Here is a 56,302-nt window from a genome sequence, read left to right as displayed (position 1 = left end):
AACGCCAGGGCGCTCTCGAAAGAGGGCGTCCGAAGCCCAAGGGTGTCTAAAGTCTTACGGACCGCCCCAAAGCAAAAAACCCCGCTCGGTGAGCGGGGTTTTCTTTTGGATGTGGCGTACCGGTGGCGAGGTATGGCGTAGGCGGCGCACGCCGCCCGCAGGGCTTGGCTATGAGCAGGACTAGGTCCCGGCCTAGTGCAGCGCTTGCGTGCGGATAAGACCTACCGCAATGCCTTCCAGCGCAAATTCCTGATCCGCCTTGACCACGATGGTTTCGAAGTCGGGATTTTCAGGCAGGAGCTCGATATGGCCGTTCTGGCGTTGAAGGCGCTTGACCGTGACATCGTCGCCGATACGAGCCACCACGATCTGGCCATTGCGGGCTTCAGATGCCTTTTTGACAGCCAGCAGATCGCCTTCAAGGATGCCGGCGTCGCGCATGCTCATGCCGCGGACTTTGAGCAGATAGTCGGGCGCCTGGGCAAAGAGGCTGGGGTCTACGCCGACTTCGCGTTCGACATGCTCGGCCGCAAGAATCGGGCTACCTGCCGCAACACGGCCGACCAGCGGCAAGAGAAGCTGGGCGAGGGCAGGGATGGGGAGTGAGGCCTGGGCGGGCGCGGTGGCGGCGTCCTTCAAGCGGATGCCCCGCGAGGCGCCGGCCGTGAGCTCGATGGCGCCCTTGCGTGCCAACGCCTTAAGGTGGTCTTCGGCGGCGTTGGGAGAGCGAAAACCCAGGGCCTGGGCGATCTCGGCACGCGTCGGCGGAAAGCCGGTGCGCGTGACCGTTTGCCTGATGAGGTCCAGGATTTGTTGTTGGCGATCCGTGAGTTTGCTGGCCATGGCGATGATCCGGTGCGAGCGGACTGTACATATATACAGCGCCATTCTGGGGGACGCAGCGCAAAAAAGCAAGCCGGTCTCGAATGCAGCAAAAACGGGACCCGCAGGTCCCGTTTCTGGCTGAAGACGGCTTGGGCCGCCTGGTGATTTACAGCACAGCTGCGATTCCGGCTGCCACCTTGTCGATGTTGCCGCTGTTCAGCGCGGCCACGCAGATGCGTCCGCTGGACACGGCGTAGACGCCATGTTCTTCACGCAGACGGTCCACCTGAGCGGCGGAGAGGCCCGAGTACGAGAACATGCCGCGCTGCTTCAGCACGAAGCTGAAGTCCTGCTTGCCGCCGTGCTCTTTGATCTTGTCGACCAGTTGCGCGCGCATCAGGCGGATGCGATCACGCATGCCGGCCAGTTCTTCTTCCCAGAGGGCGAACAGCTCGGGCGTGTTCAGCACCGTGGAGACCACCGTGCCTCCGTGCGTGGGCGGGTTGGAGTAGTTGGTGCGGATGACACGCTTGAGCTGGCTCAGCACGCGCGTGGCTTCGTCCTTGCTGCCGGCCACGACGGTCAGCGCGCCGACGCGCTCGCCGTACAGCGAGAACGACTTCGAGAACGACGAGCTGATGAACATGGTCATGTCCAGGTCCGCGAACAGGCGCACGACCGAGGCGTCTTCCGTCAGGCCGTCGCCAAACCCTTGGTAGGCGATGTCCAGGAACGGGACCAGGTTGTTTTCCTTGACGACAGCGGCGATCTGCTTCCACTGGTCGGGGGTGGGATCCGCGCCCGTGGGGTTGTGGCAGCACGCATGCAGCACGACGACGGTCTTGGCGGGCGCGGCCTTCAGGTCGGCCAGCATGGCTTCGAAGTTCAGGCCGCGGGTGGTGGCGTCGTAGTAGGCATAGGTGCCGACTTCAAAACCGGCGCGTTCGAACAGGGCGCGGTGGTTTTCCCAGCTGGGATCGCTGATCAGGACCTTGGAGCCCGGCAGCAATTGGCGCAGGAAATCGGCGCCGATCTTCAGGGCGCCAGTGCCGCCCAGTGCTTGCGTGGTCAGCACGCGACCAGCGGCAGCCAGCGCGGAATCCTTGCCCAGCAGCAGCGCCTGAGCACCGGCGTTGTAGCCGGCGATGCCTTCGATAGGCAGATAGCCGCGAGCGGCGGCGGCTTCGATGCGGGCGGTTTCGGCCTTGCGCACTGCGCCCAGGAGCGGGATCCGTCCCTGATCATCGTAATACACGCCCACGCCCAGGTTCACTTTACCGGGGCGGGTGTCCGCGTTGTATTGTTCGTTCAGGCCAAGAATGGGGTCGCGCGGCGCGAGCTCGACGGAATCGAATAGGGTGCTCATGGGACTCTGATGAGGTGGGTGGACGCAGTACGAAGTGCTGTGGATAATGGGGGGTTTACCCTGGAACAGTCTAGCATGCCTAAGAGCGCAATAGACCCGAGCGCGGGGGCTCCCGCCGCAGGTCCGGGATTCGTCGATTTCCCTGACAGCCCGTTTCACCTCTATCAACCCTATCCGCCTGCGGGGGACCAGCCCACGGCTATCGCAGGGCTGACGCAGGGTGTCGAAGACGGCCTCATGTACCAGACGCTGCTGGGCGTGACCGGGTCAGGCAAAACCTACACCATGGCCAACGTGATCGCGCGCATGGGCCGCCCGGCGCTGGTCCTTGCGCCCAACAAGACATTGGCCGCGCAGCTCTACGCCGAAATGCGCGAGTTCTTCCCGAAGAACGCGGTGGAGTATTTCGTCTCTTACTACGATTACTACCAGCCCGAGGCCTATGTGCCGACGCGCGACCTGTTCATTGAAAAAGACTCGTCCATCAACGAACACATCGAGCAGATGCGGCTGTCGGCCACCAAAAGCCTGCTCGAACGGCGCGACACGATCATCGTGGGCACGGTGTCGTGCATCTACGGTATCGGCAACCCGGGCGACTATCACGCGATGGTGTTGATCCTTCGCGCGGGCGACCAGATCGCCCGCCGCGAGATCCTCGCGCGCCTGGTCGCCATGCAGTACACCCGTAATGACGCCGAGTTCACGCGTGGGGTCTTCCGCGTGCGTGGCGAGACCATCGACATCTTCCCGGCAGAAAGCGCCGAGCTCGCGTTGCGCGTGACGTTGTTCGATGACGAAATCGAAACGCTCGAACTGTTCGATCCTCTGACGGGTCGCATCCGCCAGAAGCTGCCGCGCTTCACCGTCTATCCCGGCTCGCATTACGTGACGCCGCGCGACACCGTGCTGCGCGCCATCGAAACCATCAAGGAAGAGCTGCGGGAACGCGTCAAGCGGTTCGTCGACGATGGTCACCTGGTCGAGGCTCAGCGTCTTGAGCAACGCACCCGCTTCGATCTGGAAATGCTGCAGGAGCTTGGGTTCTGCAAGGGCATCGAGAACTACTCGCGTCATTTGTCAGGCGCCGCGCCGGGCGACCCGCCACCGACCCTGATTGATTATTTGCCGTCCGACGCGCTGATGTTCATTGACGAGAGCCACGTCACGATCGGCCAGCTCAGCGCTATGTACCGCGGCGACCGGTCCCGCAAGGAAACGCTGGTGCAGTACGGTTTTCGCCTGCCGTCGGCGCTGGACAATCGTCCGCTCAAGCTCGAGGAGTTCGAGACGCGGATGCGCCAGTGCGTATTTGTTTCGGCAACGCCTGCTGCATACGAACAGGAGCACGCGGACAACGTCGTGGAGCAGGTGGTGCGTCCCACAGGCCTTGTCGACCCTATCGTCCAGGTGTTGCCCGCTCGCACGCAGGTGGACGACCTGCTGGGCCAGATCAAGGCGCGTGTTTCTCAAGGCGACCGCGTGCTGGTCACGACGCTGACCAAGCGGATGGCCGAAGACCTGACGGACTTCCTGAGCGAGCATGGCGTGAAGGTGCGCTACCTGCACTCGGACATTGACACGGTCGAGCGCGTCGAAATCCTGCGGGACCTGCGCCTGGGCACGTTCGACGTCCTGGTGGGGATTAACCTGCTACGCGAGGGTCTGGATATTCCGGAGGTGTCGCTGGTGGCCATCCTGGATGCCGACAAGGAGGGCTTCCTGCGCTCAGAGCGCAGCCTCATTCAGACCATCGGCCGCGCGGCCCGCAACCTGAACGGTCACGCGATTCTCTATGCCGACCGGATCACGGATTCGATGAAACGCGCCATGGACGAGACTGCCCGCCGGCGCACGAAGCAGCTTCAATTCAACGTCGACAACGGCATCACTGCGCGCGGCGTCCACAAAGCGGTGCGCGAGTTGATCGACGGTATCGTGGCGCCTGCCCAACACGACACGCTGGAAGCGGCAGTTCCCGCGGAATTGTTGAAGGACGAGAAGGCCCTGGCGCGCGAGATCAAGCGACTGGAAAAGCTGATGATGGACCACGCCCGCAATCTCGAATTCGAACAGGCTGCTGCCGCCCGAGACTCGCTCAATGCCCTCAAGCAGCGTGTGCTGCTGGACGGGGCAGTGTAGGGCAAGGCCGAACGTTTCAATTCATGTCTGTTCGCTTACGGCAAGCTGAAAAAGCTCAAAAAGTGGTGCGCTGCCATCATGGTGTAACCATTCCGGAATTTTGCGCGCGCTGCGTCTCATGGGTTACCTGAATACAAGCTTGCAACCCCATGATTTCTCTAGGATTATGAGCCCTATTAATTTGCGCTACGTCAATTGCGCAGGTGCAAAAAAAGCTTGCCTTATCTCGGGTTTTCCCGCACACTTGCTCCCATGATGACCAAGGTACTTTTCGTTTGCATGGGCAATATCTGTCGCTCGCCGAGCGCAGAGGGCGTGTTTCGCCATTTGGTGAATGACGCGGGTTTGGGCGATGTTGTGCGCATCGACTCCGCGGGCACGCACGCGTTTCATATCGGCGAGGCGCCTGATGCCCGGGCGCAGGCTGCGGCACGTAAGCGCGGCTACGAGATCACTCACTGCGAGGCGCGTCAGGTCACCGCGGAAGACTTCCGTGACTTCGATCTTATCCTCGCCATGGACTGGGACAATCTGTCCGCCATGCAGCAGCAATGCCCCAAGGCGTACCAGCACAAGCTGATGCTCCTGATGCGCTTTGCCAATGAATTCGAAGAAGCCACCGTGCCCGATCCGTACTACGGTGGCGCCGACGGTTTCGGCAAAGTCCTTGACTACCTCGAAGATGCCTGTCAGGGTGTTCTCGAACTGGTCCGCAAGCGCGCTACCCAGTACCAGGCTGCCTGATCGGCCGGTTGCAGAGTCGCTCGCAGAGCGGCTCTCAGGGCAGAAGGCAGTAAAAAACCGCGCAGATGCGCGGTTTTTTGTAGCCGGGAGCCATACCAAATTAGTCGGGAATAGGCTATACTTGAGCCAATTACTCGGGTATTGACCGCTGGATTCGCTGGCGGCCACTGCCGGAATCACAGGGAATTCACCATGCGGCTAACTACCAAAGGGCGTTTCGCCGTGACTGCCATGATCGACTTGGCTATGCGGCAGCATAGCGGCCCGGTCACTCTTGCGGCCATCAGCCAGCGTCAGAACATTTCGCTTTCGTATCTGGAACAGCTCTTCGGAAAACTCCGTCGTCACGAGCTCGTGGACAGCGTCCGCGGCCCGGGCGGCGGTTATTCGCTTGCGCGCCTGGCGCGCAACGTGACTGTTGCAGACATCATCTTCGCCGTCGACGAACCGCTGGACGCCACGAGCTGTGGCGGCAAGCGGGACTGTACGAGCGGCAACGACGGCAAGCCCGGCAAGTGCATGACGCATGAACTCTGGGCTACGTTGAATCGCAAGATGGTGGATTACCTGGATTCGGTGTCCCTGCAGGATCTCGTCGACCAGCAGCGTGTGCGCCAATTGCAGGAAGCGACCAATCAAGCGCAGGCCTGCGCAGTGCGCGTGAACCGGGTGGGAGGCGCTACCGCCGCCAACGCCCCGACCACCACTGTTGCTGCCAACGCCACCGTATAAGAAGTAGGAGTTGTAGAAATGACCACCCGTCCGATCTATCTGGATTATTCGGCCACGACGCCTGTCGATCCCCGCGTTGTTGATGCCATGGTGCCGTGGCTGTACGAAAACTTCGGCAACCCGGCGTCGCGCAGTCATGCGTTTGGCTGGGAGTCCGAAGAGGCCGTCGAACGCGCCCGCGAACAAGTCGCCAAGCTGGTCAATGCCGACCCGCGCGAAATCGTCTGGACCTCCGGCGCCACCGAATCCAACAACCTCGCCATCAAGGGCGCGGCAAACTTCTATGCCGAGCGCGGCAAGCACATCATCACGGTCAAGACCGAACACAAGGCGGTTCTGGACACCTGTCGTGAGCTGGAGCGCCAGGGCTTCGAAGTCACCTATCTGAACGTCAAGGACAACGGCCTGATCGACCTGGATGTCTTCAAGGCTGCACTGCGTCCCGACACCGTGCTGGTGTCCGTGATGATGGTGAACAACGAAATCGGCGTGATCCAGGACGTGGAAACGCTGGGTGAAATCTGCCGCGAAAAGGGCATCATTTTCCACGTCGACGCCGCTCAGGCGACCGGCAAGGTGGAAATCGACCTGCAAAAGCTCAAGGTCGACCTGATGTCGTTCTCCGCCCACAAGACTTACGGCCCCAAGGGCATCGGTGCGTTGTACGTACGCCGCAAGCCGCGTATCCGTATCGAAGCGCAGATGCATGGCGGCGGTCATGAGCGCGGTTTCCGCTCGGGCACGCTGGCCACGCACCAGATCGTCGGCATGGGCGAAGCCTTCCGTCTGGCGCGCGAAGAAATGGGCACCGAGAACGAGCGCATCCGCATGCTGCGTGATCGCCTGTGGAATGGCCTGTCGGAGATCGAAGAGGTCTACCTGAACGGCGACATGGACCAGCGCGTGCCGCACAACCTGAACGTGAGCTTCAACTACGTCGAAGGCGAGTCCCTGATCATGGCGATCAAGGAGCTTGCGGTTTCCAGCGGTTCGGCCTGCACCTCGGCCAGCCTGGAGCCTTCGTACGTGCTGCGCGCCCTGGGCCGCAACGATGAACTGGCGCACAGCTCGATCCGCTTCACGCTGGGTCGTTTCACGACCGAGAAGGAAGTGGACTTTGCGGTCGAACTGATCAAGAGCCGGGTTGGCAAGCTGCGCGATATGTCGCCGCTTTGGGAAATGGCCAAGGAAGGCATCGACTTGAACACCGTGCAGTGGGCCGCGCACTAAGCGCCCGCGCCTTGATATACGTGGAGAATTAACATGTCTTACAGCACCAAAGTTCTGGATCACTACGAAAACCCCCGCAACGTCGGTTCGTTCGACAAGTCGGACGACTCGGTGGGCACCGGCATGGTCGGCGCGCCGGCCTGTGGCGACGTGATGAAGCTGCAGATCAAGGTGAACGAAGCTGGCGTTATTGAAGACGCGCGCTTCAAGACCTACGGCTGTGGCTCGGCCATCGCCTCCAGCTCGCTCGTGACCGAATGGGTCAAGGGCAAGACGCTGGACCAAGCCATGAACATCCGCAACACGCAGATCGCCGAAGAACTGGCGCTGCCGCCGGTGAAGGTGCACTGTTCCATCCTGGCCGAAGACGCGATCAAGGCCGCGGTGCAGAACTACAAAGAAAAGCATTCGGCCACCGCCGAAGCTGTGGCGGGCTGATCATGTCCGTTACCCTGACCCAACAGGCTGCCACCCACATCGGCCGCTACTTGCAGAAGCGCGGAAAGGGTATCGGCTTGCGGCTCGGCGTTAGGACGACGGGCTGCTCCGGCATGGCCTACAAGTTGGAGTATGTCGACGCGGTCGAAGCGGAAGATGTCGTCTTCGAGAGCTTTGGCGTGAAGGTCTTCATTGACCCCAAGAGCCTTTCGTATCTCGATGGCACGGAGCTGGACTACGCCCGTGAGGGCCTGAACGAAGGCTTCAAGTTCCGCAACCCCAACGAAAAGGCGACCTGCGGCTGCGGCGAGTCGTTCACGGTGTAAGTCTTGGCTGGTGACGATCACTTCAGCCTGTTTGGCTTGCCGGCACGATTCGACCTGGACGGCCAGGCGCTTGAGCACGCTTGGCGCACCGTCGCCGCGAAGGTGCACCCCGACCGCTTTGCCACGGCCAGCCCCGCGGAACGTCGCGTGGCGATGCAATGGGCGGCACGGGCCAACGAGGCCTATCGCGAATTGAAGGATCCGCTGCTGCGGGCCCGCTACCTGTGCGAACAGGCGGGCGTGGACCTGCAGACCGAAAGCAACACGTCCATGGACGGCGCTTTCCTGATGCAGCAGATGACCTGGCGCGAGATGCTGGATGACGGGCGCGACGACGCCAGCGTTCTGAACGCGTTGCAAGCCGAACTGGACGAGGCGCGTGCCGAGATGCGCGCCACGCTAACGCGCCTTCTGGATGACGAACGCGATTACGCGGCGGCCGGGCGCAAGGTGCGGGAATGGATGTTCGTGGAAAAGCTGGCGCAGGAGCTGGCCCACGTGCAGCCCGCGGGATAGCCAACGGCGCGCTGGGGCGTTCCCGTCATCATGGGCGCCTGTCCGGCGCGGCCTACTGACCAGAAAAACAGAATCATGGCCTTATTGCAGATTTCCGAGCCCGGTGAATCGCCCGCGCCGCACCAGCGCAAGCTGGCGGTCGGGATTGACCTGGGCACCACCAATTCGCTGGTCGCTGCGGTGCGCAGCAGCGTGGCTGAAGTGCTGCCCGATGCGCAAGGCCATGCCTTGCTACCGTCGGCGGTGCGCTATTTCCCCGGCGGCAAGGTCACCACGGGCCGCGAGCCGCTGGCCCAGCAGGCCGAAGATCCCCTGAACACGGTCGTTTCCGTGAAGCGTTTCATGGGCCGGTCGCTGGAAGAGGCGCAGGCAACGCGCGCGCCTTATGAGTTTGTCGATGCACCCGGGATGGTCCGGATCCGCACGGCGCAGGGCGACCTGAGCCCGGTCGAGGTGTCCGCGCAGATCCTGGCAGTGCTGCGCCAACGCGCCGAAGACGTGCTGGGCGACGAGCTGGTGGGCGCGGTCATTACCGTGCCCGCGTATTTTGACGACGCGCAGCGTCAGGCCACGCGCGACGCCGCGCGCCTGGCGGGCTTGAACGTGCTGCGCCTGTTGAATGAACCGACCGCGGCCGCCATTGCCTATGGGCTGGACAATGCCGCCGAGGGTGTCTACGCCGTTTATGACCTGGGCGGCGGCACGTTTGATATTTCCATCCTGCGCCTGACGCAGGGCGTGTTCGAAGTGATTTCCACGGGCGGCGATACGGCGCTTGGCGGCGACGACTTCGATGTCCTGATCGCGGATCATGCCGTGGCGAAGCTGGGCTTGGGCGAACTGTCGCCCGCCGAGCGCCGCGGTTTGCTGATGGCGGCGCGCGCCGCGCGTGAAACGCTGTCGGACGCCGACGTGACGAGCCTGAAGCTGACGCTGTCGGGCGGACGCGACGTCGATCTGACGCTTACCCGTGATGAATTTGAATCGCTGGCCCAGCCGCTGATCGAGCGCACGCTGGACACGGCGCGCCGCGCGCTGCGCGATGCGGCGCTCAAGCCGGCCGACGTGCGCGGCGTGGTGATGGTGGGCGGTGCGACGCGCATGCCTGTCGTGCGCGCCGCGGTGGCCAAGGTGTTCGGCACGGAACCGCTGACCGATCTGGATCCGGATCAGGTCGTGGCGCTGGGCGCCGCGCTGCAGGCCAATCTGTTGGCGGGCAACCGGGCACCGGGCGAAGACTGGCTGCTGCTTGACGTGATTCCGCTGTCGCTGGGTCTGGAAACGATGGGCGGCTTGGTCGAGCGCATTATTCCGCGCAATAGCACCATCCCCGTGGCACGCGCGCAGGAATTCACGACGTTCAAGGACGGCCAGACGGCCATGAGCATCCACGTGGTGCAGGGCGAGCGCGACCTGGTGGCGGATTCCCGTTCACTGGCGCGCTTTGAACTGCGCGGCATTCCGCCGATGGTGGCGGGCGCCGCACGTATCCGCGTGACCTTCCAGGTCGACGCGGATGGCCTGCTCAGCGTCACGGCGCGCGAGCAGAGCCAGGGCGTCGAGGCAATGGTGTCCGTCAAGCCGTCTTACGGTCTGTCCGACGACGAGATCGCGCAGATGTTGGCCGATAGCGTGGCGCAGGCTGACACGGATGCCAAGGCGCGCATGTTGCGAGAGCAGCAGGTCGACGCGCGCCAGTTGGTGGAATCGGTGCAGGCGGCGCTGGCCGTTGATGGCGACCTGCTGGAGCCGGAAGAACGCGAGCGGGTGGACGAGTGCCTGGAGGCCGCTATCGCGGCGCAGCAGGCCCAGGACGTGGACACCGTCACGCAAGCCGTGCAGGCCCTGTCCGCCGCGACCGACGACTTTGCCGCGCGCCGCATGGACCGCAGCATCCGCGCCGCGTTGGCCGGCCGCAAACTAGACGAAATCGCCTGATAAGAAGTTATGCCGAAACTGACTGTATTGCCTCATCCCGACTACTGTCCCGAAGGCGCGGTGATCGAAGATGCGCCCAAGGGCGTGTCGATCTGCCGCGTGCTGCTGGACAACCACATCGATATCGAGCACGCCTGCGAACTGTCGTGCGCCTGCACGACCTGTCATGTGGTGGTCAAGCAGGGTTATTCTTCGCTGGAAGACGCCACGGACGACGAGGAAGACCTGCTGGACAAGGCCTGGGGCCTGACCCCGACGTCGCGTCTGTCGTGCCAGGCGCTGGTGACCGACGCAGACCTGACGGTCGAGATTCCCAAGTACACGATCAATCACGCCAAAGAGGGCCATTGATGAAGTGGACCGACACCTACGAGATTGCGGCTGCGCTGTACGACGCGCACCCTGACGTGGACCCGAAGGTGCTGCGTTTTACGCAGTTGCGCGAATGGGTCATGGCCTTGCCGGGCTTCAGCGACGATCCCGCCCACAGCGGCGAGAAGATCCTGGAGGCCATTCAGATGGCCTGGATCGAAGAAGCCGACTGAATGTGGCTGCACAAGACGCTCCCTTTAGGGAGCGTTTTTTTTGGGCGGAGCGGCCAGGCTGCGGGCAGCCTCGGGCGCGGTCTCGCGCATGACATGCTCGCGTCGCGCGGGCCACGGTATCATCGGGGATCCGTTTGTTTGTCCTTTCCAGCCGAGTCCACCGATGCCCGCTGCCCAATTGCGTTTTGGCCTGGCCGCCAATCGTTTGCACCATGAAACCCCCGACGCTGCCCTGTTCACCTGGCTGCGTGCGTGTTCGTCCACCATCCGCGAGCTGGGCGTGCAGTTGCACACGGTGGGGCGCACCCATGATGCGATCGTGCGCGAAGGCATGCTGCAGGGTTATCCCGGTCTGATCCGTTACCCGTACGGCCGCGAGGGCGGTCTGATGAAGCTGGTGGCGCGCGTGACCGAAGGTCGTGACGGCCAGGCGCCGTTTGATGGCGCGATCTACCTGATCGATCCCGTTGACCCGTCGTCGATTTTTCCCGAAGCGCTGGCGCTCAAGCGGCAGTGCATTACGCACGGCCGTCCGTTCATTTCGACGCTGGCGGGCGCCATCGAATGGATGGAAGTCGAACGCATACACGCCGGGCTGGCGCCGGATGCATCTGTGTCGCGCCATTTCAATTTCTCGGGTCAGACGCTGGCGATGATCGCCCACGACGCGCTCAAGGACGAGATGGTGGCGTTTGCCAGCGAGCATTTCGATGTGCTGTCGCGCTTTGCCCGGCGCGTGGCCACCGGCACGACCGGCGGCCGGCTGAATGAGTTGGCGTGGTCGCGCGGCTGGCCCAAGGACACGCCGTGGGTGCATCGCTACCTGAGCGGCCCGCTGGGCGGCGATGCGCAGATTGCGGAGCTGGTGCTTGAGCACCAATGCCAGCGCGTCATCTTCTTTGAGGACCCCCACGTCGCACGCCAGCACGAGGCCGATATTCAGCTGCTGGAACGGGCGGTGCGCGTCGTCACCGAGTCCGCCACCTGCGCCACGTCGCCCACGGTCGCGCGCCGCTGGGCGCAAGCGGTCGAAAAGCGGATCGTCTGAGCGCTACGCGCGCGCCGCGGCAGGCTTTGCATCGGTGATGGTGCGGGCGACGCGGTCCGCGACGGCTGCGGCCGCCAGCGACAGCGGCAGCACATCGGAATGGCACAGGAATACCGGGCGGGTCAGACGGGGCCGGCTGATCCGCCGCAATTGCACGAGGCCGAGCTCGGCCTCCTGGCGTACGGATTCAAACGACAGGATCGTATGGGCGACGCCGGCCTGCGCCAGCTCGATCAGCTGCGGGATGGCATTGGCTTCGGCAATGACGCGGAATTCAACCTGTTCGCGCTGCTGATATTGATCCAGTAAGCGTCGCAGGCTGTGCGGATTGCCCGGCAGCACCAAAGGCAACGCGGACAGGGCGCGCAGGCTGATGGTCGCCAGCGCAGCCAGCTCTGCTGATGCGCGTTTGCCGTGTTTGCCGCGTTTTGCCAGGGGCGGTGATACGACCACCAGCTCCTCGTCGATCAGATGCTGGAAACGCAGATCGACAGACGCTTCATCGCTGAATGTCAGTCCCAGATCGGCATGGCCCGAGCTCACGAACCCGGGGATGTAGCCCGTGCTGGACTCGATGATCTTCAAGTAGACGCCCGGCCAGTGGGCGAGGCTGAACCGCAGCAGCGGCACCGTCAGCAGCTTGGCCATGGACATCGACATGGCCAGCGACACCGTGCCACGCGGCGCGTTGAGGTCTTCACGCACATCGGCACGCGCCGCGTCGATGCGGCCGAGGATTTCACGCGCGTGCGCCAACAGGCGCGTGCCCGCCGCGGAGGGCGTGACGCCGCGGGCGCTGCGTTGCAGCAGGACGACGCCCAGGTCTTCTTCAAGATTGCGGATCTGCAAACTGAGCGCAGGCTGGGCCACATGCAGCGCCGTGGCGGCGCGGCTGATCGAACCCGTTGACACCACCGCGACAAAGCATTGCATCGCGCGTATGGACATGGACATGAAGGATCCCAAGAAAAAGGCGGGCCATCATTTTTTTGTTATGGCCCGCATATTTAAACGGTATTTCTAATATAGCAATCCGCTTCCGATAATGGGCGTCATCCAAGAAGAACCACAGGAGACATCATGACGCTCAACAAACTGTTTGCCGCCTGCCTCGCTTGTTCGGCGCTGTCCGCGCCCGCGTTTGCGGAAGCGTGGCCCTCCAAGCCCATCACGCTTGTGGTGCCGTTTTCGGCGGGCGGGCCAACGGATTTCATCGCGCGCCTGGTGGCCGAGCCGCTGGCGCGTGAACTGGGCCAGCAGGTCATCGTGCAGAACAAGCCGGGCGCGAGCGGAAACGTGGGCTACCAGAGCGTGCTCAATGGTCCGGCCGATGGCTACACGCTGATGCACAACACGGTGGCCATGCAGGCCATCAATCCGCTGATGTATCCCAGCGCCAAGATGCATCCGCTGAAGGATTATGTGCCGGTCGGCACGACGGGCGCGATGCCGAACCTGCTGGTGGTGAACCCCGAGCGCACGCCCGTCAACACGCTGGCCGAGCTGGTCGAGCGCGGGCGCAGCGCGCCGCACGGCCTGAGCTACGCGACGTTCGGTCCTGGCAGCTCGCCGCGCGTGTACGGCGCGTCGCTGCAGAAGCTGGCCAATTTTCAGGCTGTGGGTGTGGCCTACAAGGGCAGCGCCAATGCCGTGACCGATGTGATCGGCGGGCAGGTCGACTTTCTGTTCGACAGCATGTCCACCAGCATCGGGCAGGTGCAAGGCGGCCGGTTGAAGGCGCTGGCCATTACGTCCGCCGAACGATCGCCGTTGCTGCCGAACGTGCCCACCTTGAAGGAAGCGGGCTACCCCAGTCTGGATTTGAAGTTCTGGTTCGCGTTGCAGACGCCCGCCGGCACGCCAGACGACGTCGTGCAGAAGCTGCGCGCCGCGGTCGCCAAGGTGGTGGGCAGCGACGCGTACCGCAAAGCGATGCAGGAGCGCGGGGCCGAGGCCTTTCAGGTGGCGCCGGCCAAGCTGGATGACTTCTTCAAGCAGGAAACCGCGCAGTGGACGCAGGCCGCGAACACCATTGGGCTGAAGGCGGAACAGTGAACACGGCAGGCGGGCATCGCATGACTCAATTGAAGAACATCACGGTCCTGGACCTGAGCAAGGTGCTTGCGGGGCCGCTGTGCGGGCAGTATCTGGGCGAGCTTGGCGCGCGCGTGATCAAGGTCGAACCGGTGGGCACCGGCGACGATACGCGGGCGTGGTTGCCGCAGGATGCGGGCCAATCCGCGACCTTTCTGGCCGTCAATCACAACAAGCGCAGCCTGGCGGTGGACTTGAAGTCCGAGGCGGGGCGGGCGGTGGTGCATCGCCTGGCCGCGCAGGCCGACGTCGTGCTGCAGGGATTTGGCGGCAAGACCGCCGCGCGGCTGGGCGTGGATTACGAGACGCTGGCTGGCATCAACCCGCGCCTCGTGTATTGCGAGATCTCGGGCTATGGCCGTGAAGGCCCGATGGGCGAGGAGCCCGGCTACGACGTCATGCTGCAAGCCTTCAGCGGCATGATCAGCACGATGGGCGATCCGGGCGGCAATTTTGCGCGTGCCAGCTTTTCGCCCGTGGATCTGGGCACCGGTTCGTTTGCGCTGAGCGGGATTCTGGCGGCGCTGCTGGAGCGCGGCCAGACGGGCAAGGGGCAGTATCTGGACGTGTCGCTGCTGGATACGTCGTTGGGCCTGATGTCCTACATGGCGCAGAACTATTGGCGCACGGGCAAGGTGCCCCGCCGTATGGGCACCGGGCATCCGGCCATGTGTCCTTACCAGGCCTTTCGCGCATCCGATGGCGATCTGATGCTGGGGGTGGGCAACGACGCGCAGTGGCGGCGTTTCTGCGCGGCGGCGGGGCTGCAGGATTATGTGGATGCGCCGGCGTTTGCGACCAATGCCGAACGTGTCCGCAACTTTGATGCGACGGTTGCCCTGGTGCAGTCGTGCATCGAGACGCGCACGGTGGCGCAATGGCTCGACTTGCTCAAGCCGGCGGGCATTGCCTGTTCCGCCATTCACACGTTGGACCAGGCGCTGGCGCATCCGCAGGTCGCGACGCGTGAGTTGATCGTGACGAGCCAGCATCCGGTCCTGGGCGAGGTGCGCAACGTAGGCCTGCCCGTGCGATTCGGACGGCAGCCGCGCGTCGCTGCGCGGCCCGCGCCGATGCTGGGCGAGCACAGCCGCGAGATCCTTGCGGAACTGGGCTTTGACGCATCGGAGGTCGCAGCGATGCTGGCAACCGGCAGCGTGCAGCAACACACCGGCCACGGAGATGCAAAATGAGTCCTTTGCGTTATGAAGTCCGCGACAGCATTGCGGAAATTCATCTGTGCCATGCGCCCGTCAACGCGCTGGACGTGGGCGTGCTGGACGCGCTGATCGGCGCGCTGGACGAGGCAAATGCGGATCCGTCCGTGCGCGCGGTGCTGCTGGCGAGCGGTCTGCCGGGCCGATTCTGCGCGGGGCTGGATATGAAGCAGCTGCTGCAAAGCACGCCCGCGCGCGTGCGCGAGTTGTTGACGCGGCTCTACATCAAGCTGTATGACGCGCAGTTCAATCTGACCAAGCCGTCGATATCCGTCGTGTCGGGCGCGGTGCGCGGCGGCGGCATGACGGTCGCGATTTCCAGCGACATGATTGTGGCGGCCGACACCGCGACGTTCGGTTATCCGGAGATCGACGTGGGTGTGCTGCCCGCCATTCATTACGTGCATCTGCCGGCCATCGTCGGCAAGCACCGGGCGTTCGATCTGCTGTTCACCGGCCGCACCTTCGACGCGCACGAGGCGCACGCGATGGGCCTGGTGACGCGCGTGGCGCCGGAGGCCGAGCTGCTGGATCAAGCGCGCGCGCTGGCGCGGTCGCTGGCCGACAAGCCCCCGGAAGTCCTGGCGATGGGACGGCGCGCATTCGTGTACAGCAACGACAACGAGTACCGGCGCCGGGTCGCGACGGCGGTGGAGGTGTTCTGCAACGCCGCTGCCACGCCGGAGGCGCACGAAGGCTTGAGCGCCTTCGTGCAGAAGCGCGCGCCCGACTGGGCCAGCGTCGCCGAGGCGCGCTAGCGCTACTGGCCGGTGAAACGGGGAGGGCGCTTTTCGCGGAACGCCGCGACGCCCTCCGCGAAGTCCGCCCGCGCGGCCGACTGCAGAAAGCGTGCGGTCTCTTCGGCAAGCTGCGTTTCCAGCGGCGCGTGCGCGGCACTGCGCAGCAATGCCTTGGCGCCTGCAATGCCGTGCGGTGCGTGGCGGGCGAGATCCTGCGCATAAGCCTGCGCCGCAGCCGCCAGTTCACCGGCCGGCGCGGTGCGCGTGATGATGCCCCACGCCTGCGCCTCGTCAGCGGTGAACGCGTCGTGCCGCAACAGAAGATCAAGCGCGCGCTTGGGACCGGCGGCGCGGATGAGGCCATGCGTCATGCCGGCATCGGGCGTGGCGCCGAGCTTCAGGTAGGCCGTCATGAAGCGTGCGCCGGCTTCGGCGATGGCCAGATCGCAAGCCAGCACCAGCGACAGGCCCGCGCCCGCTGCCACGCCGTGCACCTGCGCGAGCCAGACCTTGTCCATGCGCGGAATGCGCGCGACGAAATCATTGAGTGGCGTGAAGAGATCCGACAGCGTGGCGCGCACCGTTGCCGTGTCGCCCGTGAACATGCTGATGTCGCCGCCCGCGCAGAAGGCCTTGCCCACGCCGCGCAACAGCACGACCTTCACGGCGTCGCGCGTTTCGAGCCACTGCGCGGCCCGCAGCAGGTCGCGGGCCATGGCGACATCGATGGCGTTGAGCGCGTCCGCCCGGTTCAGCGTCAGAGTGGCGAGGGCGCCGTCGGTCTCCAGCAACAGCGTCTGGAACTCCGGTAGTTCCTGGGTCATGGCGAGTCTCCGTTGTCGGGTAAATACCAACTGTCGATCAAAAAACCGCGATGCTATGGTCTGAACCGAGCGCTTGCTTGGTTGGGGTTCGAGCTCGCTTAGCGTAACGCATAGAACGATTTTCCGGCGCTGTACTGGCGAAGGTAAAGACAGGTTCGTTGCATCACCTGCCTCGCAGGGTCGCCAGGTTCACCGTCGTAAAAAATGCCCGCCTCAGGCGGCAAAAAAACTTCGCATCAAAAGCGGGGAGACAAATGGTGGATCAGTCCGACAGGCCTGCGTTGCTGGAGGCCGAGGGGGTGACGCTGGCGTTCGGCGGGGTGAAGGCGCTCACCAATGTGGGCTTTCGCGTCGCGCCCGGCTCCATCACCACGGTCATCGGCCCGAACGGCGCCGGCAAGACCTCGCTGTTCAACACGATCTCCGGGTTCTACAAACCGGCCGCCGGACGCATCCGCTTCGAGGGCCGCGACATCACGCGCGTGCATGCGCCGGAACGCGCCAGGCTTGGGCTGGCGCGCAGCTTCCAGAACATTGCGTTGTTCCGCGGCATGACGGTGCTGGACAACATCAAGCTGGGCCGCCACGCGCATCTGCGCACCAACGTGCTGGATGCGCTGTTCTACCTGGGCCGCGCGCGCCGCGAGGAAATGGCGCTGCGGGCGGACATCGAAGAACGCATCATCGACTTCCTGGAGATCGACCATATCCGCCACGCGCCGGTCGCGGCGCTGTCGTATGGGCTGCAAAAGCGGGTGGAGCTGGCGCGGGCGCTGGCGATGCAGCCGAAGGTGCTGATGCTGGACGAGCCGGTTGCCGGCATGAACCGCGAAGAGACGGACGACATGGCGCGCTTCATTCTGGATGCGCGCTCTGAATGGGGCGTGACCGTGCTGATGGTGGAGCACGACATGGGCATGGTGATGGACCTGTCGGATCACGTCGTGGTGCTGAACTTTGGGCAGGTGATCGCCCATGGCACGCCGGCAGAGGTGCAGGCCAATCCCGAGGTCATCAAGGCGTATCTGGGCGCGGGCGACGTGGGCGATCTGCGCCGGCGGTTGCGGGAGGCAGCCTGATGGACTGGCTGTTCCTGCTGGAGGTGTCGCTGGCCGGGCTGGGCAGCGGCGGCCTGTATGCCCTGGCCGCGCTGGCGTTCGTGATCGTGTACAAGGCGACCCGCGTGGTCAACATCGCCATCGGCGAGTTCCTGATGCTGGGCGCCTACGTGTTCTACGCGTTTGCGACGGGCATGGAGTGGCCGATCTGGCTGGCCATCGTCGGCGCGGTCGTCGTGTCCGGCGCGCTGGGCGCCGTTGTCGAGCGCCTGACGATACGGCCGATGCTGGGCGAATCGCCGATCTCCGTCTTCATGATCACTGTGGGCCTCGCGTCGATTCTGGTCGGCGCGGTCGAACTCATCTGGACGGCCGATCAGCGGCGCCTGCCGGAGTTCATGCCGCGCGCGCCCGTCATGGTGGGCGAGGCGTTCGTGGCGCCCAAAGTGTTCTACGGCTTCTGGGTGGCGGTGGTGCTGGCGCTGCTGGTGCTGGTGGTGTTCCGCTACTGGCGCGGCGGCGTGGCGCTGCGCGCGACCGCGTCGGATCAGGGCGCGGCCTATGCGATGGGCATCAACGTGCCGCGCGTGTTTTCGCTGGCGTGGGTGACGGCGGGCGCCATTGCCGCGGTGTCAGGCGTGATCGTGGGCGCGATCGGCGGCATTTCGTCGTCGATGGGCGTGTTCGGGCTGTCGGTGCTGGTGGTGGTGATCGTGGGCGGCCTGGACAGCGTTGCCGGCGCGCTGGTTGGCGGCATCTTCATCGGCCTGCTGGAAGCGTGGGCCGGCGCGTATCTGGGGGGCGAGTACAAGCTGCTGGCCACGTTCGTCGTGCTGGTGGTCGTGCTGATGGCCAGGCCCTATGGCTTGTTCGGCACCCGTGAAATCGAGAGGCTTTGATCCATGCGCATCGCGACCGCCAAGCAGACTTACCTGGCCGACGAGGCGCTTTTCGACACGCGCACGCAGCACGTGTGGCTGGCGCTGCTGGCGGCCTCGCTGGTGCTGTTTCCCTTTGTGGCGAACGCCTATTGGCTGTATCTGGCGTGCCTGGTCGCCATCAACATCGCCAGCGCGACGGGGCTGAACATCCTGACCGGCTACACCGGGCTGGTCAGCCTGGGGCAGGCGGCTTTCATGGGCCTGGGCGCGTACACCGTGGCGGTGATGGAGCTGCACCTGGGCACGCCGGTTCTCGTCAACCTGCTGGCCGGCGGCATCGTGGCAATGCTGGGCGGGCTGCTGGTCGGCATACCCTCGTTGCGGGTGAAAGGACTGTACCTGGCGATTTCCACGATCGCCGCGTCCTTCATCGCGCATTTCATCTTTGCAAACTGGCAATTCACCGGCGGGACGAGCGGCCTGCAGGTGCCGCCGGCTCGCATCCTGGGCATGGACCTGGACACCTCGTTCAAGATCTACTGGCTGATCGTGCCGGTGACCGTGCTGATGGTGCTGGGCGCGGCCAATCTGTTCCGCACGCGCATCGGCCGGGCGTTCATCGCGATCCGCGACCGCGACATTTCCGCCGAGGTGCTGGGCATCCGGCTCTTGCGCTACAAGCTGTTGTCCTTCGGACTGTCCTCGTTCTACGCCGGCGTGGCGGGCGGTTTGTGGGCGTACTTTTTCCGCGTGGTCACGCCCGAGAGCTTTCCGCTCATCATGTCGATCTTCTTTCTGGCGGCCATCATCGTGGGCGGCATGGGCTCGATTCTGGGATCCATCCTGGGCGCCATCTTCATGACGATGGTGCCCGAGTTCCTGAAGCTGGTTGTCGGCTGGCTGCCGGTGGGCGGCGACGCACTGCGGCTGATATCGCCGGTGCGCACCATTGTTTTCGGCCTGCTGATCGTGGGCTTCCTGATCTTCGAGCCGCACGGGCTCGCGGAAATCTGGCGGCGCGTGCGCCGATTCTTTCACCTATGGCCATTTCGCACGTAGCGCGATGCGTGCGGCGTGACGGCGGCCATCTATAAGACCCAGGAGACAAACCATGAAGCGCATCCGGATAGGCAGCGGTTTATCGAGATTGTTGGCCCCGTTGGGCCTGGCGGCAGCACTGGCGGCGGCGCCCGCCGCGCAGGCGGCCGAGGATCTGGTGCTGGGCGGCTCGATCCCGCTGAGCGGCGTGTTCGCCTTTGCGGGGCAGGGCATCCACGCCGGGATCACGGATTACGTGAAGATCATCAACGACCAGGGCGGCATCAAGGGCCGCAAGCTGCGTTACGTGCCGGAGGACACCGCGTACAAGGTGGACGCGTCGGTGGCGGCGTTCAAGAAGATCACCAGCCAGAACAAGGTCAATTTCTATTACGGCGATTCGACGGGCTTTTCCAAGACCATCAACGCCGAGCTGAACCGAACGGGCGACATCCTGATGACGGGCGCGTCGTTTGCGACCGAACTGAATGACCCGGCCAAGTATCCCGCCCAGTTCATGCTGGGGCCGGATTACACCGAGATGTTCGGCATCCTGCTGCGCTACATCGCCAAGGAGCAGCCGGGCGCCAAGGTGGCGTTCGTGTATTCGGACACGGAGTTCGGCCGCGACCCGATCGCCAGTTCGCGTGCGGTGGCCGAGAAGCTGGGCCTGAAGGTGGCGACCGAAATCATGACGCCGCCGGGCAGCGTGGACGTGTCGACAGAAGTCATCAAGCTGCGCCGCGCGGATCCGGACTTCACCATCTTCCATGGCTACGTGCTGGCGCCGATTCCCGAGTTCGTGGGGCAGGGCAAGCGCATGGGGCTGAAGACGCGCTACATGGGCACATTCTGGACGATGGACAACTCGACCGTGATGCAGATGGGCGAGGATGCCGAAGGCTTCATGGGTGTGATGCCGTATCGCTATTACTACGACCAGGCGGCCGACGCGCCGATGCTCAAGAAGATCCGCGAAATGCGGCCGCAGTACCAGAGCACGGGCTACATGCAGGGGTTCCTGGCAGCCATGCTGTTTTCCGAGGTCGCCAAGCGCACGCTGGACGCCGGCAAGGAACTGACCGCGGCCAACATGAAGGCGTCGCTGGATGGCATCAAGGACTTCGATACGGGCGGGCTGATCGGCGTGCCGATCACCATCAAGGGCAACTCGATACCCGTGGGCCGGATCTATCGCGCGGACGTCAAGCAGAAGCAGATGGTGCCGGCGTCCGACTGGATCGTGCTCAAGTGAGGCTGCCGTGAATCCGGGACATGACGCGCGGGGGCCAGAGGTGCGAGCGGGCGTGACCACCACGGCGCCGCCCAAGGCGGTGCTCGACATCAACAACATCGAGGTCGTCTACAACAAGGCGGTGCAGGTGCTGCGCGGCTTGTCCCTGTCGGTGCCGGCCGGCAGCATCGTGGCGCTTCTGGGCAGCAACGGGGCCGGCAAATCGACCACGCTCAAGGCCGTGTCGGGACTGCTGGACCTGGAGGACGGCGAGCTGGTGCGGGGCCATATCGTGTTCGGCGGCGGCGATACGGCGGGCATCAAGCCGCAGAACCTGGTGCGATCGGGCCTGGCGCACGTGATGGAAGGCCGGCGCGTGTTCGAGGACCTGACGGTGGAAGAGAACCTGGTGGCGGCGACGTATGCGCTGACCGGACGGAAGGCGGCACGCGCGGACTTCGATCTGGTCTACGGTTATTTCCCGCGGCTGTTCGAGCGGCGGCGCGGGCTAGCCGGTTACCTGTCCGGCGGCGAGCAGCAGATGCTGGCGATCGGTCGCGCGCTGATCGCCCAGCCCACGCTGATGCTGCTGGACGAGCCGTCGCTGGGACTGTCGCCGATGCTGGTCGAAAGCATCTTTTCGATCATCGCGCGCATCAATAGCGAACAGGGGGTGTCGATGCTGCTGGTGGAGCAGAACGCGTCCGTGGCGCTGGCAGTGGCGCATTACGGCTACATCATGGAGACCGGCAAGGTGGTGATCGACGGTTCCGCGGACAAGCTGGCGGCGGACCCCGACGTGCGCGAATTCTATCTGGGCATCGGCGGCTCGGGCGAGGCTCGGGGCTTTCGCGACATCAAGCACTACAAGCGCCGCAAGCGCTGGCTGTCATGAAGGACGCGCATACCGATCCGGGCGGCTGGCCGCCGTTGACGCTGCCGCAGATGCTGCGCGAGCAGGCGCGCCGGCAGCCGTCCGCCGTCGCGATCCGGCAGAAGGAGTTCGGCATCTGGAAGCCCATGACGTGGGATCAGTACTGGCAGCGCGCCTGCCGCGTCGGCCTGGGACTGCGCGCGCTGGGGCTTAGCGTGGGCGGGCGGGTTGCCATCGTCTCGGACAACCGGGTGGAATGGCTGCTGACGCAGATGGGCGCCTGCGCGGCCGGCGGTGTGGCGGTCGGGGTCTATTCCACCAGCCCGGCCGAGGAAATGGGCTACGTGCTGGCGCATGCGGATGTGGAACTGGTGGTGTGCGAAGACCAGGAGCAGACGGACAAGGTGCTGCAGGTGGCGGACAGGCTGCCGCATCTGCGCCGCATTGTGGTGATCGAAACGAAGGGCCTGCGATCGTATGCCGACGCGGATCGGGCGCGCATTGTGACCTTTGCCGAGGTCGGGGCCGATGGCGGCCAGCGCGAGGCGGTGGAACTGACCGCGCTGAACACGATGCTGGACGGACAGCAACTGGACGACACCGGGTTGATGATCTACACGTCCGGTTCGACCGGCAAACCGAAGGGCGCGATGCTGAGCTATCGCAACATGCGCGGCGTGGCGCCCGGCATTGCCGATCGCCTGTCGATGGATGCGTCCAGCGTGCACCTGTCGTACCTGCCGCTGTGTCACGTCGCCGAGCAGATGTTGTCCACGTTCGTGCCCATCTATTTGGGTTCGCAGGTGAATTTTGGCGAGTCGCTGCGCACCGTGCAGGAAGACCTGCGCGAAGTCGCGCCGACGATTTTTCTGGGTGTGCCGCGCATCTGGGAAAAGCTGCACGCCGCAATATCGATCAAGATGCAGGAGGCCGGACCGGTGCAGCGGTGGCTGTACGCCCGTGCGCTGGCGCAGTGCGCGCCGTTCCTGGAAAAGTCCCCCGCGCAGTACCAGCTGGGCGAACGGCTGACGCACTGGCTGTGGTATTGGCTGGTGCTGCGCGCCTTGCAGAACTTCATCGGGCTGCGGCGCGTGCGGGTGGCGATGACGGGCGCCGCGCCGATCCCGCCGGACGTCGTGCGCTACTTTCGGACGCTGGGCGTGCCGCTGGTCGAGGTGTACGGCCTGACGGAGTCGACCGGGATGATCTTTGGCCAGCATCCGGACCGCGTGAAAGTGGGCACGGTGGGCGAGCCGATCCTCGGCGTGGAATGGCGCATCGGTGAGGCCGGTGAACTCCTGGTGCGCGGCGACATGGTGTTCCAGGGTTATTACAAGAACCCTGAAGCGACGGCCGACACCGTGCGCGACGGCTGGTTGCACACGGGCGATGTCGTGGCCGAGGAGGCCGGGCGCGTGCGCATCGTGGACCGGCTCAAGGACATCATGATCACCGCGGGCGGCAAAAACCTGACGCCGTCCGAAATCGAGAACGCGGTCAAGGGCAGCCCGTACGTCAAGGAGTGCATCGTCATCGCCGACGGCAGGAAGTACGTGTCTGCGCTGATCCAGCTGGAGTTCGACACGGTCGGCAAATGGGCCGAATCGCGGCGCATCGCATTCACGCATTTCCGGTCGCTGGCCGAATGCCCGCAAGTGCGCGAGCTGGTGCAGCAGGAGGTCGCGCGGGCCAACGCCGGGTTGGCGCCGGTGTCGCAGATCAAGCGTTTTCATCTGTTGACCAAGGAACTGGACCACGACGACGGCGAGGTGACGGCGACGATGAAGGTGCGGCGCGCTAGCATCTACCGCGCGTACGCCAACGAAATTGAAACGCTCTACGTTGAGGAGACGACGGCATGAACCAAGCCGTGATCCTGGAAGCCGTGCGCACGCCGTTCGGGCGGCGCGGCGGATGGTGGGCGCAGACGCGGCCGGACGCGCTGCTGGCCGAGACCGTGCAGGGACTGCTGGCGCGCGCGGCGCTGCCCGGCGACAAGGTCGAGGACCTGATCGCCGGCTGCGTCAGCCAGGCGGGTGAGCAGGGCGCAAACATCGGGCGGCTGGCGGCCATGTTGGCCGGGCTGCCGGAGAGCGTGCCGGGCGTGGCGCTCAACCGTATGTGCGGGTCCAGCCAGCAGGCCGTGCATTTCGGTGCGCAGGCTATTGCCGCGGGCGACATGCGCTACGTGGTCGCGGGCGGCGTCGAGAGCATGAGCCGCGTGCCCATGTTCCTGGACGTGACGCTGGGCCAGACGGAATTCCGGGGCTTTGAATCGCTGAACCCGGCGCTGCTGGCGCGGTATCCGCTGATCCATCAGATAGAGAGCGCGGAGCGCATCGCCAGCCATTGGGGGCTGTCGCAGGCCGAGATGGATCAGTGGGCGCGGGAGAGCCACGCGCGGGCCTGGGTGGCTGCCAGCGCCGGACTTCATGCGGAGTTGCTGCCCGGCACGCCGGCGCTGCGCGACGAGGGCATCCGCGAGACCACGGACGCGGCCCGCATGGCGGCCATGGCGCCGGCGTTGCGGCCGCCGGGTCAGGGGGGCGTCACCGCGGCCAATGCGAGCCAGCTCGCCGACGGCGCAGCGGCGGTGCTGCTGGCCGACAAGGATACGGCCCTGGCCGACGGCTTGCGGCCGCGGGCGCGATTCCTGGCGCGCGTCGCGGTGGGGTCGGATCCCGTGATGCAGTTGACGGGTGTGATCCCGGCGGCGCGGCAAGCGCTGTCGCGCGCCGGCCTGGCGCTGGAGGACATCGACTGGATCGAGATCAACGAGGCCTTTGCAAGCGTGGTGCTGGCCTGGCAGCGCGAACTGGGCGCCGACCTGGCGCGCGTGAATCCGTGGGGCGGCGCCATTGCGCATGGCCATCCGCTGGGCGCCACGGGCGCGGGTTTGATGGCCAAGATGCTGGCCGGACTGGAGGCCACCGAAGGGGAACTGGGCATGCAGCTCATGTGCATCGGCCACGGCATGGCGACCGCGACCATCATCCAGAGGGTTTGACGCGCCATGGACAAGACCGGGACCGCCTCGCCGCGGGACGATGGTGCGGAGACCGAGCGGCGGCGGGAACTGGTCCTGGCCGCCGGCCGGCTTTTCAGCAAGCATGGCTACGAGCGCACGACGGTGCGCGAACTGGCCAAGGCCGTGGGGCTGCAATCGGGCAGTCTGTTTCATCACTTTCGCAGCAAGGAGGAGATCCTGGTCGCCGTCATGAACAACGGCATCCAGGAAGTGATCGACCTCGGCGGCAAGGCGCTGGCCAGCTATGTCGAGCCGGAGGACCGCCTGGCGGCGCTATTCCGCGTGCACATGTGGAGCATGCTGCACGGCGCGGGCGGGGACGCGATGAACGCACTGGTGTACGAATGGCGCAGCCTGTCCGCGCCCAGTCAGGCGGCCGTGAAGGGGCTTAGCGATCGCTACGAGGCGATGTGGCAGTCGGTGGTCGCGGGGGCGGTGGAGGCGGGATTGCTGCAGGGGGACGCACGCGTCATCAAGCGATGCGTGCTGGGCGCAATGAACTTGACGGTGCAGTGGTACAAGCCGGGCGGCCGGCTGGCGCCCGCCGCGTTCATCGACGCCATGCTGCAAGCGTCATTGCCGGCGTTGCCGGCGGGTGCGGGCAGGTGGCCCGTGGACCCTAACCCCGCCGCTTGAGGAATGCGCCGACGGCGCAGGCCACCGACAAGGCCAGCAGCGAGGCCGCAACCGGCAGCAGGAAATCGGCTTCGCCGTGATAGCCGCCGCCGGTGACGCCGCCTGCCACGCCGCCCATCCAGAGCAAGGCGGTCAGAATGGCCGCGATCAGCGAGATGGCGGTGGCGACGCACAGGACGATGAATACCGGCCGCCGCGCGGGGATGGTCCGGTAGGGGGCGCCCGGCTGGATGCGGCGGGGTTGCTTGATCCAGTAGACCAGCCCCGCCACGACCAGCAGCAGCATCAGGATCTTAAAGATCATGATGCGCTCCGGGGATCAGTCTTCACGGCGCAGGTGCGGGAAGAGGATGACGTCGCGGATGCTGGGGCTGTCGGTCAGCAGCATGACCAGGCGGTCGATGCCGATGCCGCAGCCGCCCGTCGGGGGCATGCCGTATTCCAGGGCGCGGATGTAGTCCGCGTCGTAGAACATGGCTTCTTCGTCGCCGGCGTCCTTGGCTTCGACCTGCGAGCGGAAGCGTTCGGCCTGGTCTTCGGGGTCGTTCAACTCCGAGAAGCCGTTGGCGATTTCGCGGCCGGTCATGAAGAGTTCGAAGCGCTCGGTGATGCCTTCGCGGGTATCGGAGGCGCGCGCCAGCGGCGAGACTTCGACGGGGTAGTCGATGATGTAGGTGGGGTTCCAGAGCTTGGCTTCGGCGGTCTCTTCGAACAGCGCCAGTTGCAGTGCGCCCAGCCCGGCGCGCGAAAGCACGGGGCCGTCGGCGTCCGCGCCCAGCTTCTTCAGTTCGGCGCGCACGAACGCCGGGTCATCCAGCTGGGCCTGCGTGTAGCCGTCGGCGTACTTGAGGATGGCTTCGCAGATGGTCAGGCGGTCGAAGGGCTTGGACAGGTCAAGCTCGCGTTCCTGGTAGGTCAGGACGGCGCTGCCGCTGGCCGAGATGGCGGCCTGGCGGATCAGTTCTTCGGTGAAGTCCATGAGCCAGCGGTAGTCCGCGAAGGCTGCGTAGAACTCCATCATCGTGAATTCGGGGTTGTGCCGCGGGCTGACGCCTTCGTTGCGGAAGTTGCGGTTGACTTCGAACACGCGTTCAAAGCCGCCGACGATCAGGCGCTTGAGGTAGAGCTCGGGCGCGATGCGCAGGAACATTTCCATGTCCAGCGCGTTGTGGTGCGTGACGAAGGGCTTGGCCGCCGCGCCGCCCGGGATCGGGTGCAGCATGGGCGTTTCGACTTCGAGGAAGCCCGCGTTCAGCATGAACTGGCGGATGCTGCCCACGGCCTTGCTGCGCGCTTCAAACGTGCGGCGCGTGGCGTCGGTCATGATGAGGTCGACATAGCGCTGGCGATAGCGCAGTTCCTGGTCGGCAACGCCGTGGAACTTGTCGGGCAGGGGGCGCAGCGACTTGGACAGGAGGCGCGCGGACGCGGCGTGCACCGACAGTTCGCCCTTGTTGGTCTTGAAGACCGACCCTTCGATCGCGATGATGTCGCCGATGTCCCATTGCTTGAACGCGGCGTAGACGTCTTCGCCGAGCGTGCCGCGGTCCAGGTAGATCTGGATGCGGCCGGTGCTGTCCTGCAGCGTGGCGAAGCTGGCCTTGCCCATGACGCGCTTGAGCATCATGCGGCCGGCGACCTTGACGGTGACGGCGGCGGCGGCCAGGGCTTCCTGTTCCTCGCCGTCGTACTTGTCATGCAGGGCCGCGGCGCGGGCGTCCGGGACGAAATCGTTGGGGTACGCGACCCCGGTTTCGCGCAGTTTGGCCAGCTTGGCACGCCGTTCGGCGATCAAGCGGTTTTCATCCTGGGCGGGAGCCGGAGTGGTCGAGTGGTCGGTCATGGTCGGGGGATCAGTCGTAATTGCGGATGTCGTCGATTTCGGTCGTGCCGAAATCTTCGCGATCCAGGTAGGCGAGGATGCGGGAGGCTACGTTGGCGGGCGAGGACAGCTTGCCGGTGGCATGGAAGTCCTGGAACTTGGCCAGCGCAGGGAAGCTTTCGACGGAGCTGGCGCGGATGGCAGCCTGCATGTCGGTGTCGACGATGCCGGGGGCCAGCGCGACGATGCGCGCGCCGTCGGCGCCTTGTTCCTGCTTGACGACGCGGGCGTGCATGTCGAGCGCGGCCTTGGTGGCGCAGTACACGCCCCAGCCCGCGTTCGGGTTGCGGCCCGCGCCGGAGGAGATGTTCAGCACGCGGCGGTCGGCCTTGATGTCGGCGACGGCGGCGAGGAAGCGCGCCGTGAGCAGCATGACGGCGGTGACGTTCAGGTTGAAGGCGGCGGAGATGGCCGCGCCGTCGGTGAGTTCGTCGGTGCGCGCCACGGGATGCACCGTGCCCGCGTTGTTGATCAGCAGATAGCGCTTGGCGTCGCGCGGGAGCGCGGCGCAGATGCGTTCGGCCGCGGATTCGGCCGCTTTCAGGTCCGAGAGGTCCACGGACAGTTGTTCCAGCTGCACATCCTGCGAGCGCGCGTGGGCGGCGAGCTCGGGGTCTTCGCGGCGCGCCAGCGTGATGAGGCGGGTGCCGGGTTTGACCAGGCCGCGCGCCATGGCGGCGCCGATGCCGCGCGAGGCGCCGGTGAGAATTGCAATGGTGTCGGACATTCGTGGACCTCTGGGTGCGTGAAAGCGGGAAGAATCGCGGAACTTAGACGTTTTGCTTCAGGCTGGCCTGGATGAAGGGATCCAGGTCGCCGTCCAGCACCTTCTGCGTGTTGGAGATTTCGACGTTCGTGCGCAGGTCCTTGATGCGGCTTTGGTCCAGCACGTACGAACGGATCTGATGGCCCCAGCCCACGTCGGTCTTGGAGTCTTCCAGCTTCTGCTGCTCGGCCATGCGGTTGCGCATTTCCAGTTCGTAGAGCTTGGACTTCAGCATCTGCATGGCTTCGGCGCGGTTGCGGTGCTGCGAACGGTCGTTCTGGCACTGCACGACGATGCCGGTGGGGATGTGCGTCAGACGCACGGCCGAGTCGGTCTTGTTGATGTGCTGGCCGCCCGCGCCCGAGGCGCGGTAGGTGTCGACGCGCAAGTCGGCGGGGTTCACTTCGACTTCGAAGGAATCGTCGACTTCCGGGTAGACGAAGACGCTGGCGAACGACGTGTGGCGGCCGCCCGACGAGTCGAAGGGGCTCTTGCGGACCAGGCGGTGCACGCCGGTTTCGGTGCGCAGGTAGCCGAAGGCGTAGTCGCCTTCGATCTTGATCGTGGCCGACTTGATGCCCGCGACTTCACCGTCGGATTCTTCAAGGATCTCGGCCTTGAAGCCCTTGCGTTCGGCGTACTTGAGGTACTGGCGCAGCAGCATCGACGCCCAGTCCTGCGCTTCCGTGCCGCCCGCGCCCGCCTGGATGTCCAGGAAGCAATTCAGGGGATCGGCCGGATTGGAGAACATGCGGCGGAATTCCAGGGCTTCGAGCTTTTCCTGGAAGGCGTTGGCGTCCAGTTCGATCGCTTCGAGCGTGTCGCCGTCATCGTCGGCGGCGGCCATTTCGAAGAGTTCCTGGGAATCGGCCACGCCGGCGCCCAGGCTCGTCAGTGTTTCCACCACGTCCTCGAGCGATTTCTTTTCACGGCCCAGGTCCTGGGCGTGCTTGGGGTCGTTCCAGACGGCCGGGTCTTCGAGCTCGGCGTTTACGACGTGGAGGCGTTCAGCTTTGGCATCGTAGTCAAAGATACCTCCGTAGAGCCTGTTCGCGCTCCGCGTAGTCGGCGAGGCGGGCTGCGAGCTGGTTCTGACGTTCGGCTTCCATGATTGATCCTATCCTGATGACTTTTGTGCGAAACCTGGCATTTTACCGTGGATGGACCGACTGCGCGGGCGCACGGCGGCAGACGGGGGACGGGCCCGATTTCGGCCGCCGGCGACGCGGTTCCAAGTTGTTCAGTTTTTTGTCAACCCGACGGCTCTAGCCTTGGCGGGTGGCTGCGATGTCCCTGTTTGGGACCGCCGACCCCGAAAACGCCGGCCCCGCGCCGGCCTATCCCGCCAGAGGAATGGAGACAGAGATGGAAAACACGATGACCCCCGGGGTCTCGCCGGCGCTTGACGCCAGCGAAGAGGACCGGATCTACCGCAAGGTGGGCTGGCGGCTGGTGCCGCTGTTGGTGGTCTGCTATGTGGTGGCGTACCTGGACCGCGTCAACGTGGGGTTCGCCAAGCTGCAGATGCTGCAGGAACTGCAGTTCAGCGAGACGGTGTACGGGCTGGGCGCCGGGATTTTCTTCATCGGCTATTTCATCTTCGAGATTCCCAGCAACATCATCCTGCACAAGGTGGGGGCGCGGATCTGGATCGCCCGGATCATGATCACGTGGGGCATTATTTCGGCCTGCATGATGTTCGTGACCAGCGAGCATATGTTCTATCTGCTGCGCTTTCTGCTGGGCGCGGCCGAGGCGGGGTTCTTTCCCGGCATCATCCTGTATCTCACCTATTGGTATCCGGCTGCCCGGCGCGGCCGCATCACCACGTTCTTCATGACCGCGGTGCCCATGTCCGGCCTGATCGGCGGCCCGATCTCGGGATGGATCATGGCGACCTTCCACGGCGACCACGGACTGTCGGGCTGGCAATGGCTGTTTCTGCTGGAGGGGATTCCGTCGGTGGTGATTGGGGTGCTGGTGCTGATCTATCTGGACGACCGCATCAACAAGGCCAAGTGGCTGACGGCCAATGAAAAGGCCGTGCTGATCCGCAATATCGCGGCCGAGGAACAGCAGAAGGAGGATCCGCCGATCCGCGCCGCGCTGACCAAGCCGCGCGTGTGGGCGATGGCGCTGATCTATTTTTCGTTCGTGATGGGCCTGTACGGCGTGGGGTTCTGGATGCCGAGCCTCATCAAGAACACCGGGGTGCAGAGCCCGCTGGCGATTGGCCTGCTGACGGCGGTGCCCAACCTGTTCGCCGTGATCGGCATGATCCTGATCTCGCGCAATTCCGACCGGCAGCGCGAGCGCCGCTGGCACGTCGCCTTGCCGGCGCTGTTCGGCGCGGTGGGGCTGTTCCTGTCGGCGGTGTGGAGCGGTAACACCGTGCTGGCGATTCTGGCGCTGACGGTGGCCAACATCGGCATCTGCACGGTGCTGCCGCTGTTCTGGAGCCTGCCGACGGCGCTACTGGGCGGCACGGCCGCCGCCGCGGGGATTGCGCTGATCAATTCGGTGGGGAACCTGGCCGGCTTTGTCAGCCCGTATCTGGTGGGCTGGCTGAAGGATATGACCGGGACGACGAACACCGGGCTGTACATGCTGGCCGGCTGCCTGGTGGTGGGCGCGCTGGCGGCGCTGGCGCAGCCGGCGAAGCTGGTGAACAAGTAACGTTGCTGGTGGACGGTGTCTGATGGGTGTCAGACACCGTCGCGCATTATCCGGCGTGTTCGATCACTAGCTGCACCGACACCATCCCGTTCCACACGTTCTGTTCCAGGCGGTACGCCGCCTGGATGTGTTCCGGCAGGGACTGGTCGTGGCCGAACCAGATGGCGTCGAAACGTTGGTGGCCGCGTTCCAGGGACAGCTTCAGATGCTTTTCGCCGACCAGACGCTGGTTGCGCACGACAAACTCGTCCAGGAACAGGGGGGCGGCGAAGCCTGCGCCCCAGACCTGCTGTTGCAGCATCCCGGCCACGTCGGCGTTGGCGTAGCCGGTTTCCAGCGAGCCGTCGGTTTCGATGACGGGCTCGAAGGAATCGCGTCCGGTCAGTTCGCGCACGGCGGCGTCGAAGGCGGGGGCGAAGGTCGGGAAATCGGACTTGCCCAGCGTCAGGCCGGCCGCCATGGCGTGGCCGCCGAACTTGCGGATCAGGTTGGGATGGCGCTTGGATACGAGGTCCAGCGCATCGCGCAGGTGCACGTCCGGGATCGAACGGCCGGAGCCGCGAATCTCGTCGTCGCCGGCCGGCGCGAAGGCCAGGGTGGGGCGCCAGAATTTCTCTTTCAGGCGTGAGGCGACCAGCCCCACGACGCCCTGGTGCCAGCCCGGGTCGAACACGCAGACGGTGGCGCCGGCGGTGGCATCGGGCGCTTCCATGGCGGCCAGCGCCTGCTCGCGCATCTCGGCTTCGATCGTGCGACGTTCGCGGTTGATGTTGTCCAGCTCGCGCGCCATCTCCAGCGCCTGCGCCTCGTCGTCCGTGGTCAGGCAGGCAATGCCCAGGCTCATGTCCGCCAGGCGGCCCGCGGCGTTGATGCGCGGTCCGAGCGCGAAGCCCAGGTCGAAGCCATTGGCGCTGCGCGGCTCGCGGCCAGCGACGGCAAAGAGCGCGCGTAGCCCAGGTTGCAGACGGCCGCTGCGCATGCGCTGCAGGCCCTGCGTGACCAGGAGCCGATTGTTGGCGTCCAGTTTGACGACGTCGGCCACCGTGCCCAGCGCAACCAGATCGGACAGCGCGTCCAGGCGCGGTCCGCCGTCCGGCGCGTAGACGCCGCGCCGGCGCAGTTCGGCGCGCAGCGCCAGCATCATGTAGAAGATGACGCCCACGCCGGCCAGGTTCTTGGACGGAAAGCCGCAGCCGGGCTGGTTGGGGTTCACGATGGCCAGCGCGTCCGGCAGGGTGTCGCCGGGCAGGTGGTGATCGGTGATGACCACGCCGATGCCGGCGTCATTGGCCGCAGCCACGCCGTCGACGCTGGCGATGCCGTTGTCGACCGTGATGATGATGTCGGGCTTGCCCGCGCGGTGGCGGCAGGCCAGTTCGACCACGGCCGGGGAAAGGCCGTACCCGGTCTCGAAACGATTAGGCACCAGGAAGTCGACGTCGGCGCCCATCGCGGACAGCGCGCGCAGGCCGACGGCGCAGGCGGTGGCGCCGTCGCAATCGTAGTCGGCCACGATCAGCAGCTTTTTCCCGGCCTGGATGGCGTCGGCCAGGACGGCGGCCGCGTGGGCCGAATGGGTCAATCCAGCCGGCGGCAGCAAGGACGGCCAGGCGAGGCGGGTCTGGTCCGGATGCGTCACGCCGCGCGCGGCCCACAGGCGGGCCAGCAGGGGGTGGATGCCGGAGGATTCGAGGACGTGGCAGGCGGCCAGATCGGCCGGACGGATGGTTAAGCGGGGTGAGACCACCAGGCGCTCCAGTTCTTCTTGGGCGCGGGCAGCAAGCCAAGCAGGCCCCCGCGCGGTTTCAGGTCAAGGGCAACCTTGCGGTCATCGCCCAGCAGCAGCAGTTGCACCGGCGTGGCGGGCAGGCCTTTGGCGGCGGCCAGCGGACGCAGATGCTGCGTATCGAGTTCGGTCAGCGCGTCGAGCCACGCGGCCCAGTCGCCGGCGCGTTGCGGCGCGTCCAGTTGCGTCAAAACTTGCGCCGGGCCGGCGGGCGCCGCCGTCCAGGGCGTACCGCCGCCGTACAGCCACAGCGCGTTGACGGGCGGCAGGCCGCGGGCGGCCCGGACGTCGTTGACCGGGTGTTCGTGCCACGCCATCTGGATTTCGTTCAGCAGGCGCCGCCACGGGCGCGTTTCGGCATCCTGGCGCCACCAGTCGTTCAGGCGCTTTCCGGCCACGGCCAACGGACTGGCGGTCTGGGGGTGCAGGTCCGCCGGCAGGCGCAGGCGCCAGCGCTGCGGCGACAGCGGCTCGACCGAGAATCCGGTGCCTTCAAATATAGGGCGCGCAGTGTCGAGCAGGGCGGCCGTTTCCGACTCGGTCAGGTCCATCGAATCCGGATCCAGCAGCGACGCCTGATCCGCGCCTAGCGCAAGGTGGACCAGTTCGCATAGCCAGACGGGTTCGTCAGCCAGTGTGTGGGATTGTTGCCCGGCCAGCAGCGGGCCGAGCCCGGCGCTTTGCAGCAGGCCAGGTTCGGGCGCATACCCGGCGCGCTCCAGCTGCCACGATTCGAAGGCGGTGCAACCGTGGGCGCGCAGGTCGTAGGCCTGGGGGCGAGCGGTCGCAGCCTGTAGCCAGCCGTGCAGGGTGGGCGCGCGCTCGGGCAGAAGCTTGGCCAGTTCGGCGGCGACGGGAAGGGCGGGCAAGGCGCCCGGAATGACGATCAGCATGGCGGCGATTGTAGTCCGCGCCGGGATGGGGAACTTAGCGCCGCGGCCAACTGCCATACGTTGTCACGCCTGGTCTAGGATCCGCACATCCGCGGGGCGATTTACGGGCGGTTAATGCAATAATGCGCACGTGCTGAAAATACCCTACGAACTATGGATCGGCGCCCGCTATGCGGGGCTTGCCCGGATCCGCCAGCGACGCGGCCGCCGCGATCGCTTCATCTCCTTCATTGCCGCCAGTTCCATGGCGGGCATCGCGCTGGGCGTTGCCGCCCTGATCGTGGTGCTGTCCGTGATGAACGGGTTCCAGAAAGAAGTGCGCGACCGCATGTTGTCGGTGCTGCCGCACATCGAACTCTATCTTCCCGGCGCATCCCCCGAACGGGTGCTTGAGCAGTGGCAGCAGTTCGCCACCGCCGCCGAGCGCAATCCCGAAGTCAAGGCCGGCGCGCCCTTCGTGGCGGCGCAGGGCATGCTGGTCCGGGGGCAGGCGTTGCGCGGCGTGCAGGTGCGGGGCATCGACCCTGCCACCGAGGGCAACGTGTCGGACCTGCCGCGCCAGATGGTGTCGGGCAAGCTGACCGACCTGAAACCCGGCGGCTTCGGCGTCGTGCTGGGCAACGAGCTGGCCGACGGCATGGGCGTCAAGGTCGGCGACACGCTGCTGATGATGGCGCCGCAGGGCTCGATCAGCCCGGCCGGGTTTGCCCCGCGCATGCGCCAGTTCACCGTGGTGGGCGTGTTCTCGTCGGGCCACTACGAATACGATTCTTCGCTGGCGTTCGTGGACAACGAAGATGCGGCGCGCGTCTTCCGCGAAAGCGGCACCGCCGGCGTGCGTCTGCGCATTGCCGACATGCAGAAAGCCCCCGAAGTGGCGGCCGAACTGCGCAACGTCCTGCCGCCGTACGTCATGGCCAGCGACTGGTCGCGCAACAACCGCACGTGGTTCGCCGCGGTGCAGACCGAAAAGCGCATGATGTTCCTGATCCTGGCGCTGATCGTGGCCGTGGCGGCGTTCAATCTGCTGTCCTCGCTGGTCATGGCCGTCAAGGACAAGCAATCCGACATCGCCATCCTGCGCACGCTGGGCGCGGGTCCCGGCGAAGTGGCCCGCATCTTCCTGGTGCAAGGCGCGCTGATCGGCGTGATCGGCACCTTGCTGGGCGTGGCCGGCGGCATTGCCATTGCGTACAACGTGGACGTGATCGTGCCGTTCATCGAACGCATGCTGGGCGTGCATTTCCTGCCGCGCGAAATCTACTTCATCAGCGCGCTGCCGTCCGATCCTCAGGTGGGCGACATCGTCACCATCGGCGTGACCTCGCTGGTGCTGTCGCTGCTGGCGACCTTGTATCCGAGCTGGCGCGCCTCGCGCCTGCAACCCGCACAGGTGCTGCGCCATGATTGATACCCCGACGCAGAAACCGCAGGCCGGCACGACGCCGGCGCTGCAGGCCGAAAACATCGTCAAGGTCTACGACGAAGGCCCCGCCCGGATCGAAGTGCTCAGCAATGTCAGCCTGTCCGTCGCGCGCGGCGAGATGGTCGCCATCGTGGGCGCGTCGGGGTCCGGCAAAAGCACCTTGCTGCACATTCTGGGGCTGCTCGACGTCCCGACCAGCGGCTCGGTATCGGTTGACGGCCAGGTGGGCATCGGGCTGTCCGAGTCCAAGAAAAGCGCGGTGCGCAACCGCAGCCTGGGCTTCGTCTACCAGTTCCACCACCTGCTGGCCGAGTTTTCGGCGCTGGACAATGTGGCGATGCCGCTGATCGTGCGCCGCGAGAACCGCGACAAGGCCCGCGAGGCGGCACGAGAAGTGCTCGGATTGGTCGGCCTTTCCGCCCGGGAAGGGCACTTTCCCGGCCAGTTGTCCGGCGGCGAACGGCAGCGCGTGGCGCTGGCGCGCGCGCTGGTGACTCGGCCGGTGTGCGTACTGGCGGACGAGCCCACGGGCAACCTGGACCGGCACACTGCCCACAACATGTTCGAACTGCTGACGCGGGTGAACCAGGAGTCGGGCACGGCATTTGCGATCGTCACCCACGATCCCGAGCTTGCCGCCCGCGCCGACCGTCAGTTGCTGATGGAAAACGGCCGCCTGGTGTCAGGCTAGCCCGGTCCGCAGCGAAAGTCGTCAGCGCGGGTCCGCGCGACGGCCGCGGGGCGGATAATCCGCATAAGGAGGACACGCCCATGCTCATCGACACCCATTGCCATCTGGACGCCGCTGAATTCGATGCCGATCGCACCGAGGTCGCGGACCACGCCGCCCATGCGGACGTCCAGGCCATCGTGATCCCTGCCATCGAACGCGCCAATTTCGCGGTCGTACGCGACCTGGCCGCCAGCATCGCCGGCGGCGCGTATGCGCTGGGCATCCACCCGCTGTACGTCGCGCGCGCCGACGACGGCGATCTGGACGTGCTTCGACAGACCATCAAGGAATCCCTGGGCGATCCGCGCTTTGTCGCCATCGGCGAAATCGGGCTGGACTTCTTCGTGCCGGAGATCGCGTCCGGCCCGCCGCGCGAACGTCAGGAACGGTTCTATGCCGCGCAATTGGACATGGCCGTCGAGTTTGGCCTGCCCGTGCTGCTGCACGTGCGTAAATCCCAGGACATCCTGCTGAAGTACCTGCGCCGCCATCCGCGCATCGGCGGCATCGCGCACGCGTTCAATGGCAGCGCGCAGCAGGCGCAGGCCTTCATCGACCATGGCTTTGCGCTGGGAATGGGCGGCGCGATGACGTTCGAGCGAGCGCTGCAGATTCGCCGTCACGCGGTGGACGTGGGGCTGGAGCATCTGGTGCTGGAGACCGACGCACCGGACATTCCGCCCGCCTGGCTGCATGAACCCGATCGGCGCAATCGTCCCGGCGAACTGGCGCGGATCGCGCAGGTGCTTGCGGAACTGCGCGGCATCACGCCGGCGCAGGTGGCGCACGCCACCACCGCGAACGCGATGCGGGTGTTGCCGAGGTTGCCGGCAGCGATACTGGCCGACGCGGATTGACCCGTCGGAATTCGTGGCATTGAGTTCGGGTTATGGGAACACCGTCATCACGTTCTGATGCGGCACGCCGTTCGTGGCGTCACCCCGCAGCAGGGCGCGCCGCGGTGGCCGACAGCAACGGCAGGTCCATGCGCACGCTCAAGCCTTGCGGGGCCACGTTGCGCGCCGATATCGATCCCTTGTGCGCGGAGATCGCGGCCTGGGCGATGGAAAGACCCAGTCCCGCGCCGCCGCCCGGCGTGCTGGCGGCACCGGCGGAGCCCGCGCGATAGAACGGTTCGAAAAGCGACGCCAGCTCCTGCGTAGCGACCCCCGGGCCGCGGTCTTCGATCTCCAGGCTGGCTTCGCTGGCGCTGGTCAGAAGCCGCACACGGATGACGCTGTGCGCAGGCGCAAAGCGCAGGGCGTTGCGCAGCACGTTCTCGATGGCGCTGGCCAGGCTGGCGCGGTCGCCGGCGATGAGGATCGGTGCGGGCGTGTCCCAATCGATCTGCAGATGCCGCCCCTCGGCCTCATAGCGCGCATCGTCCACGACGCCGGCCACCACGTCCGACAGATTCAGCGGATCCGTCGGCACGGGCAACGCACCCACGCGGGCAAGCCGCAGCGTGTTGCCCACTAGAGCGTCCAGCCGCTCGCATTCGCGTTCGATGCGGTCAAGCTGCAGATCCCGGCGTTCGTCGTTGCGCCGCGCCAGTTCGGAAGCCAGGCGCAGGCGCGCAAGCGGTGACCGGAGTTCATGCGCCACGTTGTGCAGCAGTTGTTCGCGCGTATCGACCAGCGCTTTCAGGCGCACGGCCATCGCGTCGAAGTCGCGAGCCAGCAGGCCAAGTTCGTCCTGGCGCGTGGCGAGCTTCGGCGGTGTTTGTGTATCCAGTTGCCCAGCCGCCAAGGCGTGCGTGGTCTCGCGCAGTTGCGCCAACGGCGCGGTGATGTGGCGCGTCAATGCCCAGCAGAAGGGCGCCGTCACCGCCAGCGCGAACAGCAGCAGCGCCAGCGCAACGGGTGACAGCGCCAGCACCTCCCAGCGCGACGAGTCGAACGGCAGGAACAGCATCAGCAGTTCCGAGCCGTCCGGCAGGACCAGGATCTGCGGCTCCCACCACGACACGCGTTCACCTGCGGGATCCGCCGGCACATAGTCGGACTGCGGCGACCGGTCAGGCGCGGCGCGGTACGCCACCAGCCAGTCATACAGACGCGTGGGCAGGCGCCGGCCCAGGATGTCCTGGTCCTGCGGGTCCATGACATAGATCTTCAGCGCCGAGTAGTTGTCGTCCATGGCGCGGACCCAACGTTCCAGGCCTTCCGCGCCCTGCGTGCGCGCAACCTGCGCGGCGTCGCGCGTGAGGTTGCCGGGATTCAGGCCATCCAGCGAATTGAAGCGGTACCAGGCCACCGACGCCGTCAGCACCATGCCGCAGACCAGGATGACCGCCATGGCGCCCCAGAACGTCAGGAACGCGCGCCAGAAGAGCGAACGGGCGGGCAGCAACGTCATCACGCAGCGCCCGCCAGCACGTAGCCCAAGCCGCGCAGATTGCGGATGGACAGCGTGTCGGCGTGTTGATCCAGGCGCAGCTTCTTGCGCAGGCTGCTGATGTGCGTGTCGATGCTGCGGTCGTAGCGGTCCGGGGCGCGGCCCAGCGCGTACAGGCCGATCTGGTCGCGCGCGATCACCTGGCCGGGCGTGCGCATCAGGATTTCCAGGATGCGTTGTTCGGCGCCGGTCAGCATCACTTCGTCGTCGCCCATGCGCGCGCGGCCGGTGGCCGGGTCCAGCGACAGGGCGCCCAGGCTCAGCGACGGACTGGCGGGGACGGGCGTTTCCTCGAAGCGGCGCAGCACGGCCGTGACGCGCGCCTTGAGTTCACGCGGGCTGAAGGGCTTGGCCAGGTAATCGTCGGCGCCGAACTCCAGACCCAGCACGCGGTCGGTCTCGCCGCCGTGCGCGGTGAACATGATGACCGGGCGGCGCGAGCGCTGGCGATAGTGCTTGAGCAGATCCAGCCCATTGCCGTCGGGCAGCATCAGATCGAGCAGCACCAGGTCGAAATCGTCCTGCGCCAGCAAGGACAAGCCTTGCGAGCCTGTATGCGCCAGCGTCAGCTGGCATTGATGGGGTTCCAGGTATTCGCGCAGCATCTGCGCCAGCTCGACGTCGTCGTCGATCAGCAGGATGCGGCGCGCCACCGCTGAATGAGTGAAAGGCATGCGTGTTGGGCGTCGAGCATCCGGCAGTGTGGCCGAACGCTGCGCGCCGGAGTGTCAAGAAGTGCAAAGAAGATAAAAGTTGCGGAAAGCGTGTTGCGGCGTGCTGCAAGCCCCAATTCTAATATGAGAATGGTTTTCATTAATAAGTGGGAGCCGGGTAGTGCGGCGCGTGAGGCGCAGTGCAAACCGGGGACGGGAGAAGTTGGAATCATGAGCAGGAAAGATCTGGCCGCCGGCCAGTGCATCGCCGCGTCGCGCACGCAACTGGCCGCCGCCTTGTGCGCCGCGGGTTTCGGCCTGGGGCCGTCCGCCATCTGGGCGCAGGCCGCGGACGCCACCACGACGATGGACACGGTGGTCGTGACGGCCAGCGGTTTCGAGCAACGCATTCAGGATGCGCCGGCCTCGATCAGCGTCATCACGCGTGAGGATCTGGACAAGAAGTTCTACCGCGACTTGAACGACGCGCTGGTGGAAGTGCCGGGTGTCATCGTCACGGGCGGTGGCGATCGCCAGGACATCAGCCTGCGCGGCATGGGGCCGAAGTACACGCTGATCCTGATCGACGGCAAGCGCCAGAGCTCGCGCGAAACCCGCACCAACTCGGACTCGACGGGCGTGGAGGGTGGCTGGACGCCGCCGCTGTCGGCCATCGAGCGCATTGAAGTGGTGCGCGGCCCGATGTCATCGTTGTACGGGTCCGACGCCATGGGCGGGGTGATCAACATCATCACGCGCAAGGTGCCTGACGAATGGCACGGCGAGATTCGCATGGATACGACGATCCAGGAGAGCAGCAAGTCGGGCGACATCTACCAGGGCAACTTCTACCTGGCCGGCCCGATCAAGAACGACCTGCTGGGCCTGCAGATCTACGGCCAGGCCACGCAGCGCGACGAAGACAACATCTACAACGGCTACCGCAAGCGCAACGCCGAAAGCGTGACCGCCAAGCTGGCGCTTACGCCCAACCGCGATCACGACATCGTGCTGGAAGCGACCACGATGCGTCAGAAGTTCCAGGACACCCTGGGCAAGACGGTCGAGCCGCTGCCGCCCGGCACGGCCTGCCCGCGCACGGGTTGCCCGGCGTCGTCCGAAACCGATTACCGCAGCAGCAAGTGGGCGTTGTCGCACACCGGCCGCTGGGGCTGGGGCGTGTCCGACAGCTACGTGCAGCAGGAAGAGTTCGACAACCGCTCGCGCCAGATGAAGATCAAGAATCTGGACCTGCAGACGAGCTGGTCGCTGCCGCTGGGATCGCACATGCTGACGCTGGGCGGCAGCTATTTGAACCAGCGCCTGCATGACCAGAACGGCAACCAGTTGGAGGGCGGTCCCAACAAGGTGGAACGGTATCAATGGGCCTTGTTCGCCGAGGACGAATGGCGCCTGACCGAAAGCTTTGCCGTCACGACGGGCCTGCGCATGGACGAGGACGAGAATTTCGGCAGCCACTTCAGCCCGCGCCTCTACGGCGTGTGGCACATGGCCGAACGCTGGACCCTGAAGGGCGGCGTGTCCACCGGCTTCCGCGCGCCGGACCTGCGCCAGACCGTGGCCGGCTGGGGCCAGACCAGCCGCGGCGGGAACATGTACGGCAACCCGGACCTGACGCCCGAAAAGTCGGTGACCCAGGAAATTGGCCTGCTGTATGACGACGGCGAAGGTATGAGCGCCGGCGTCACGCTGTTCAACAACGATTTCAAGGACAAGATCACCCGCGTGGCTTGCCCCTTGACGCAGTGCACGGATGGTCCCAACCAGTTCGGTTCGGATCCCACCACGTACATGAACGTGGACAAGGCCGTGTCGCGCGGCGTGGAAGCCAGCCTGAAGCTGCCGCTGGCCGCCGACTGGTCGATGACCAGCAGCTATACGTTCACGAAGTCCGAGCAGAAGTCCGGCCAGTACAAGGGCGAGCCGCTGAACCAGTTGCCCAAGCATCTGTTCACGACCACGGTCAATTGGCAGCCGTCCGACGCGCTGCAGGCGTGGGCGCGCGTGAACTTCCGCGGCCGCGAAAGCCAGCCCACCACGGGCCCGTCGTCGGACGCGCTGGTCGCGCCGTCCTACACGTTCGTGGACCTGGGCGGTTCGTACGCCGTCAACAAGACCGTGTCGGTGTATGCCGGCATCTACAACCTGTTCGACAAGCAAGTCGCCTACGACGACTTCGGCTACGTCGAAGACGGCCGCCGTTACTGGCTGGGCGTCGGCGTGAAGTTCTGAATTATGACGGGGCGCCGTTGGCGTCCAACACAGAGAGGTTTGCATGAACAATGGAAAACAGGCGGGCGCCGCCCGCCGCTGGGCAACCCGGGCCGGCGTGGCGCTGGCACTGAGCGCCGCGGCCGCCGTGAGCGCCGCGCAGTCCACCACGCCGGTCAAGCACGCACGCGGCGAAACCGCCGTGCCGGCCAATCCGTCCAAGACGATCGTGCTGGATCTGGCCGTGCTGGACACCCTGCACACGCTCGGCGTGGACCCCATCGGCGTGCCCAGCGCCGCCAAGCTGCCGCCGCAGCTCAGCCAGTTCGCGGACAAGCGGTATCTGAAGGCGGGCACGATGTTCGAGCCCAACTACGAAGTCATCCACGCCGCTGCGCCACAAGTCATCTTCGTGGCCGGCCGCTCCGCGCCCAAGTACGACGAGCTGTCCAAGATCGCACCGACCGTGGACCTGACGGTCGACGCCAAGGATCTGGTCGGCAGCGTCCGGCGCAACACCGAAACGCTGGCCGCGCTGTACGGCAAAGAAGGCGTGGCCAAGGAGAAGCTGGCCGCGCTGGACGCGTCCATCGCTTCGTTGAAAGGCAAGGCCGCCAACGCCGGCACCGCGTTGATCGTGCTGACGACCGGCGGCAAGATGAGCGCCTACGGTCCGGGCTCGCGCTTTGGCGTGATTCACGACGCCTTTGGCGTGAAGCCCGCCGCGACCGGCCTGAACGTGTCCAACCACGGCCAGGCGATTTCGTTCGAATTCATTGCCCAGACCGATCCCGACTGGCTGTTCGTGATCGACCGCGACGCCGCCATCGGCCGCGAAGGCGTGTCGGCGCAGCGCATGCTGGACAATGAATTGGTGCGACCGACCAAGGCGTGGAAGAACCAGCGCGTGGTCTACCTGAACGGCTTCAACTGGTATCTGCTGGGCAGCGCGGGCCTGACGGCCATGCAGCAGAACGTGGATCAGATCGCCGCGGCGTTGTCGCAAGGAAAGTAAGCAGCATGCAAGACGGGAAGGGCTGCCGGTGAACTGGCGGCGCGCAATCAGCGGGTGGGGTGGCCTGACGGCCGTGGTGGTGGTGTTGCTGCTGTTGTGCGTGGCCAGCGTCAGCCTGGGCGCGGGCCAGATGCATTGGGCCGCGCTATGGAACGGCGGCGAAGAGGGCGAGCGCGCGTGGCGGCTGCTGCTGGTCAGCCGCGTCCCGCGCACCCTTGCGCTGCTGCTGGCAGGCACGGCGCTGGCCGTCGCCGGTCTCATCATGCAGATGCTGGTGCGCAACCGGTTTGTTGAGCCCACGACGGCCGGCACCGTCGAATCCGCCACCCTCGGCATCCTGGTCGTCACCTTGCTGGCGCCCGATACGTCCGTGATCGGCAAGATGCTGACGGCTACGGGTTTTGCGCTGGCGGGCACCTTGCTGTTTCTGGCGCTATTGCGCCGCGTGCCGCTGCGCACGCCATTCATCGTGCCGCTGATCGGATTGATCCTGGGCGGCGTGATCCAGGCGGTCACCACCTTCATGGCGTACCGCTTCGACCTGTTGCAGTCCCTGCATGCGTGGACCACCGGCGACTTCTCCGGCGTGCTGCGTGGCAGATATGAACTGCTGTGGATCGGCTTTGCGCTGGCGTGCGCTGCGTATGCCGCCGCCGACCGTTATACGGTGGCGGGCATGGGCCGCGAGTTCGCGTCCAACCTGGGACTGAACCATGCGCGGCTGACGCTGGTCGGCCTGTTGATCGTTTCCGCCATCTCGGCCGTGGTAGTGGTGACGGCCGGCAGCATTCCGTTCCTGGGCCTCATCGTGCCCAATGCCGTCAGCCTGGTGCTGGGCGACAACATGCGACGCGCCATTCCTTGGGTGGCATTCCTGGGCGGCGTGTTCGTGCTGGCCTGCGACATCATCGGCCGGCTGGTCATCCACCCCTACGAGATTCCCATCGGGACGGTGGTGGGCGTGCTGGGCAGCATCCTGTTCCTGTGGCTGCTGCGCACGCGGAGGAACCGCCTTGGCTGAAATCGCCTCGACTTCCCGCATAGCCCCGCGCCCGCCGCAGACATGGCGTCTTGCCGCGCTGGGCGCTGGGGCGCTGCTCTGCATCGTCGCCTTCATGACGCTGGGCGCGAACGGCCAGTGGTCGTTCGTCATTCCCTTCCGCGGCGGCAAGCTGCTGGCCATGCTGCTGGTGGCGTATGCGGTGGCGGTGTCGTCCGTGCTGTTCCAGACCATCACGCATAACCGCATCCTTACGCCCGCCATCATGGGCTTCGACGCCCTATACCTGCTGATCCAGGCCGTGGTGGTGTTCGGCTTCGGGCAGGCGGCGGCGACTGCAAATCATCCGGTCGCCGCATTCCTGCTGGAAGTGTGCGCGATGACCGCGTTCGCGTGCCTGCTGTTCCGCTGGCTGTTCTCCGACGCTGTGCGCAGCCTGCATTTGATGATGCTGGTGGGCATCATCTTCGGACTGCTGTTTCGCAGCCTGTCGAGTTTCGTCGTGCGGTTGATCGATCCGAATGAATTCCTGGTGCTGCAGGACCGCATGTTTGCCAGTTTCAATTCGGTGCGCGTCGAGCTGCTGCCGATTGCCTTTGGCGCCGTCTGCGCGGCGTCTTTCTTCGTCTGGCGCATGCGCCGCCGCTACGACGTGCTGGCGCTGGGCCGCGACATGGCATTGAACCTGGGCGTGGACTATCGCCGCACGCTGATGGTGACCCTGGCGGCGATCGCGGTGCTGGTGTCCGTCTCGACGGCGCTGGTCGGTCCCGTGACGTTCTTTGGACTGCTGGTCAGCAACCTGGCGTATCAAGCCATGGGATCGGACAGGCATCGGTACACGGTGCCGGCCGCGACGCTGCTCAGCGTCATCTTCCTGGTGGGGGGCCAGACGCTGCTGGAGCGCGTGCTGGGGCTGAACACCACGGTGAGCGTGGTGATTGAATTCGTGGGCGGTGTGATGTTTCTCGTCCTGATCTTGCGCAGGGGGCGCCGATGATAGAAATCCAGAACGTCAGCAAGCAGTACGGCGACACCGTCGTGATCGACGATGTCAGCCTGGACCTGCCGGCCGGCGGCGTCACCGCCATCATCGGGCCGAACGGGGCGGGCAAGTCGACGTTGCTGTCGATGGTGAGCCGGCTGCTGCCGATGAGCGCGGGCCGCGTGCTGGTGGAAGGCCTGGACGTCACGCGTGCCGACAGCCGGGAACTGGCGCGGCGCCTGGCCATCCTGCGCCAGGACAACCACCTGCCGCTGCGGTTGACGGTGAAAGACCTGGTGGCGTTTGGCCGCTACCCGCACACGGGCGGGCGGCTGACGATGGATGACAAGGTCCACATCGATCAGGCCATTGCGTACCTGAACCTGGAGCCGCTGGCGGACCGTTATCTGGACGAGATGTCCGGCGGCCAGCGCCAGCGCGCGTTCGTGGCGATGGTGCTGTGCCAGGATACGCGCTACGTGCTGCTGGACGAGCCCTTGAACAGCCTGGACATGAAGCATGCCGTCGCCATGATGGGCACCTTGCGGCGCGCGGCTGATGAACTGGGCAAGACGGTGGTGCTGGTGCTGCACGACATCAACTTTGCGTCCAGCTATGCGGACCGCATCGTGGCAATGCGGCTGGGGCGGATCGCCCGGCACGGCACGCCGGCGGAATTGATCCGCCCCGACGTGCTGAGCGATCTGTACGAACTGCCGATCGACGTGCATGAGATCGGCGGCAAGCGCATCTGCGTGTACTACCGCTGAGGCGGGGCGCCCCACTGCAGGGCGCCCGCCGGATCGAACCGCTTACTGCGTCAGATCGATCGCGTAACGCGACAGCTGCGTCACGGGATCGGGCGTGGCGTCAAACACCGACACGTTGGTTACGTCGTGCGCCGTGGCCATCGCCAGCGTGCCCGGCACCGACGAAAACACCACCGGTCCGGCCAGCGAACTGACCTGCGCGAAACGCCAGCTGCGGTCCAGGCCGTAGGTGGCCAGGTCGAGCGTGGGGTTCTTCTTGATGTAGCTGATCAACACGTCGCGGCTGGCGTCCGGCGCCTGCAGCACGATGTCGCCCTTGCCGCCGGCTAGGCCGGGGAAGTCGCCGCCACCGCTGGCGCGGTAGTTGTTGGTCACCACCAGGAATTGCGCATTCAGATCCAGCGGTGCGCCGTTGTACGTCAGCGCTGTGATGCGCGAGCCCTTCGGCTTGGTCACGTCGATTTCATACTGCAGCGCATTGCCGGCCGCATACAGCACGTCGAAGTTGAACGTCGGAAAGCCGGTGTCGATCAGATCCTGCGGCGCGACCTGTGCGGGGTCGATCTGCTTGAACTGCTCGGCCGTCCTTTCCAGCCATTGGCGCACGATGTCGCCGCTGACCCGCACGACTTGCAACGTGTTGGGGTACAGGTACAGGTCGGCCGCGTTGTTGATCGCGACGTTGCCTTGCTTCACATACGTGAAGTCGCCGGGACCGTTGCGCCCGCCCTTGAACGGCGCGGCGGCCGACAGGATCGGCAGGCCCGCGTACGACGGGCTGTTCTTGGCGATGTAGTCCGTCAGGTAATCGATCTGCGCCATGTTTACGATCTGCAGCGCGGACACGTCGCCGGCCAACGCGTAGTACGTGGCCATGTCGAACTGGCTCTGGCCGATCGGCGTCTTCACGTAGTCGATCGTCGCGGCGTGCTCGGCTTGAACCAGCTGCTGTGCGGCCGCGTCGGGCGCCACGTAGGTCGCCGGCGTGGAGCCGCTTTGCGCGGTCAGGCGCGTGGAGATGCGCTGCACCTGCGTCGCCTCCTTTTGCACCTTCCAGCCCTGGTCATACGCGAGCTTCAGCGTGATCTGGCCGAGGTTGTTGCCCCACTGGCCGGCCTGCACGGTCGGCACGCCATTGATCAGGCCCTTTGCCAGCTCGACACCGGGTTGCCCCGCGAACTGCGATTTCTCGTTCGTGTCGGGGAACAGCAGATGCTGGTGGCCCGTGATGAGCGCGTCGATGCCGGGCACCTGGCTGAGATAGCCCGCGCCGTTTTCCATGTCGGGGCTGTAGGGCGTGGCCAGGTCGATGCCGCCGTGCGCCAGCGCCACCACCAGGTCCGCGCCGGCAGCCTTCATTTCCGGCACGTAGCGCGCCGCGGTCTCCTTCCAGCCCGTGACTTCCACGTGGCCTTCCAGATTCGCCTTGGCCCACTGCATGATGGGCGGCGGTGCGAAGCCGATCACGCCCACCTTGAGCGGCACGTCGATGGACTTGCCCGCGCTGTCGGTGGCGGTGAAGGTCTTTTCAAGCAGCACATAAGGCTTGAAGATCGGCTGCTTGGAGGCCGCCGAGACGACGTTGGCTGACACGAACGGGAACGCCGGCGCCGCGCAATCCTTGGCGCCCGCCGGGTTGGTCTGCGCCGTGCCCTTGGTGATGCCGGCCAGCCCGAAGTCTACGTTGGTGATCTGCGACAGATAGGGCAGGCCGTAGTTGAACTCGTGATTGCCCATCGTGGCCGCGTCGTACGACAGCAGCTTCATCTGCTTGTAGATCGCGATCATGTCGGAACACTGCACCGGCGACACCAGCGCCTGGTAGTCCGACAGCGCCGTGCCCTGCACCGTGTCGCCGTTGTCCAGCAGCAGCGTGTTCGGATACTGCTTGCGCGCATTGGCGATCAGCGTGGCCGTGCGGTCCATGCCGTAGCTCTTGTCTTCGGCAAGCTTGTAGTAGTCGTAACCCAGCACATTGGCGTGCAGGTCGGTCGTGCCCAGGATCGCGAGGTCCAGCGTCGTGCCTTGGGGCACGCTGGCCTGCGGCGGGGTCTCGGGCGCGGCGGTGTCGTCGTCATCGTCATCGCCGCCGCAGGCGGACAGGCCGGCCACCAGCGCGAAGCTGGCGGTCACTGCAAAGATCTTGCGTAGGTTTGGCTTCACCGTCTTTCCTCCGTGTTGAAGGGAGGAATTTTGGGGACGGTGTGTGACCTACCCGTGACATGCACGGGGTCAAATCAACGAAGCGGGGATTCGCGAGTCAGGCAATCCGCGCCCAGCGCCGCCAGCGCATCCAGGAACCGCCAGGCGAAAGAACCCGGCCCGTCGGCGTGCACCGCAGCGCGCTCGCCCGCGATGCCGAAACACGACAGGGCGGCCACCGCCGCCACATAAGGATCGTCCTTCGATACGGCGGCAAAGGCGCCGACCACCGCGCTGAGCGCGCAACCGGTGGCCGTCACGCGGGGCATCAGCGGCGAACCGCCCGCAATGCGTACCGCGCGCGTGCCGTCCGTGACGTAATCGACTTCGCCGGTGACCGCCACCACGCTCTTGCGGCGCGCTGCGATGTCGTGGGCTGACTGCTCGGCCTGCGCCACGGCGTCGCGGGCGTCCACGCCCTTGCCGGCGCTGTGGCCGCCGGCCAAGGCGATGATCTCGGATGCGTTGCCCCGGATGATGGCGGGTTCAAGGTCCAGCAGTTGTTGGATGGCATCGCGGCGAAAGGCGGTGGCGTGGTGCGCCACGGGATCCAGGACCCAGGGGGTGCCGGCTTCTGCCGCGGCTTGCGCGGTCAATAGCATGCTGCGCAGCCAGGGCGAAGACAGCGTGCCGATGTTGATGACCACCGCGCCGGCAAAGCGGGCGAACTCGGGCGCCTCTTCCTCGGCATGCACCATGGCAGGCGACGCGCCGATGGCGAGCACCGCATTGGCCGCGTAGTTCATGGAGACGAAATTGGTCAGGCACTGCACCAGCGGCGCGTCGCGGCGGACGGCGGCGAGCAGGTCCTGAGACTGGTGGGCGAGGGAATGCAGGTCGGGATGCGTCATGCCGGGCGGTCCTGGGGCGTGGGACGCGCATGCGGAGGCACACGCACCATCCCTACGCCAGCGTTATCTGGATCAGGTTCGACGGGTCGCCGTGCATCGCCTGCCATGGTGATGGCAGGCCAACGGATTCTCAGCTTCTTGGCGAAGCTCCCCGGGTGGATGGCGTATGTTCCCGGCGGAACCGGGCAGGTGTCAAGCGGCCAATTCGTGCCGGATCGCTTTGCATACTCAATTTGAGGTATTGGCGGGTGCTACGCCTGGTTCACAATCATTGACCCGCCTCTGACCGCCGTGATGAACGCACACGCGACGATATCGGCGGGGCGCCATGACTCCCTATGCAAGCAGGTGACCGCCATGCTGAGTGCAGAACAACTCCAACGCATCTTTCCCAACTGCAAAGCCCCCGCTGCGTGGGCCGACGCATTGGCTCCCGCATTTCAGAAATACGAAATCGAAACGTCGGATCGCATCGCCAGCTTTCTGGCGCAAACGGGGTATGAGTCGGGCCAATACAACCGGATTGAGGAAAACCTCAATTACTCAACTGCCGCGCGGTTGACCAAGGTGTGGCCCAAGCGATTTCCCGATGAGGCGTCGGCCATGCCGTATGTGAACAATCCGCAAGGACTGGCGAATCTGGTGTATGCGAATCGGATGGGTAATGGCGATGCGCAAAGCAACGACGGCTTCCGGTATCGGGGCAGGGGCATCATCCAGCTGACGGGGCGCAGCAATTACGACTCGGCCAGCGACGCCATGGGTGTCAATTTGCTTGAGACGCCCGAGTTGCTGTCCGATCCGAAATGGGCTGCGCTGAGCGCCGGGTGGTATTGGCAGTCGCGCGGGCTGAATGAGTTGGCGGACGACCGTACGCATGACGATGACCTGGAGGATTTCGCCAGGATCACGCGGCGGATCAATGGCGGGCTGGTGGGTCTGAAAGATCGTTTTGCGTTGTTCAAGCAGGTTTATGCCGAGCTGATGCGGTGAAGTCGTAGGTCCGCGTCGGCGCTTTGGATAGCCTGTCCGGCGGCAGTCGGCACATCCGGAATCGTCAGATCGCGTGTGGCCAGGGTGACTAGGGTTTGCGGACGCTTTGAAGAAAATGCGCGTCATGCGCCGGCGCATTATTAGTCCGGCATGCTTACGTAGCCGACGCCATGCAATACAACGCCCGCCCGGCGCATATTGCGGCGGGCGGGCGGTCTCAATACAACGCGTATTGCAGCTTGAAGTGCTTAGGTCGCAGCGCGGAAGCGATTACGCAGATCGCGGATCTGGTCGTGGTTGCGCAGCACGCCCTGATATTGGCGTTCGATAACGGCGCGCACGTTGTCGGGCAGGGTTTCCTTGAGCGCCTTTTCGTAGTCCGCCTTGGCCACGTCCTCGCCCTTCTCGCATTCCTCGAGCAGCGTCAGATCGGTGCGGCTGGATACCGCCGCCTTGATGTTCGTCCAGCCACGATGCATGGCGCCGGCCACCGTGCCGCTGTCCTCGGGCTCGCCGCCCAGTTGCGTCACCAGGGTTTGCAACTCCGTGGCGCCGGCCGCGCAGTCGCGCGAACGGTTGCGGAACAGCTCCTGCATCTCGGGCGCCTTCGCGTCTTCAGCGGCCGCGGCAAAGCCCTTTTCGCCGTTCTTCGACGTCTCGATCAGATTGTTCAGCACCTTGATTACATGTTCAGCCATGTTGGTCTCCTTGGTTTGGAAGGAACAGGCGGCGTGGGCCGCCTGGGAATTGGAGACTCAGCAAGTGGCGTGCCTGCGTCAGAAAGGGCCAGCGCGATCATTTGGCTGATCGCCTTTTTGATCGTCCTTTCGCGCTAGACGCGCGGACACGTGGAGCCGGCTTTCAGCGCATCAAGTTCCTCGTCGGTCATCTCCAGCGCCAGCGACGCCATCGCGCAGGTGACCGCCAAGGCGTTGCGCATTTCGTCTTCCCGAATGATGTCCGGCAGGTCGCCGCGCGACAGGATATGGCGCACGCGCGATTCGGGCTTCTCGAAGCCTGCCACCAGCCGCAAGGCGGGGATGCCGTGCTTGGCGAAATTGGCGTGGTCGGAATTCGGCATGAACGGCAGCCAGTGCGAGACCGGCACACCAGCGCGCGCCGCGGTGTCATTGACCACGCCCGCTAGCGCCGGATAGTCGCTGATCAGCGCGCAGAGGGTGTCGTCGCCCGCCACGGTGTCCAGATTGATGTCGAGCTTCAGGCGGTCACGCTCCGCAACGGGCATGTCGGCCAGGTAGCGGGCCGAACCGGCCAGCGCCCATTCCTCGGCGGTGAAGAAGCAGATGCGCAGCCCGGGCGTGTTCGGACCCAATTGCCTGGCGAGCAGCCGTGCCGCAGCCAGCGCGACGGCGACGCCCGTGGCATTGTCCAGCGCGCTTTGGCCCAGGTCGTGACCGTCCATGTGGGCGCTGATGACGATACGGCTTTCGCGGCCGCCAGGCAGGTCCAAGACGCCGGCGCACGCCATCGAATCGCGTAGCTCCTCGCCCCGGATATGCAGCCGGACACGCGCGCCGGCATCCGCCGTCAATGCCGAAGCTGCCTCGTGGCCGATGTAGGCTGCGGGGATGCCCGCCCCGTCACGAGGACGGCCAGAGGAACCGGACAAGGGGCCGGCGCCCGGCAGCGGGTTGGCGATGAGGAAGGCAGCGGCCCCTTGCGCCACCGCCATGTCGTATTTGCGGCGACGGTGAACGTGCGTTTGCGAGAACGGAAACTCATGGCGCACCAGCACGATCTTGCCGCGCACGGATTCGCCGGCGCGTTCAAAGTCCTCCGGACGGCCCGCGCCCAGATCCAGGATCACGCCTTCCAGCCCCTGTCCGTTCGTGGAGGCCGAGCGCAGCAGGGGTACGCATTCCAGGTCGATGGGCGTGTCGCCCAGCAGCGTCAGACTGCTGGACAGGCAGCGCCACCCGTCGTAGGGTACCGGCACGCGCCGCACATCGGATCCGATCTCGCGAAGACGGCCGAGTGCCCAATCCATGGCCGCCTCGTCCTGCCCGGTGCCGGACAGGCGTCCGCCGAAGCCGCAAATGGTCTGGAAATCGCTCATCAGGGCCGCGTCGTCCGCAGCCGCCTGTTGCCAGGGTGTCGTCATGGATGTCTCCGGCGCCGCACGCATGCCGCGCGGCGCTGCAATGTTGTTATTCGAAGGTGATATTGGCGCGCTGCACCAGGTCGGCCCAGCGCGCAAAGTCCTGCGCCAGCAGCGCGTTCAGCGCGGCCGCGCTGGTGTCCGGCGGCAGGTTCATGCCAACGCTGGCCAGTCGCTGCTTGACGGGCTCGGACTGCATGACCTTGGCCATGGCATCCGACAGCTTCTGACGCACGGGTTCGGGCGTTCCGGCCGGAGCAACGAGCCCCCACCAGCTTTGCACGGTCAGCCCCGGATAGCCGAGTTCCTGAAACGTCGGGACATCCGGCGTATCCGCCTGCCGTGCGGGTGACGACACGGCGATTGGCTTGATCTTGCCGCTCTGAAAGAGGGCCACGGCAGAGGCCATGGTGGTGAAGCTGGCGTCGATCTGGCGGCCGGCCAGGTCATTGACCGACGCGGACGCGCCCTTGTAGGGGATGTGCGCGAGCCTGACCTTGGTGTCCTGCATGAACAGCTCGGCCATCAGATGGGTCAACGAACCGTTGCCGCCCGAGCCGATGGAGATGGTGTCCGGCTTGGCGGTGGCGGTCTTCACCAGCGTCGGGACGTCCTGCGCCTCGAACCCGGGATTCACGAACAGGTACATGGGCGACAGGCCCAGCAACGTGATCGGCGCAAAATCCTTCTTCGCGTCGTACTTCACGCGATCCTTGTACAGCGCCGGGACGATGGTGAATGGGACGTCGGCGAGCAGCAGCGTGTAGCCGTCGGGCGCCTCGGTGGCCACATAGGCGGTTCCCAGCATCGAGCCCGCGCCGGCGCGGTTTTCCACGATGACGGACTGGCCCAGCTGGGCGCTCAACTGGTCGCTGATGGCGCGGGCGACCACGTCCGAGCTGCCTCCCGCCGAGTACGGTACGACGATCTTGACGGGCTTATCGGGGTAGGCGGCCGATGCGGTTTGCGCGGCGGCCAGGGCCATGGGGATGGCCGAAGCGGCCAGCAGTTTTTTCCACTTGAACATGATTTTTATGGTGATCCATGAATGATTCACGTCATTGTGGTGGCTGCATTTTCCACGGGCAAAGGAAGTATGCGCATGGGATATTCCAAATGGGAATACCGAAATCCGGGCGCTTTGGAGCGTGGTGAACTGACGGATCGGGCGCACTGCGCGCTACGCAATTCCCGCGTAGCGCCGCGTTCGAAGATTCAGGTCCCTGCCTTGCGCAATGACCCAGTCGCAGAACGCCTGGCAATACGGCCCGCCGACGTTGGGCCGGGGCTGCATGAGGTGATAGCCGTACCGTCCTTCCACCGTCTCTCCGAACGGCCGGACCAACTGTCCGGATTCCAGATAATCCAGCACCATGCACAGCGGCATGATGCCCGCACCCAATCCGTTCAGCACGGCAGGCAGCAGGATCGAAAAACCTTCATACTCTGGCGCCGTGGCAGCAGGGCCGGACCACAGCGGAGCGACGTCGGCTCGCCATTCGTCCCAGCCGTAACCGCGCTGGGCACGCTTGAGCAGCGGCAATTGGGTGATGTCATCCACCGACTTGACGGGATGGCGATCCAGCAACGACGGCGCCGCGACCAGCGTCATCTCACGGCCGCAGAGATACTGTGCGCTCATGCCGGACACATAGCCCGTATGAAGCTGGATCTCCGCGTCAAACCGTTCGGAACGATCGCGCGCATGCAGCAGGCGAGGACGGATGTTGACGCGGATCTCGGGGTGCAGCTCGAAAAACTCGGACAACCTGGGCAGCAGGAAAAACTGCGCAAAGGACGGCGATACCGCCACGTTCAGGGCCACGCGCGAGGCGGGATTGGCGACCAGCGCGTCGGCTTCGTCGATAAGGCGCACCGCCGCGCTGATGCGTTCGAGATAGAGCGCGCCAGCGTAGGTCAGCCGCAGGCCGGCGGGCATGCGTTTGAAAAGCGCCGTGCCTAATCTGTCCTCCAGGGCTGCAACGTGTTTGCTGACCGCGCTTTGGGTCAGGTTCAACGCTTCGCCGGCGCGGCTGAAATTCAGGGTTTCGGCGGCGGTCAGGAAGATGCGCAGTGAAGAGAGGGAATTGCGGGTGCCTTTCATGCGGGACGTAAGTGGGTGCTGGGTTTGGGGCTGATTTGGCGTTAATTCAGCGCTGACGTGGCGCTACTGTACTTCGCACGCTCGGACAATGGCGGTTAGCCGAGGTGGATCAATCCGATCACTGGTTCGTCCGCCGATTGTGTGGCGTCCTAAGCTTTCTCTTTTCAGGAGAAAGCCATTACGGGCCGATCGTTCTGCCTTGCGTTCGTGGCCGGCGCGGGGTTGGTGCAGATGTCACCGAGCTTGCCCGGTCCGCTTGTGCTGTGGCTGCTCGCCGCCGTTGGCGCGGCTTCCTGCGCCGCATGGGCGCGCGCCCGGCATCCTTGCTTACGTGTGCTTGCCGCCTTGGCGCTGGGATCCTGCGCCGGTCTTGGCAACGCGGCCCTGCAAGCCCAGCACCGCCTGGACGACGCGCTGGCCGACGAGCACCAGGATCAGGTCTCGCGATTGGTGGTGCGTGTGGTGGGGTTGCCCGATGGCGACGCGAACCGGCTGCGTTTCCTGGCGGAGCTGGATTCGTCCGCGCGTCCCGGTATTCCCTCGCACGTCCAGGTCACGTGGCAGGCGGGGACCGGCGCCAACCAGACCGTGCCGCAGGTACTGCCCGGTCAGGTGTGGCGCATGGCTTTGGTGTTGCGCAGACCGCACGGCCTGCTGAACCCAGCCGGGCCGGATGCGGAGGGGCGCATGTTTGCCCACGGCGTTCGCGCGACAGGCACCGTGCGCGGACAGCCTGTGCTGCTGGACGACCGGCCATGGGCGTCGCCCGGCATCGCGATCGAACGCGCGCGGCACCACGTGCGCGAAGGCATGCGCGCGGCGCTGGGCGAACATCGTTATGCGCCGGTATTGATTGCGTTGGCGATCGGGGACCAGGCCGGTGTGTCGCGCGACGACTGGCGCATCTTCAACCGCAGCGGCATTACGCATCTGGTGTCGATCAGCGGCATGCATGTGACGTCGATCGCGGGCATTGGCGGTCTGCTCGCATCGGCCTTATGGCGACGATTGCGCTGGCGCGGCGTGGGATTGGCGGAGCGCGTGCCTGCGCGCATTGCGGGCGGGGCGGTGGCGGCGCTGGTTGCGCTGCTGTATTGCCTGCTTGCCGGCTGGGGCGTGCCTGCGCGCCGTACGTTCTTCATGCTGCTGGTGGTGTTGGCGGCGGCGCTGTCTCGGTTGCCGCTATCCGGCGGCCGGGTGCTGGCCTGCGCGGCGGCGGCCGTCGTGGCGTTGGACCCATGGGCGCCGGTAGCCGCAGGCTTCTGGTTGTCGTTCGGCGCGGTGGCGGTGTTGTTGCGCATCGCTTCGGCGCCAATTGATGTTGATGCCGGCTGGCGCGCGCGCTGCGCGACGCGGCTGGGGCAGGCGGTGCGCGTGCAATTGCTGGTGACCGTTGGCCTGATGCCATTGCTGGCTTTTCTGGTGCATCAGGTGTCGTTGGGCTCGCCGTTAGCAAATGCCGTGGCCATACCGGTCGTGACGTTCATCGTGACGCCGCTGGCCTTGCTGTGCGCGGCGCTGTCGTGCCTGCCGGGGGCGGAGACGTTGGCGGCGTGGGCCGGGCAGGCAGGCCTGGACACTTTTGACCTCACCATGGTGCCCGTGTCATGGGTGGGCAACGCAAGCTGGGCCAGCGTGCCGGTTGCGGCGGCGGGTTGGATGTGGCTGCTGCTGGCGGTCGCAGGCATGGCCTGGGCGCTGCAGACGCGCGGCTGGCCAGGGCGTCATCTGGGATGGGTCTGCATGTTGCCGTTGCTGTTCTGGCGGCCGGACAAGCCCGAACCCGGCTACTGGCGCATGAGCGCGATGGACGTGGGGCAGGGCAGCGCGATCCTGGTGGAGACGGCCAGCCAGTCGTTGTTGTTCGACGCCGGGCCGCGCAGCTATGGCGGCAGCGATGCGGGCGAACGGGTGGTCGCGCCATTCCTGCAGTCCCGGGGGATCGGACGGCTGGATGTGCTGGTGCTGTCGCACGCGGACATGGATCATGTTGGCGGCACGCGTGCGGTGCTGGCGGCGGTGCCGGTGGCGCGAAGTTATACGTCTTTCGATCTGCCGGCCTACGTGCGGCGGGACGCCCGCATGTGGCCGGACGTGGGCAACGCGCAGCCGGTCTTGCCCGATGAGATGATGCGGTGCGAACGGGGAGGGCGCTGGGAGGCGGATGGGGTGGTGTTCACCTTCCTGCATCCGGGGCCGTCAGAACGCACAGGAAAGGCGGATGACCGCAATGCCGACAGTTGCGTGCTGCGCGTGGAGGGCAAGGAGCATTCGCTGTTGCTGACGGGAGATGTCGGTGTGGCGCAGGAGCGGGCGCTGGTCGAGCAAGGGCTCGCGGATGCCGACGTCGTCCTGGCGCCGCATCACGGTTCGTCGTCATCGTCCAGCCGTGAATTGGTGGCGGCGGCGCAGGCCAAACACGTCATCGCGCAGGCCGGGCACCTGAATCGGTTCAAGCATCCGGCGCGGGCGGTGGAGTTGCGGTGGATGCGGGCTGGCGGAAGGTTCTGGCGCAGCGACAAGGACGGGGCGGTGATGGCCGAAGCGACGCCGCAGGGGTTGACCGTGTGGGGCCAGCGGGAATCGGCGAAGCGGTACTGGCACGGCAGGTAGAAATCGCATGCCAACGTCGTCAGGGCATTCGCCAAGCACCGAGTGCGCCGCCACGCCGCAAGCATTCATGCGCCCCACATCAGAAGAGTCGGCGGGCCGCAAGCGACGAGTCGATGCTACCGGGTTCGTGTGGCGGGGAATCCTGGTGGCGCATCGCCGTTGAAATGAAACCGGATGGGCAGCGTCAGGTCCTTCCGGTCTTCTGCCATGTCGGCAGAGAAGGGCAGTAACGTGCCGTTGCGCCGGATCATGCCGAGCGTCGCCTCATCCACGGCGTCGCTGCCCGAAGATTCCACCAACTCGACGGTGTCGATCGCGCCGTCGCGAAGGATGGCGATTCGAACCTTGAGCACCACAGGAGAGCTCATCTCGCGGGTAGCCGCCGGGAGCCTGATGCCGCGCAGGATCTTTTGACTGACAGCCTTTTGCCATTCGGCCTGTGTGGCCGGCGATTGCGCCGAGGCAGGCGCTGCAAGGCAAAGCAAAAGGGCAGCCATGCTGGCCGCGCGGACACGCCAATTCAATGCGGGGGCTCCTGTTTGACCGGATCCCGCGGAAAGCGGGATCTTTCGCCAGGGAGCATAACGCGCTGGCAAGCGCTAGCCGTTGCCCGCCATCACCAGACATTATGGTCGCTCGTTAATCGGAAGGCGGCTCGTCTCCTGTATCGTGGATTGCGCTCTCCAGGAGAGCGCCGAGCCACATGCGGCGGGGCAAGCCAGCCGCAAACCG

Annotated in this window: 52 protein-coding genes and 1 riboswitch; of the genes, 33 read left to right on the top strand and 19 right to left on the bottom strand. The window is 65.5% G+C overall.

Annotated features, from left to right (window positions below):
- Positions 1-192: 192 nt before the first annotated feature.
- Both lexA and HV681_RS12645 read right to left on the bottom strand, forming a co-directional pair.
- Complete coding sequence (gene lexA / locus HV681_RS12650; protein ID WP_175123406.1) at positions 193-843, bottom strand: transcriptional repressor LexA; 651 nt, start codon at positions 841-843, stop codon at positions 193-195.
- Between the two features lie 148 nt (positions 844-991).
- The gene (locus HV681_RS12645; protein WP_105239416.1) at positions 992-2,191 is read right to left on the bottom strand and encodes an amino acid aminotransferase; all 1,200 of its coding nucleotides are present in this window, start codon (positions 2,189-2,191) and stop codon (positions 992-994) included.
- A gap of 75 nt (positions 2,192-2,266) precedes the next feature.
- Here HV681_RS12645 and uvrB point away from each other — a divergent pair, with 75 nt between their 5' ends.
- From uvrB to HV681_RS12590, 11 genes are all read left to right on the top strand, one after another.
- Complete coding sequence (uvrB, locus tag HV681_RS12640) at positions 2,267-4,333, top strand: excinuclease ABC subunit UvrB (RefSeq protein ID WP_175123405.1); 2,067 nt, start codon at positions 2,267-2,269, stop codon at positions 4,331-4,333.
- 252 nt (positions 4,334-4,585) lie between these two features.
- Positions 4,586-5,077 carry a low molecular weight protein-tyrosine-phosphatase gene (locus HV681_RS12635; protein ID WP_006386176.1) on the top strand — a complete coding sequence of 164 codons (492 nt, stop codon included), beginning with the start codon at positions 4,586-4,588 and terminating at the stop codon, positions 5,075-5,077.
- A 192-nt stretch (positions 5,078-5,269) separates the two neighbouring features.
- Positions 5,270-5,809, top strand: coding sequence for a Fe-S cluster assembly transcriptional regulator IscR (gene iscR / locus HV681_RS12630; RefSeq protein WP_056318865.1), 540 nt, complete (start codon positions 5,270-5,272; stop codon positions 5,807-5,809).
- A gap of 18 nt (positions 5,810-5,827) precedes the next feature.
- A complete protein-coding gene (locus HV681_RS12625) occupies positions 5,828-7,039 on the top strand; it encodes an IscS subfamily cysteine desulfurase (RefSeq protein WP_175123404.1) in 1,212 nt (403 codons plus the stop codon).
- A 33-nt stretch (positions 7,040-7,072) separates the two neighbouring features.
- Positions 7,073-7,477: a Fe-S cluster assembly scaffold IscU gene (gene iscU, locus HV681_RS12620; RefSeq protein ID WP_175123403.1), complete on the top strand. Its 405-nt coding sequence runs from the start codon at positions 7,073-7,075 to the stop codon at positions 7,475-7,477.
- Positions 7,478-7,479: 2 nt separating this feature from the next.
- Positions 7,480-7,803, top strand: a complete 324-nt coding sequence (gene iscA, locus HV681_RS12615; RefSeq protein WP_175123402.1) for an iron-sulfur cluster assembly protein IscA — start codon at positions 7,480-7,482, stop codon at positions 7,801-7,803.
- Positions 7,804-7,806: 3 nt separating this feature from the next.
- Positions 7,807-8,319 (top strand): Fe-S protein assembly co-chaperone HscB, encoded by a 513-nt coding sequence (hscB, locus tag HV681_RS12610; protein WP_175123401.1) that lies wholly within the window; start codon positions 7,807-7,809, stop codon positions 8,317-8,319.
- A gap of 75 nt (positions 8,320-8,394) precedes the next feature.
- Entirely contained in the window at positions 8,395-10,257 is a 1,863-nt protein-coding gene (hscA, locus tag HV681_RS12605; protein ID WP_175123400.1) for a Fe-S protein assembly chaperone HscA, read from the top strand.
- 9 nt (positions 10,258-10,266) lie between these two features.
- Complete coding sequence (fdx, locus tag HV681_RS12600; protein ID WP_013394592.1) at positions 10,267-10,608, top strand: ISC system 2Fe-2S type ferredoxin; 342 nt, start codon at positions 10,267-10,269, stop codon at positions 10,606-10,608.
- Complete coding sequence (gene iscX / locus HV681_RS12595) at positions 10,608-10,802, top strand: Fe-S cluster assembly protein IscX (RefSeq protein WP_175123399.1); 195 nt, start codon at positions 10,608-10,610, stop codon at positions 10,800-10,802. Before fdx ends, iscX begins: the two co-directional genes overlap by 1 nt.
- Positions 10,803-10,965: 163 nt before the next feature.
- Positions 10,966-11,850, top strand: a complete 885-nt coding sequence (locus tag HV681_RS12590) for a methylglyoxal synthase (RefSeq protein WP_175123398.1) — start codon at positions 10,966-10,968, stop codon at positions 11,848-11,850.
- A gap of 3 nt (positions 11,851-11,853) precedes the next feature.
- On the opposite strand, the gene HV681_RS12585 is transcribed toward HV681_RS12590, so the two are convergent.
- Positions 11,854-12,804, bottom strand: coding sequence for a LysR family transcriptional regulator (locus tag HV681_RS12585; protein ID WP_254594953.1), 951 nt, complete (start codon positions 12,802-12,804; stop codon positions 11,854-11,856).
- A 126-nt stretch (positions 12,805-12,930) separates the two neighbouring features.
- On the opposite strand from HV681_RS12585, the gene HV681_RS12580 reads away from it, so the two are divergent.
- The 3 genes from HV681_RS12580 to HV681_RS12570 are packed head-to-tail and all read left to right on the top strand — an operon-like array spanning position 12,931 to position 15,919.
- The gene (locus HV681_RS12580) at positions 12,931-13,905 is read left to right on the top strand and encodes a Bug family tripartite tricarboxylate transporter substrate binding protein (RefSeq protein WP_175123397.1); all 975 of its coding nucleotides are present in this window, start codon (positions 12,931-12,933) and stop codon (positions 13,903-13,905) included.
- 20 nt (positions 13,906-13,925) lie between these two features.
- A complete protein-coding gene (locus tag HV681_RS12575) occupies positions 13,926-15,137 on the top strand; it encodes a CaiB/BaiF CoA transferase family protein (RefSeq protein ID WP_175123396.1) in 1,212 nt (403 codons plus the stop codon).
- Positions 15,134-15,919: an enoyl-CoA hydratase/isomerase family protein gene (locus HV681_RS12570; RefSeq protein WP_175123395.1), complete on the top strand. Its 786-nt coding sequence runs from the start codon at positions 15,134-15,136 to the stop codon at positions 15,917-15,919. The genes HV681_RS12575 and HV681_RS12570 overlap by 4 nt, the downstream gene beginning before the upstream one ends.
- A gap of 2 nt (positions 15,920-15,921) precedes the next feature.
- Here the strand turns inward: HV681_RS12570 and HV681_RS12565 are convergent, their stop codons facing one another.
- Positions 15,922-16,725 carry an enoyl-CoA hydratase/isomerase family protein gene (locus tag HV681_RS12565; RefSeq protein WP_175123394.1) on the bottom strand — a complete coding sequence of 268 codons (804 nt, stop codon included), beginning with the start codon at positions 16,723-16,725 and terminating at the stop codon, positions 15,922-15,924.
- Positions 16,726-16,979: 254 nt separating this feature from the next.
- Between HV681_RS12565 and HV681_RS12560 the strand changes: the two genes are divergently transcribed.
- The 8 genes from HV681_RS12560 to HV681_RS12525 are packed head-to-tail and all read left to right on the top strand — an operon-like array spanning position 16,980 to position 25,474.
- A complete protein-coding gene (locus tag HV681_RS12560) occupies positions 16,980-17,804 on the top strand; it encodes an ABC transporter ATP-binding protein (protein WP_175123393.1) in 825 nt (274 codons plus the stop codon).
- The gene (locus tag HV681_RS12555) at positions 17,804-18,682 is read left to right on the top strand and encodes a branched-chain amino acid ABC transporter permease (RefSeq protein WP_175123392.1); all 879 of its coding nucleotides are present in this window, start codon (positions 17,804-17,806) and stop codon (positions 18,680-18,682) included. Before HV681_RS12560 ends, HV681_RS12555 begins: the two co-directional genes overlap by 1 nt.
- A 3-nt stretch (positions 18,683-18,685) precedes the next feature.
- Complete coding sequence (locus HV681_RS12550) at positions 18,686-19,723, top strand: branched-chain amino acid ABC transporter permease (RefSeq protein ID WP_175123391.1); 1,038 nt, start codon at positions 18,686-18,688, stop codon at positions 19,721-19,723.
- 52 nt (positions 19,724-19,775) lie between these two features.
- A complete protein-coding gene (locus HV681_RS12545) occupies positions 19,776-20,957 on the top strand; it encodes an ABC transporter substrate-binding protein (RefSeq protein ID WP_056318909.1) in 1,182 nt (393 codons plus the stop codon).
- Between the two features lie 52 nt (positions 20,958-21,009).
- Complete coding sequence (locus HV681_RS12540; RefSeq protein ID WP_175123390.1) at positions 21,010-21,831, top strand: ABC transporter ATP-binding protein; 822 nt, start codon at positions 21,010-21,012, stop codon at positions 21,829-21,831.
- Positions 21,828-23,672: an AMP-dependent synthetase/ligase gene (locus HV681_RS12535; RefSeq protein WP_175123389.1), complete on the top strand. Its 1,845-nt coding sequence runs from the start codon at positions 21,828-21,830 to the stop codon at positions 23,670-23,672. The genes HV681_RS12540 and HV681_RS12535 overlap by 4 nt, the downstream gene beginning before the upstream one ends.
- Positions 23,669-24,817: a thiolase family protein gene (locus HV681_RS12530; protein ID WP_175123388.1), complete on the top strand. Its 1,149-nt coding sequence runs from the start codon at positions 23,669-23,671 to the stop codon at positions 24,815-24,817. The genes HV681_RS12535 and HV681_RS12530 overlap by 4 nt, the downstream gene beginning before the upstream one ends.
- Positions 24,818-24,823: 6 nt before the next feature.
- Positions 24,824-25,474: a TetR/AcrR family transcriptional regulator gene (locus tag HV681_RS12525; RefSeq protein ID WP_175123387.1), complete on the top strand. Its 651-nt coding sequence runs from the start codon at positions 24,824-24,826 to the stop codon at positions 25,472-25,474.
- On the opposite strand, the gene HV681_RS12520 is transcribed toward HV681_RS12525, so the two are convergent.
- The 4 genes from HV681_RS12520 to prfB form a co-directional block, all read right to left on the bottom strand.
- Positions 25,458-25,778: a preprotein translocase subunit TatB gene (locus HV681_RS12520; RefSeq protein WP_175123386.1), complete on the bottom strand. Its 321-nt coding sequence runs from the start codon at positions 25,776-25,778 to the stop codon at positions 25,458-25,460. The genes HV681_RS12525 and HV681_RS12520 overlap by 17 nt on opposite strands.
- A gap of 15 nt (positions 25,779-25,793) precedes the next feature.
- Positions 25,794-27,317 (bottom strand): lysine--tRNA ligase, encoded by a 1,524-nt coding sequence (gene lysS / locus HV681_RS12515; protein ID WP_175123385.1) that lies wholly within the window; start codon positions 27,315-27,317, stop codon positions 25,794-25,796.
- 10 nt (positions 27,318-27,327) lie between these two features.
- Entirely contained in the window at positions 27,328-28,083 is a 756-nt protein-coding gene (locus tag HV681_RS12510; RefSeq protein WP_175123384.1) for an SDR family oxidoreductase, read from the bottom strand.
- 43 nt (positions 28,084-28,126) lie between these two features.
- Positions 28,127-29,231, bottom strand: a protein-coding gene (gene prfB / locus HV681_RS12505; RefSeq protein ID WP_175123383.1) for a peptide chain release factor 2 whose coding sequence is annotated in 2 segments (ribosomal slippage) — positions 28,127-29,149 and positions 29,151-29,231 — 1,104 coding nt in all. Because the reading frame shifts where the segments join, the coding sequence is not laid out codon by codon here.
- Positions 29,232-29,487: 256 nt separating this feature from the next.
- Here prfB and HV681_RS12500 point away from each other — a divergent pair.
- The gene (locus tag HV681_RS12500; RefSeq protein WP_175123382.1) at positions 29,488-30,798 is read left to right on the top strand and encodes an MFS transporter; all 1,311 of its coding nucleotides are present in this window, start codon (positions 29,488-29,490) and stop codon (positions 30,796-30,798) included.
- A gap of 46 nt (positions 30,799-30,844) precedes the next feature.
- Here the strand turns inward: HV681_RS12500 and recJ are convergent, their stop codons facing one another.
- Together recJ and HV681_RS12490 are read right to left on the bottom strand one after the other, a co-directional pair.
- Positions 30,845-32,545 carry a single-stranded-DNA-specific exonuclease RecJ gene (gene recJ, locus HV681_RS12495; RefSeq protein WP_175123381.1) on the bottom strand — a complete coding sequence of 567 codons (1,701 nt, stop codon included), beginning with the start codon at positions 32,543-32,545 and terminating at the stop codon, positions 30,845-30,847.
- Positions 32,527-33,477 (bottom strand): hypothetical protein, encoded by a 951-nt coding sequence (locus HV681_RS12490; RefSeq protein ID WP_175123380.1) that lies wholly within the window; start codon positions 33,475-33,477, stop codon positions 32,527-32,529. The genes recJ and HV681_RS12490 overlap by 19 nt, the downstream gene beginning before the upstream one ends.
- A gap of 130 nt (positions 33,478-33,607) precedes the next feature.
- Between HV681_RS12490 and HV681_RS12485 the strand changes: the two genes are divergently transcribed.
- From HV681_RS12485 to HV681_RS12475, 3 genes are all read left to right on the top strand, one after another.
- Entirely contained in the window at positions 33,608-34,888 is a 1,281-nt protein-coding gene (locus tag HV681_RS12485; protein ID WP_056318935.1) for a lipoprotein-releasing ABC transporter permease subunit, read from the top strand.
- On the top strand, positions 34,881-35,594 hold the full coding sequence (locus HV681_RS12480; protein ID WP_056562341.1) for an ABC transporter ATP-binding protein: 714 nt from the start codon (positions 34,881-34,883) through the stop codon (positions 35,592-35,594). Before HV681_RS12485 ends, HV681_RS12480 begins: the two co-directional genes overlap by 8 nt.
- A gap of 80 nt (positions 35,595-35,674) precedes the next feature.
- The gene (locus tag HV681_RS12475; protein WP_175123379.1) at positions 35,675-36,493 is read left to right on the top strand and encodes a TatD family hydrolase; all 819 of its coding nucleotides are present in this window, start codon (positions 35,675-35,677) and stop codon (positions 36,491-36,493) included.
- A 79-nt stretch (positions 36,494-36,572) separates the two neighbouring features.
- Here the strand turns inward: HV681_RS12475 and HV681_RS12470 are convergent, their stop codons facing one another.
- Complete coding sequence (locus tag HV681_RS12470) at positions 36,573-37,994, bottom strand: HAMP domain-containing sensor histidine kinase (protein WP_175123378.1); 1,422 nt, start codon at positions 37,992-37,994, stop codon at positions 36,573-36,575.
- Positions 37,994-38,707, bottom strand: coding sequence for a response regulator transcription factor (locus HV681_RS12465; protein WP_175123377.1), 714 nt, complete (start codon positions 38,705-38,707; stop codon positions 37,994-37,996). Before HV681_RS12465 ends, HV681_RS12470 begins: the two co-directional genes overlap by 1 nt.
- A gap of 210 nt (positions 38,708-38,917) precedes the next feature.
- On the opposite strand from HV681_RS12465, the gene HV681_RS12460 reads away from it, so the two are divergent.
- The 5 genes from HV681_RS12460 to HV681_RS12440 are packed head-to-tail and all read left to right on the top strand — an operon-like array spanning position 38,918 to position 44,688.
- Entirely contained in the window at positions 38,918-40,939 is a 2,022-nt protein-coding gene (locus HV681_RS12460) for a ligand-gated channel protein (protein WP_175123376.1), read from the top strand.
- Positions 40,940-40,982: 43 nt separating this feature from the next.
- Positions 40,983-41,933, top strand: coding sequence for a siderophore ABC transporter substrate-binding protein (locus HV681_RS12455; RefSeq protein WP_175123375.1), 951 nt, complete (start codon positions 40,983-40,985; stop codon positions 41,931-41,933).
- A gap of 28 nt (positions 41,934-41,961) precedes the next feature.
- The gene (locus tag HV681_RS12450) at positions 41,962-42,954 is read left to right on the top strand and encodes an ABC transporter permease (RefSeq protein WP_175123374.1); all 993 of its coding nucleotides are present in this window, start codon (positions 41,962-41,964) and stop codon (positions 42,952-42,954) included.
- A gap of 1 nt (position 42,955) precedes the next feature.
- Positions 42,956-43,933 carry an iron chelate uptake ABC transporter family permease subunit gene (locus tag HV681_RS12445; protein ID WP_496349917.1) on the top strand — a complete coding sequence of 326 codons (978 nt, stop codon included), beginning with the start codon at positions 42,956-42,958 and terminating at the stop codon, positions 43,931-43,933.
- Entirely contained in the window at positions 43,930-44,688 is a 759-nt protein-coding gene (locus HV681_RS12440; RefSeq protein WP_175123373.1) for an iron ABC transporter ATP-binding protein, read from the top strand. Before HV681_RS12445 ends, HV681_RS12440 begins: the two co-directional genes overlap by 4 nt.
- Positions 44,689-44,730: 42 nt before the next feature.
- On the opposite strand, the gene HV681_RS12435 is transcribed toward HV681_RS12440, so the two are convergent.
- The gene (locus HV681_RS12435) at positions 44,731-46,851 is read right to left on the bottom strand and encodes a 5'-nucleotidase C-terminal domain-containing protein (protein ID WP_175123372.1); all 2,121 of its coding nucleotides are present in this window, start codon (positions 46,849-46,851) and stop codon (positions 44,731-44,733) included.
- 74 nt (positions 46,852-46,925) lie between these two features.
- On the bottom strand, positions 46,926-47,741 hold the full coding sequence (gene thiM, locus HV681_RS12430) for a hydroxyethylthiazole kinase (RefSeq protein WP_175123371.1): 816 nt from the start codon (positions 47,739-47,741) through the stop codon (positions 46,926-46,928).
- Positions 47,742-47,772: 31 nt separating this feature from the next.
- A riboswitch (TPP riboswitch) is annotated at positions 47,773-47,905 on the bottom strand.
- A gap of 193 nt (positions 47,906-48,098) precedes the next feature.
- Between thiM and HV681_RS12425 the strand changes: the two genes are divergently transcribed.
- Entirely contained in the window at positions 48,099-48,734 is a 636-nt protein-coding gene (locus tag HV681_RS12425) for a glycoside hydrolase family 19 protein (protein ID WP_175123370.1), read from the top strand.
- A 248-nt stretch (positions 48,735-48,982) separates the two neighbouring features.
- Here the strand turns inward: HV681_RS12425 and HV681_RS12420 are convergent, their stop codons facing one another.
- The 4 genes from HV681_RS12420 to HV681_RS12405 all read right to left on the bottom strand — a co-directional run bounded on the left by HV681_RS12420 (position 48,983) and on the right by HV681_RS12405 (position 52,957).
- The gene (locus tag HV681_RS12420; protein ID WP_175123369.1) at positions 48,983-49,432 is read right to left on the bottom strand and encodes a PA2169 family four-helix-bundle protein; all 450 of its coding nucleotides are present in this window, start codon (positions 49,430-49,432) and stop codon (positions 48,983-48,985) included.
- Between the two features lie 134 nt (positions 49,433-49,566).
- Entirely contained in the window at positions 49,567-50,856 is a 1,290-nt protein-coding gene (locus HV681_RS12415) for a M28 family peptidase (protein ID WP_175123368.1), read from the bottom strand.
- Between the two features lie 46 nt (positions 50,857-50,902).
- Entirely contained in the window at positions 50,903-51,880 is a 978-nt protein-coding gene (locus HV681_RS12410) for a Bug family tripartite tricarboxylate transporter substrate binding protein (protein ID WP_175123367.1), read from the bottom strand.
- 153 nt (positions 51,881-52,033) lie between these two features.
- On the bottom strand, positions 52,034-52,957 hold the full coding sequence (locus tag HV681_RS12405; protein WP_175123366.1) for a LysR substrate-binding domain-containing protein: 924 nt from the start codon (positions 52,955-52,957) through the stop codon (positions 52,034-52,036).
- A 231-nt stretch (positions 52,958-53,188) separates the two neighbouring features.
- On the opposite strand from HV681_RS12405, the gene HV681_RS12400 reads away from it, so the two are divergent.
- A complete protein-coding gene (locus HV681_RS12400; protein ID WP_175123365.1) occupies positions 53,189-55,570 on the top strand; it encodes a DNA internalization-related competence protein ComEC/Rec2 in 2,382 nt (793 codons plus the stop codon).
- Between the two features lie 116 nt (positions 55,571-55,686).
- Here HV681_RS12400 and HV681_RS12395 read toward each other — a convergent pair whose 3' ends face one another.
- Entirely contained in the window at positions 55,687-56,094 is a 408-nt protein-coding gene (locus HV681_RS12395) for a TonB family protein (protein ID WP_175123364.1), read from the bottom strand.
- Positions 56,095-56,302 lie beyond the last annotated feature (208 nt).

The organism is Achromobacter animicus (assembly GCF_902859585.1).
Classification (GTDB): domain Bacteria; phylum Pseudomonadota; class Gammaproteobacteria; order Burkholderiales; family Burkholderiaceae_B; genus Achromobacter; species Achromobacter animicus.
Note: the sequence above shows the minus strand (reverse complement) of the source record. Positions and strands in the feature narration are given on the sequence as shown.

Excerpts from the sequence above, each read along its gene's own strand:
- HV681_RS12560 (WP_175123393.1), top strand. The coding sequence starts at position 16,980 with ATGGTGGATCAGTCCGACAGGCCTGCGTTGCTGGAGGCCGAGGGGGTG.
- HV681_RS12460 (WP_175123376.1), top strand. The coding sequence starts at position 38,918 with ATGAGCAGGAAAGATCTGGCCGCCGGCCAGTGCATCGCCGCGTCGCGC.
- HV681_RS12440 (WP_175123373.1), top strand. The coding sequence starts at position 43,930 with ATGATAGAAATCCAGAACGTCAGCAAGCAGTACGGCGACACCGTCGTG.
- HV681_RS12555 (WP_175123392.1), top strand. The coding sequence starts at position 17,804 with ATGGACTGGCTGTTCCTGCTGGAGGTGTCGCTGGCCGGGCTGGGCAGC.
- HV681_RS12400 (WP_175123365.1), top strand. The coding sequence starts at position 53,189 with ATGTCACCGAGCTTGCCCGGTCCGCTTGTGCTGTGGCTGCTCGCCGCC.
- HV681_RS12625 (WP_175123404.1), top strand. The coding sequence starts at position 5,828 with ATGACCACCCGTCCGATCTATCTGGATTATTCGGCCACGACGCCTGTC.
- hscA (WP_175123400.1), top strand. The coding sequence starts at position 8,395 with ATGGCCTTATTGCAGATTTCCGAGCCCGGTGAATCGCCCGCGCCGCAC.
- HV681_RS12535 (WP_175123389.1), top strand. The coding sequence starts at position 21,828 with ATGAAGGACGCGCATACCGATCCGGGCGGCTGGCCGCCGTTGACGCTG.
- iscR (WP_056318865.1), top strand. The coding sequence starts at position 5,270 with ATGCGGCTAACTACCAAAGGGCGTTTCGCCGTGACTGCCATGATCGAC.
- HV681_RS12545 (WP_056318909.1), top strand. The coding sequence starts at position 19,776 with ATGAAGCGCATCCGGATAGGCAGCGGTTTATCGAGATTGTTGGCCCCG.
- lexA (WP_175123406.1), bottom strand. The coding sequence starts at position 843 with ATGGCCAGCAAACTCACGGATCGCCAACAACAAATCCTGGACCTCATC.
- HV681_RS12565 (WP_175123394.1), bottom strand. The coding sequence starts at position 16,725 with ATGACCCAGGAACTACCGGAGTTCCAGACGCTGTTGCTGGAGACCGAC.
- HV681_RS12475 (WP_175123379.1), top strand. The coding sequence starts at position 35,675 with ATGCTCATCGACACCCATTGCCATCTGGACGCCGCTGAATTCGATGCC.
- HV681_RS12520 (WP_175123386.1), bottom strand. The coding sequence starts at position 25,778 with ATGATCTTTAAGATCCTGATGCTGCTGCTGGTCGTGGCGGGGCTGGTC.
- HV681_RS12465 (WP_175123377.1), bottom strand. The coding sequence starts at position 38,707 with ATGCCTTTCACTCATTCAGCGGTGGCGCGCCGCATCCTGCTGATCGAC.
- fdx (WP_013394592.1), top strand. The coding sequence starts at position 10,267 with ATGCCGAAACTGACTGTATTGCCTCATCCCGACTACTGTCCCGAAGGC.
- uvrB (WP_175123405.1), top strand. The coding sequence starts at position 2,267 with ATGCCTAAGAGCGCAATAGACCCGAGCGCGGGGGCTCCCGCCGCAGGT.
- HV681_RS12420 (WP_175123369.1), bottom strand. The coding sequence starts at position 49,432 with ATGGCTGAACATGTAATCAAGGTGCTGAACAATCTGATCGAGACGTCG.
- HV681_RS12490 (WP_175123380.1), bottom strand. The coding sequence starts at position 33,477 with ATGCTGATCGTCATTCCGGGCGCCTTGCCCGCCCTTCCCGTCGCCGCC.
- thiM (WP_175123371.1), bottom strand. The coding sequence starts at position 47,741 with ATGACGCATCCCGACCTGCATTCCCTCGCCCACCAGTCTCAGGACCTG.
- HV681_RS12480 (WP_056562341.1), top strand. The coding sequence starts at position 34,881 with ATGATTGATACCCCGACGCAGAAACCGCAGGCCGGCACGACGCCGGCG.
- HV681_RS12470 (WP_175123378.1), bottom strand. The coding sequence starts at position 37,994 with ATGACGTTGCTGCCCGCCCGTTCGCTCTTCTGGCGCGCGTTCCTGACG.
- HV681_RS12415 (WP_175123368.1), bottom strand. The coding sequence starts at position 50,856 with ATGACGACACCCTGGCAACAGGCGGCTGCGGACGACGCGGCCCTGATG.
- HV681_RS12405 (WP_175123366.1), bottom strand. The coding sequence starts at position 52,957 with ATGAAAGGCACCCGCAATTCCCTCTCTTCACTGCGCATCTTCCTGACC.
- HV681_RS12510 (WP_175123384.1), bottom strand. The coding sequence starts at position 28,083 with ATGTCCGACACCATTGCAATTCTCACCGGCGCCTCGCGCGGCATCGGC.
- HV681_RS12570 (WP_175123395.1), top strand. The coding sequence starts at position 15,134 with ATGAGTCCTTTGCGTTATGAAGTCCGCGACAGCATTGCGGAAATTCAT.
- iscA (WP_175123402.1), top strand. The coding sequence starts at position 7,480 with ATGTCCGTTACCCTGACCCAACAGGCTGCCACCCACATCGGCCGCTAC.
- HV681_RS12635 (WP_006386176.1), top strand. The coding sequence starts at position 4,586 with ATGATGACCAAGGTACTTTTCGTTTGCATGGGCAATATCTGTCGCTCG.
- HV681_RS12410 (WP_175123367.1), bottom strand. The coding sequence starts at position 51,880 with ATGTTCAAGTGGAAAAAACTGCTGGCCGCTTCGGCCATCCCCATGGCC.
- HV681_RS12500 (WP_175123382.1), top strand. The coding sequence starts at position 29,488 with ATGGAAAACACGATGACCCCCGGGGTCTCGCCGGCGCTTGACGCCAGC.
- HV681_RS12525 (WP_175123387.1), top strand. The coding sequence starts at position 24,824 with ATGGACAAGACCGGGACCGCCTCGCCGCGGGACGATGGTGCGGAGACC.
- HV681_RS12530 (WP_175123388.1), top strand. The coding sequence starts at position 23,669 with ATGAACCAAGCCGTGATCCTGGAAGCCGTGCGCACGCCGTTCGGGCGG.
- lysS (WP_175123385.1), bottom strand. The coding sequence starts at position 27,317 with ATGACCGACCACTCGACCACTCCGGCTCCCGCCCAGGATGAAAACCGC.
- HV681_RS12590 (WP_175123398.1), top strand. The coding sequence starts at position 10,966 with ATGCCCGCTGCCCAATTGCGTTTTGGCCTGGCCGCCAATCGTTTGCAC.
- HV681_RS12580 (WP_175123397.1), top strand. The coding sequence starts at position 12,931 with ATGACGCTCAACAAACTGTTTGCCGCCTGCCTCGCTTGTTCGGCGCTG.
- HV681_RS12585 (WP_254594953.1), bottom strand. The coding sequence starts at position 12,804 with ATGTCCATGTCCATACGCGCGATGCAATGCTTTGTCGCGGTGGTGTCA.
- HV681_RS12425 (WP_175123370.1), top strand. The coding sequence starts at position 48,099 with ATGCTGAGTGCAGAACAACTCCAACGCATCTTTCCCAACTGCAAAGCC.
- HV681_RS12455 (WP_175123375.1), top strand. The coding sequence starts at position 40,983 with ATGAACAATGGAAAACAGGCGGGCGCCGCCCGCCGCTGGGCAACCCGG.
- iscX (WP_175123399.1), top strand. The coding sequence starts at position 10,608 with ATGAAGTGGACCGACACCTACGAGATTGCGGCTGCGCTGTACGACGCG.
- HV681_RS12550 (WP_175123391.1), top strand. The coding sequence starts at position 18,686 with ATGCGCATCGCGACCGCCAAGCAGACTTACCTGGCCGACGAGGCGCTT.
- HV681_RS12645 (WP_105239416.1), bottom strand. The coding sequence starts at position 2,191 with ATGAGCACCCTATTCGATTCCGTCGAGCTCGCGCCGCGCGACCCCATT.
- iscU (WP_175123403.1), top strand. The coding sequence starts at position 7,073 with ATGTCTTACAGCACCAAAGTTCTGGATCACTACGAAAACCCCCGCAAC.
- HV681_RS12575 (WP_175123396.1), top strand. The coding sequence starts at position 13,926 with ATGACTCAATTGAAGAACATCACGGTCCTGGACCTGAGCAAGGTGCTT.